This window comes from Pseudomonas sp. 7SR1 (genome assembly GCF_900156465.1).
Lineage (GTDB): Bacteria > Pseudomonadota > Gammaproteobacteria > Pseudomonadales > Pseudomonadaceae > Aquipseudomonas.
On record NZ_LT707064.1, the window covers coordinates 4,911,862 to 4,969,532 of the forward strand.

Below are 57,671 nucleotides of genomic sequence, written 5' to 3' on the forward strand. Positions count from 1 at the left end.
TGCGCTTCCAGATCTCGTGCTGTTCAGCGGCGCCCCACACCAAGGCTTCCCTGAAGAGCAACTCACCACGTGAAGGTGCATCACGGGTCACCAGCGCCAAATCGATTTCACCTCGATCAACCTTTGCCAGCAGCGCTGTGGACTCTTCACACACCAACGTGACCTCGACCTCACCGAAGCGCGCAGCAAAGTGCCTGAGCACCGGCACCAGGTACGGCACTGCATAGTCGTCAGGAACGCCAAAAGACACCCGCCCGGAAAGAGCCCCACCATGCATAGCAAGCACCAGGGTCGAGTGAGACGCTAGTAACTTGCGCGCATGGCCCAGCAGATCGAAGCCAGCGGGCGTCAGAGACAGTTGCCTAGGCTCGCGGTTGAGCAACGGGCGACCGATGCTATCTTCTAGCTTCTTTAATTGCATGCTCACCGCTGACTGCGAGCGCGATACCTGTCGCGCCGCCGCCGTCATGGAACCGGTATCAACCACCGCCAGGAAGGTTCGTAGCCAGTCAATCTGCAAATCCTTGGAGTGCATCACTAAACCTTAGCAATTCGAAACTCGAATGGCGATTATAAAACTTATTCGCTTTTCTTGGATCGCTCAGCGCCCCCAAAATGGCGCCTGAATAGAGGTACAACCTGATCCAGTGAGGTGGAATGGTGTTAAGTGTCGATGCAAGCTCCGTAGAGTTGGATAAATACGAAATATGGAGCGGCTTCAAACAGCTCTTGCCGATCTCCATGTTCGTTGTGGTCTTTGCGATTGCCTTCGGGCTTGCTGCCGCGCAGACAGGGCTGAGCGAAGCGTCAACTCTTCTAATGAGTATTCTGGTATTCGCTGGCGCAGCACAATTTGCAGTGCTTGACCTCTGGGGTCAGCACGTCCCGGTAATACCGTTGGTGATCACGGTATTCGCGATCAATGCCCGCCATCTGTTGATGGGAGCAACCCTGTACCCCTGGTTACGCGAACTACCACGCGCCAAGCGTTACGGCGTGATGATGGTGGTTTCCGACGCCAACTGGGCGATGTCGATGCAGGCGTTCAACAGCGGCAAGCGAGGCATGGGACTGCTGTTTGGGGGCGGTCTTGCGCTGTGGTCGGCTTGGTCGCTTGGCAGTTGGCTGGGGCTGAAGTTTGGAAGCGTCATTCAAAACCCAGTGAGTCTGGGCCTCGACATGGTGATGGGCTGTTTTCTTCTCGCGATGGTGCTCGGAGGCCAAAAAAACCTGCGCATGTTGATCATCTGGAGTGTGGCGGCCGCAGCGTCCTTATCGGCCTACTTGTATTTGCCTGAAAACAGTCACGTTGTTACTGGAGCATTGGCCGGCGGTTTACTGGGCGCCTTCTGGCCGGAGAAAAAGAATGAGCATTGAAACTTCAGGCTTCGGCACGCTGTACATCATTCTGATCATGGCAATTGTCACGCTCGCCACCCGGTGGGGCGGCGTATTCGTGATGTCATTTGTGCCCATCAACTACCGGGTGCAGCAATTCATCAGTGCCATGTCCGGATCGGTACTGGTGGCGGTGCTGACACCGATGGCAATTACGGGTGATAACGGCGCGCGACTCGCATTGCTAACGACCGCCATCGTGATGCTAACACTGCACAAATCTCTTCCGGCGAGTGCAGCCGGGATTTTGATGGCAGCATTGTTCAGGCAGCTTCAGGTCGTCTTGTAATATGCCCCCTCTCAACCACCTATGGACATGAAATATGGATCCGCACTCAGTTTTGGCTTTTACCCTAGTCGCAGCGATTGCCATCGCAAGCCCTGGCCCTGCGACCGTTATGGCGATCAATAACAGTTTGGCATTTGGGCCGCGTTATGCCGTATGGTCATCATTGGGCAACGCTTGCGGATTGTTCTGCTTATCGGCTGCTGCGGTGTCTGGCTTGGGCGCCCTGCTCGCAAGCTCCGAATGGATGTTCAATGCGGTGAAAGTCCTGGGTGCCGGTTACCTCTTATATCTGGGCGTGAAGCAGTTGTTCAACAAGCATCCAATCCTCATTCAGGAAGTGCAGCCGGATGGCAAAGCGATTACACCGTCACGTATGAAACTCTACAAGTCGGCTTTCCTGACCGCCGTCACCAATCCTAAGGCAACGATATTCTTTACCGCCCTGTTCCCGCAGTTTATTAACAAGGACGTCGCGCTGCTGCCACAATTCCTGCTACTCACCTTCATCTTCATGGGTTTGTCGCTGGCTTCATTGAGCGTTTATGCCGCCGCTGCGGCTCAGGTCAAAAGTGTACTGACCCGCCCAGCACTCTCCATATGGATCGGCAGGCTCGTAGGCTCAGCATTCATCTGCTTCGGCGCTGCCATTTTGACGGTACGCCGCCCAGTTTCTTGAGATAAACCTGCGCCTTTGGCCTAGCTTAGCTGGGCCGCTCGGAGGCCGGCTAAGACACTGCGCAACAGTCCGCTTTTGGCCGAGGCTGTGTAAAAACGCTTTTGAGCGCGGCAGGTACTCAAAATAGAACTGAAAATTACATTGCCACCCCAGTCCGTGTCAGGAATCGTCATTCGTGATCGCTCGTGTACGGCATAGGATTAGGGGCAAAATTGGGGGCACATCAAGACTTTTTCAAACTGAAACTACCGTCCTAGAGCCAAGTCAAAATGTTCTTTGGGGACCCGGACAGCTTGTGACGCTCCATGGCCTGCGCGTAAACGCCCGGGCCACAGGCTGCAAGAGAATCCTGTTCACAGGTGTTGAGTGGCCTCAACGTGTTCAACCATTAACAGTCAGGGCACACTCGACAACGGGTCACGGTCTCGACCTCGCAACATCCGAGGCCAGACCGCTGCTGTCTTCAGGCTAGAACCCTTGTGGCGTCACGCTCTCCACCGCCCGATGAGGCTCAAACCAATTCAGCCAAAGATGCCGGATTGAAGCCCTTCAGGCCTGCGTAATCGCCTTTTTCCACTTTGGCGACCCAATCCATGTCACTCAGCAGGACACGCCCTACGGCGATCAGATCGAACTCTTCGCGCTCCATGCGTTCAACGAGCCGATCCAGGCTGGCCGGGAGCGATCCCTCGCCGGCAAAAGCGTGAGTGACATCGTTATCCAGCCCGACCGAACCGACGCTGATGGTCGTGGCTCCCGTGACCTTCTTCGCCCACCCCGCGCAGTTCAGCCCGTTCTCACCGTCAATGTCGGGAAACTCAGGTTCCCAGAAACGTCGCTGCGAGCAGTGCAGGACGTCGACACCGGCCTCGACCAGTGGCAGCAGCCAGTCCTCCATCACTGCGGGTGTCTCAGCGATGCGCACGCCGTAGTCCTGCTGCTTCCACTGGCTGACACGCATGATGATCGGGAATTCAGGACCCACCGCCTGACGAACAGCAGACACGATCTCGCTGGCAAAGCGCGAGCGTTCCTTGATGGACGGGCCGCCGTAGCGGTCGGTGCGCAGATTGCTGCCAGACCAGAAAAACTGGTCGATCAGATAACCATGGGCTCCGTGGATCTCCACGGTATCGAAGCCCAGTCGCTTGGCATCTGCTGCGGCCTTGGCGAACGCTGCTACCGTGTCGGCAATGTCCTCTTCACTCATCGCCACGCCACGCGGATCACCTGGCGAAACGAGGCCCGAAGGGCTCTCCACTGGCGCATCCGGCTCCCAGTCGTTGATGTAACGCGTGGAACCGGTGTGCCAGATCTGTGGGGCCATGCGTCCGCCCGCGCCGTGGACCGCATCGATCACGTTTTTCCATCCCGCCAGCGCCGCGTCGCCATGAAAAAATGGGATGCCGCCATCATTACGCGATGCCGGACGATCGATCACGGTGCCTTCCGACAGAATCAGCCCGACACCTCCTTCTGCTCGTCGCCGGTAATAGGCAGCACTCGCTTCACTCGGAATGCCATCGGGTGAGAACAGACGCGTCATGGGTGCCATGACAATACGATTCTTCAGTTCGAGCGACCGGATGGAAAAAGGACGGAATAAGATGCTGGTATCGGGGATCGACATCGGATGGACTCCATTTGTTTTCGGAGGCCATAAAGTATATTTTGTAAACCTGATGTCAATTAGGCACTTAAAGTCGCCTTGGTATACATGAGGAAACTTCGATGCTGGAATTGAAGCCGCAATGCTTTTCGTCGGAGTGCCCAAGCCGGGCGCTGTTCGACCAGATCGCGGACAAGTGGTCAATGATGGTTTTGGCGGTGCTCGATGACGGACCGCATCGCTTCAACGCCATCAAGCGCCGCCTGGAGGGCGTCACCCAGAAGGCACTGACACAGTGCCTGCGGCGACTGGAACGAAATGGTCTCGTCTCGCGCCAGATCATTTCGTTCTCACCTGTGGCGGTGCAGTATCAGATCACCCCACTGGGTCAAACGCTGCAGCAGCCATTTCGCGAACTGCATAAATGGACGCTCGACAAACTACCCGAGGTCGAAGCGGCCCGGTCGAAGTTCGACGAGGCCGCGGAGCAAAAGCCGGCGGTGTGATTCTTTTTCGCCTCACCGCCCCATTCCAGTAACGACAGGTGACGCCGATCTCACCGCGTCAGGCCACTTCGCCAGCCACTGGATATGCGCGCGCGGGGTTGCCCTCTTTTGGTGACGACGCGCTTTGTGCCCTTGCTGACCACAGGCGCGGAGAGCTGCATAGGCCTCTCTATTTCTTCCCGGGACAGGCGTAAGCAAGAACAGAAACAAAAGCGCCGCTCATCGAGCGGCGCTTTTTATTTCAGCCAGCGAGTAGCCTCGTCACGCGACCAGGTCGTTGGCGCTGAAAGTATTGACCCCTACCAGCTGGATCTCGAAATCCGCGTCCAGGCTACCGTTGATATTGCCGTAGAGTACGTTATCGACGAAGCGCAACTGCCCTGCACCGGTAAAGACGTTCGAGTCGATGAAGCTGAACGGGTTGATCGCGGTGGTCAGGATGTTGGCATCCAGTTTCGACAGGTCAAGCTTATCGCCCTGGAGGCTGTTGAAGTCGAGAATGACATCGCGAATCCCCCCCTTGCCCAACTCGTTCAGTGCACTGAAGACGAATCGATCGGCTCCCTCGCCACCTGTCAGGGTATCCGTGCCCAGCCCGCCCACCAGCATGTCGGCGCCCGCACCGCCATCGAGTTGGTCGTTGCCTGCGCCGCCGTTCAGCACGTTGTTGCCGACGTTACCGGTCAGGACATTGCCCAGGGCATTGCCGGTGCCGTTGATGGCGGCCGTGCCGGTCAGGGTCAGGTTTTCCAGGTTGGCGCCCAGGGTCCAGGTCACCGAAGAGCGTACGGTGTCGATTTCGCTGGCCAGGGTGCTGGTTTCGCTGACCACGTCCTTGAGGTTGTCCACTACATAGGTGTCATTACCCGTGCCGCCGGCCAGGGTATCGATACCGATGCCACCGTCCAGGGTGTTGGCCCCGGCGTTACCCGTGATGCGGTTGTTCAACCCGTTGCCGGTGCCGCTGATGCCGGCTGTGCCGCTCAGGGTCAGGGCCTCGAGGTTGGCGCCGAGGGTGTAGCTGATGGAGGAAATGACGCTGTCGACTTCGAGAATCGAAGCGCCGCGCTCGATCACCGTGTCGCCGACGTTGTCCACGTAATAGGTGTCATTGCCGGCACCGCCGTCCAGGGTGTCCGCACCGCCCTGACCATTGAGCACGTTGGCGGCAGCGTTGCCGACGAGGCTGTTGTCCAGGGCGTTGCCGACAAGGTTGAGCGCAGCCGTGCCAAGCAACTGGCCGTCCTCGACGTTGGTCGACAAGGTATAGCTGACCGCTGCGCGGATCAGGTCGCGACCTTCGCCTGCCGCTTCGACCACCTTGTCGCCGACGTTGTCGACGGTATAGGTGTCGTCATCGGTGCCGCCGGTCAAGGTATCGGCCCCCGCGCCGCCATCAAGGTAATCGTTGCCGGCACCGCCCCGCAGGGTGTTCACCGCGGCGTTGCCGATCAGGCGATTGTCCTGGTCGTTGCCGACCACGGTGAATACGCCGGCACCGCTCAGGGTGACGTTTTCGATGTTGCGCAGATTGCTGAGGGTCAGGTCCACCACGGTGCCCGGCGAACTCGACGCGTACCCAATGGCCAGACTGTCGGTGCCCTGGTCTGCCGCTTCCTGCAGCAACGCCAGCTCACCGGCCTGATCGAGCACATAGGTGTCATTGCCGGCACCGCCGATCAGGGTGTCCCGCCCGGCGCCGCCGTTCAGCAGGTTGTTGCCGGCGTTACCGGTCAGGACATTGCCCAGGGCATTGCCGGTGCCGTTGATGGCGGCCGTGCCGGTCAGGGTCAGGTTTTCCAGGTTGGCGCCCAGGGTCCAGGTCACCGAGGAGCGTACGGTGTCGATTTCGCTGGCCAGGGTGCTGGTTTCGCTGACCACGTCCTTGAGGTTGTCGACTACATAGGTGTCATTACCCGTGCCGCCGGCCAGGGTATCGATACCGATGCCACCGTCCAGGGTGTTGGCCCCGGCGTTACCCGTGATGCGGTTGTTCAACCCGTTGCCGGTGCCGCTGATGCCGGCTGTGCCGCTCAGGGTCAGGGCCTCGAGGTTGGCGCCGAGGGTGTAGCTGATGGAGGAAATGACGCTGTCGACTTCGAGAATCGAAGCACCGCGCTCGATCACCGTGTCGCCGACGTTGTCCACGTAATAGGTGTCATTGCCGGCACCGCCGTCCAGGGTGTCCGCACCGCCCTGGCCATTGAGCACGTTGGCGGCAGCGTTGCCGATCAGGCTGTTGTCCAGGACGTTGCCGACAAGGTTGAGCGCAGCCGTGCCAAGCAACTGGCCGTCCTCGACGTTGGTCGACAAGGTATAGCTGACCGCTGCGCGGATCAGGTCGCGACCTTCGCCTGCCGCTTCGACCACCTTGTCGCCGAGGTTGTCGACGGTATAGGTGTCGTCGTCGGTGCCGCCGGTCAAGGTATCGGCCCCCGCGCCGCCATCAAGGTAATCGTTGCCGGCACCGCCCCGCAAGGTGTTCACCGCGGCGTTGCCGATCAGGCGATTGTCCTGGTCGTTGCCGACCACGGTGAATACGCCGGCACCGCTCAGGGTGACGTTTTCGATGTTGCGCAGATTGCTGAGGGTCAGGTCCACCAAGGTGCCCGGCGAACTCGACGCGTACCCAATGGCCAGACTGTCGGTGCCCTGGTCTGCCGCTTCCTGCAGCAACGCCAGCTCACCGGCCTGATCGAGCACATAGGTGTCATTGCCGGCACCGCCGATCAGGGTGTCCCGCCCGGCGCCGCCGTTCAGCAGGTTGTTGCCGGCGTTACCGGTCAGGACATTGCCCAGGGCATTGCCGGTACCGTTGATGGCGGCCGTGCCGGTCAGGGTCAGGTTTTCCAGGTTGGCGCCCAGGGTCCAGGTCACCGAGGAGCGTACGGTGTCGATTTCGCTGGCCAGGGTGCTGGTTTCGCTGACCACGTCCTTGAGGTTGTCCACTACATAGGTGTCATTACCCGTGCCGCCGGCCAGGGTATCGATACCGATGCCACCGTCCAGGGTGTTGGCCCCGGCGTTACCCGTGATGCGGTTGTTCAACCCGTTGCCGGTGCCGCTGATGCCGGCTGTGCCGCTCAGGGTCAGGACCTCGAGGTTGGCGCCGAGGGTGTAGCTGATGGAGGAAATGACGCTGTCGACTTCGAGAATCGAAGCACCGCGCTCGATCACCGTGTCGCCGACGTTGTCCACGTAATAGGTGTCATTGCCGGCACCGCCGTCCAGGGTGTCCGCACCGCCCTGGCCATTGAGCACGTTGGCGGCAGCGTTGCCGACGAGGCTGTTGTTCAGGCTGTTGCCGCTTACGGAGAAGGCCCCCGCACCACTCAGGGTGACATTTTCGATGCTGCCCAGATTGCTGAGGTTCAGGTCAACAACGCTGTTTGCCGAACTCGCAGCGTACGCGATGACCAGGCTGTCGGTACCCTGGCTGACGCTCTCGCGCAGCAGTGTCAGCTCAGCGGCCTGGTCGAGCACATAAGTGTCATTCCCGGCGCCACCGATGAGCGTGTCCCGCCCGGCTGAGCCGTTCAGGACGTTGTTGCCGTCATTACCGATCAGCGTGTTATTCAGAGCGTTGCCGGTGCCATTGATGGAGCTGTTGCCGGACAGCGTGAGATTTTCCAGGTTGGCGCCCAAGGCCCAGGTCACCGAAGAACGCACGGTGTCGATTTCAGTGGCCAGGGTGCTGGTTTCACTGACGATGTCCCCTGCATCGTCAACCACATAGGTGTCATTGCCTGCCCCACCGGCCATGCTGTCCTTGCCGGCAAGACCGTTCAGCACGTTGCCCAGCGCGTTACCGATCAGGCTGTCGTTGAAGGCCGAGCCGACTGCGTTTTCTATTTTCGCGCCATAGGCGATCGCGAGGCCTTCACTGAAAACCTTGTCGCTGGGGTCCAGGAACGTCTTGCCGATCTTGCTGAACTGGCCTTCATTGAGGTTGATGCGCACCGCTGCCACTTGATTGCTGGCATCGATCGTATCGGTGCCGCCAGCGTCCCAGATCGTTTCGAAAACCGATTGGTCGCTCGCCCAGCTATAGGTGTTATTGCCAGCCTGCCACTGGGTATTTGCGCCGTAAAGCCGCTGGATGGCAGCGATGTCCAGCAACATGGGCGTGGTCGGCTCATAGGAGTACGCGTTGTCGTAACTCATGATGGTGTAGCGGACATCGTCGTACTGGGAAGCCAGCACCGTAGCGTTCGACAAGCCTTGGTCGAACGGATGCTTCAGACCCAGGGCATGACCGATCTCATGCATAAAGGTCAGGTAATCGTAGGTGCCCTCGACCGGCGCGGGGTTGTTCGTGACCGGGCCGATCCAGACATCACCGCCGCTGGGGGTTCGACTTGGATAATAGGCCCAGGCCGCAGTGCCAGTGTCCATGTCCCCATAGCCACCGAATCGCAGGTCGCCGACGTTGGTGGAAGTCTCGGTGACCTGGGTGAACTTGATGTTGGCGACAGAACTCCACGCACCGAGCGCATCGACGATGCTGCTCTGCTGCGCTGACGACAGCACGTAGCCGGCCTCGTACTCATTGTCGTCGCTGTAGAAGCGGGCGAAAAGCGAGTCGGTGGTCATGAAGCTGTAGGTCAAGGGCGTCGTAAACGCGCCGTTGCTCCAGGTACCCATCCAGTAGGTGCCGTAGATCAAGCTATCGATTTGCGCATTGCCCGTCAGCTTTGCAGATGAAACAAATGAATAACCGAGTGGACTAGGCATGCGAAACTTCCTGTGTGCAAATCTACAGCCCTTCCTGAATTAAGGCCGCAGCAAGAGATCATGGTGAGGAATGGCGGCATTGATATCATCTAGCCACTAATTTTTCAAATTTTGACGCTAGTTATTTGGCGCAACAAGCCACTCGTTGGTCTTGCGAATATCCCCGTCCCCCAGCCTTCCGCTCCAGCGGTGCAGCACCAGCAGGCTGGTAACGAACCGGTACTGGGACTGGTAGAAATCACGCCGTGCACGAAACTCATCCTTGATGCTGTCCAGCACATCGACGGCGTTCTTGACGCCATAACCGAAGGCTTTTTCCGTGGCCGTCCGTGACTTCTCGGCGGACTCCAGCGCGCGGCGTGTCGCCTTGATCCGGCTGAGTTCGGCCATCATGCCGAGGTAAGCCGTGCGGGTTTCCTTGACCACCTGGCGCCTCAGCGCCTCCAGCTCTTGCTGGGCGACCTCCCTGTCGCTCTCGGAACTCGATACCCGGGCGCTGGTGGAGCCGCCACTGTAGAGAGGGACCTGCAAATCGAGGGAGGCAACGAGATTGTCCGAGCGTGGCGTCAACGCGCCCTCATAGCCGATATCACTGCGCTGCGCGGTGAGGTTCAGGCCCAGGCGCGGCAAATGGCCCGCCTTGGCTTCGCCGATGGCGGCCTCGGCGGCGCGGATATTGTGCTCCCGGGCATGCAAGGCCGGGTTGCTGTCCAGGGCCATCCGTATCCAATCGTCCGGAGTCTGCGGCGGCAGAGTGAAGGCTGGGTTGTCGCCGATACGCTTGAGAGGTTCCTGGACGTCCCGCCCCACCAATTCGGAAATGGCTTCGCGGCTGACCTGGACCTTGTTGCCGGCCTCGATCTCGTCGGCCTTGAGCGCATCCACTCGCGCCTCGAGGTCGAGGGTATCGGTCACCATCGCCATCTGGCGTGCATACAGCGCCTTGATCCGCTTGAGGTTGCGCTCGGTGGCGGCCAGTTCGCTGCGCACCAGGGACAGTTCATCCTCCGCCGCCAGTACGGCGAAGTAGCGTTCGGACAAGTCGATGCTGGACTGCACCTGGGTGTCGTCGGATTCGTACTGGCTTTTCTGGGCCAGCTCGACGTACTTCTGATAACTGCGCCAGACCTGCGGGTCGTAGAGCACCTGATTGAGTACCACGGCCATGCGTTTGCCGTTGTACTGGATTCGCCCCAGGTCATCGTCCCGCCGGCTGCGGTTGACACTGCTGCTGGCATTGAGCTGCGGCAGCAAGCGGCCCAAGGCCGCCCGCTCATTGCCGTCACCGCTACGAGTCAGGGCCTGTGCCCGCAGGATACGGGGATCGGCCCCTTGCGCCTCCTGGTGCAGTTGCCAAAGATCGACATAAGGCAGCGGCGCTTCAGTGTCAGCCAAGGCGCTCATCGACACAGCGAGCAGGCCGATCGCGATCAGAGACTTCATGTCAGTCCTCGATCAACGAACGGGCAAATGCATTGCTGGCGGGCTGCATCAAGTACTGCAACAGCGTCCGCTCCCCGGTATTGAGCAGCACTTCGACCGGCATGCCCGGCACCAGGGTTAGGCTGCCCAGCGTGCGACGCCCATTGTCTGTCAGCGCCACCCGCGCCAGGTAGTAGGCCGCACCGGTGTCCTTGTTGGTCAGGCGGTCAGCGGACAGCTGCACCAGTTGCCCTTCGATCACCGGCGTGGTGCCACTCTTGAACGCACTGAAACGCATGCTCGCCAGCTTGCCGAGGGCGATGCGATCGATGTCCATGGGCGAAACCTGCGCCTCGACGATCAGTTCTTCGTTGGCCGGGACGATATCCAGCAACGCAGTGCCCGGGCTGACCACCGCGCCCAGGGTGTGCACCGTCATGCCCATGACCATGCCCGACTCAGGCGCGACGATGTCGGTGCGCTGGTCGCGGTCCTGCAGGGTGGCGAGGCGCTCGCGCAACTCATACACCTTGCTCCGTGTGTCACCCAGCAGGCCTGCCACCTCACTGGCGAAGGTTTTCTTCAATTGCAGTATCTTCAGCTTCGCTTCGTCGGCATGGACGCGTGCCTGGGCAATCCCGGACTGGCTTTCGGCGATTTCGGCCCGCAGGCGCGACAGGCTGCGTTCCTGTTCCCGCAGGCGCTGCTTGTCCACGTAGCCTTCGGCGAGCAAGGCCCGCAAATCGACAATCTCTTCTTCATAGGACGCCGCCAGCGCCTGCTTGCTGGCGATGATGTTCTTGAGTCCGCGAATCTGTTCCTCGATCTGGCCGATCGTCGTCTCTTGCAGGCCGACTTCGCCCAGAAGCGAGGTCCGTCGCGTCTGGAAGATCCGTGCTTCGCTGTCCCGAGCTTCGCGCACGCGCGGGTCGGAGGGGTCAAGGGAGTGCACGGCGACGGGCTCGGGCAGCCCGTCCCGCTCAGCTTCGAGGCGGGCCTGCAGTTCAAGCGCCGCCACCAACTGGCTGCGCATGGCTTCCATTTCCGAACGTGCCTGGGTGTTGTCCAGCACCATCAGCACATCGCCGGCTTTTACCAGGTCGCCGTCATGCACCCGCAGTTCCCGCACGATGCCGCCTTCCAGGTGCTGTACGGTCTTGCGGTAGCTCTTGACCGTGACCACCCCTGGGGCCAGTGCCGCGCTGTCCAGGGGCGCCAGGGTGGCCCAGCCGCCGAACAGGCCAAAGGTGACCAGCAGCATCAGATACCCGATGCGCCGTGCCGGAGCGTCATCGATCGGCAGTGTGGACATGTCGACGGATGAGGACTTATTGCTTGGCATAAAGGTGCTCATCCGCTTCTTTCGATGGGGCCGTCGCCTGCTGGGCGGCGGGGGCAGCGCCCCGCAACCGTGCCAGGACCGGGTCGCGCGGCCCGAACAGGCTCAACTCGCCCTGGTTGAGGACCAGCAGCTTGTCTACCTGCGCCAGCACACCTGAGCGGTGCGTGATGACAAACACCGTGGCACGGCTCTGCCTGAGTTTGTGCAACGCCTCGGCAAGCATTTTTTCCCCGGCGTCGTCCAGGTTGGAGTTCGGCTCATCGAGCACCACCAGGCGTGGCTCACCGTACAAGGCGCGAGCCAGGCCGATGCGTTGCCGCTGGCCACCGGACAATCCGCCGCCATTGGCGCCGATCACGGTGTCGTAGCCGTCGGGCAATTGCAGCACCAGCTCATGGACACCCGCCATGCGCGCGGCGGCGACCACTGCTGGCGCATTGGCCGGGCCAAAGCGCGAGATATTCTGGCTGATGGAGCCCTCGAACAATTCGATGTCCTGGGGCAGATAGCCGATATATTGGCCCAACTCCTCCCGGCGCCATTGGCTGATGTCTGCACCGTCCAGGCGTACGGTGCCGGCCTGGCCTGGCCAGATACCCAGCAACGCCCGGGCCAGGCTGGACTTGCCGGCGCCGCTGGGACCGATGATGCCCACCGCTTCGCCGGCGGACACCTGGAAGCTCAAGCCCCGGACAACCGGCTTGCGGCTGCCCGGCGCACTCACCGAAAGCCCCTCGACGCGAATCGCCCCTTCGGGCGCGGGTAATGACATGCGTTCTGGCTCAGCGGCCACCTCGATCAGCAGCGTCTGCAACCGGGCATATTGCGAGCGTGCTCCCAGAAAGCCTTTCCACACGCCAATCAACTGGTCGATGGGCGCCAACGCCCGCCCCAGCAGAATGGAACCGGCGATCATCATCCCCGAGGAAATTTCATGGGTAATCGTCAAATAGGCCCCCAACCCCAGCACCAGGGACTGGAGGACCTGGCGGAACGTCCTGGACACCGCGGCAATGCTCGCCGCGCGATCACTGGCCAGACTCTGCAAGGCCAGGACCCGATGGATGCGCTCGTTCCACTGCTGGCGCAGGCTGGCGAGCATGCCCATGGACTCCACCACCTCGGCATTGCGCAGGCTCTTGGCGACAAAGGCGCTGGCGACCATCTGCTCACGATTGGCCGTCTGCAACGGCCCACGGGTCAGTTGCTCGTTGGCGAAGGCCAGTGCTCCCAGCAGCAACGCGCTCAATAGTCCCATCCAGCCGTACCAGGGGTGGAACATGAACATGACCGCCAGGTAGATCGGGATCCAGGGCGCATCGAAAAACGCAAACAGACCGTTTCCGGTCAGGAACTGGCGCAACGCGCTCAGGTCGCTCAGCGGCTGGCCCGAAGCGTTCATCCCGCTGCTATTGAGGGCCTGCTTGAAACTGGCGTCGAACAGACGCTGGCCCAGCAGCGTGTCCAGACGCGTACTGACGCGCACCATGATCCGCGAACGAACCCACTCCAGCCCGCCCATGGTGGCCATCAGCAGCAACATGATCAGCGTCAGCATCAACAAGGTCGACAGACTGGCGCTTCCTACAGCGCGGTCATACACCTGCAACATGTAGAACGACGGAACCAGCATCAGCAGGTTGACGAAAAAACTGAAAAAACCAACGGAGAGGAAACTGCCTCTGCATACGGCAAGGGCGCCTTCCAGATCGGTCTTCGGGTGGGCTGACATGGTTCGTTACCTGGGCCGGCTTGGGGCTGACTGCAAAAACGTGGGGGACCGGTACCCGGATGCTTGTGATTTTTCAGCAGGGCACTGCCGACGCATCCGGGCAAAAAGGGTCTACGGCGGCATATCGGCGGCGGCAGATATTTCTGAAGGGGCGGCTCCCGAGGAAATCGTCAACGAATGCAAGCCGGCAGTGCTCCCCTGGACTACCCTGTCTTCAGGATGTGCTGCATTGCACATATTCATCGTGCGCAAGGCGCTGTTTCACCCACCCGGGCGACGTAGAATGGCGCCGCCTTTCATGCCTGAAGTAATCGATCATGAGCCGGATCACCTGCGTGTCGAATGCTCGCGCCAAAGTGCTTTGCCGGCTTAGCCTGTTGCTGACATTGCTGGGCTTGTGCACTGCGCATGGCGCCCCTCTGCCCATCGAACTGCACATCCTCGATGCGCCTCCACTGACCTTCGTCGACGACCCCAAGGGGCATGGCATCGTTGGCGATATCGCCATTGAGGCGATGATCCGCGCCGGCTATGCGGTGAAAATCCATGTCTTGCCCTGGGCCCGGGCACAAAAACATGTCAGCGAGGAGGAGGATCACCTGATCGCCCCGCTGTCGCGCATCCCCGTGCGGGAGGATCGCTTTACCTGGATCGCCCCGATCATGTCGATGGAGCGGGCGTTCTTCACCCTCGACCGGCAAGTGGCCAGCTTTGCCCAGGCCAGGGAGACCTTCCGCAAGATCGGTGTCGGCCTGGGAAGCGCCCAGGAGGCGATCCTGCGTGCCGAGGGGTTCGACGACGATCAGATCTACACGCTGACCATCGGCGACAACCCCGCTCAGATGCTCCTGATGGGACGCATCGATGCCTGGTTCAACGGCGTCCCGGAAAGCCGCTACATCTGGCCCAAGGTGTCCGACCGCAAGCTTTTGATGAGCTCGGTGGGCAGCAGCGCCGACATCTACCTGGCCTGCTCCAGGAAGTGCTCGGCCAAGATGGTGAGAGACTTGCGCCAGGCCGTCGAAGCGATGCGCCAGGACGGCACCTTCAGCCGTGTACAGGCGATCTATCAGCCCCGGTAATGCCTGCGGGACCGAAGCCAGGCTTATATCATTCCGGATGATAGTTATCTTTGCTTCATTCGATTCGTTCCGTTGCATCCCGCCACGCATCATCCGCCCATTCTCAATACATTGGCGGAGCTATCCATGGAACATTCACTTTCAAAATTGCGTTTTCCCCTCGCACTGTTGGCAGTGCTGGTGATAAGCGCCTGTGGCAAGACTCCCGATACCGCGGCTTCCATGCCGGCCGCCAAGGTGAGTGTGGCCAAGGTGCTGGAACAACCGGTCAACGAATGGGACGAGTTCACCGGACGCCTCGAGGCACCGGAGACTGTCGAGATTCGTCCGCGGGTTTCCGGTCAGATCGACGAAGTGGCCTTCACCGAAGGCGCGCTGGTCAAGAAAGGCGACCTGTTATTCCAGATCGATCCTCGTCCCTTCCAGGCCGAAGTCCGGCGCCTCGAGGCCCAGCTGGCCCAGGCCCGCGCCACGGCCACCCGTAGCGAGAACGAAGCCCAGCGTGGCGAACGCCTGCGTCAGAGCAATGCCATTTCCGCCGAGCTTGCTGACTCGCGCACCAGTGCCGCCGCCGAGGCCCGTGCCGCCGCAGCGGCCATCCAGGCGCAACTGGACCTGGCCAAGCTGAACCTGAGCTTCACCCGCGTCACCGCGCCCATCAGCGGCCGCGTCAGCCGGGCGGAAATCACCGCCGGCAACCTGGTCACCGCCGACGTCACCCGGCTCACCAGCGTGGTTTCCACCGACAAGGTGTATGCCTACTTCGACGCCGACGAGCGAGTCTTCCTCAAATACACCCAACTTGCCCGCCAGGGCCAGCGCGGCCAGGCCACGCCGGTCTACATGGGCTTGTCCAACGAGGACGGCAACCCGCACCTGGGCCAGATGAACTTCATCGACAACCAGGTCAACCCGCAGACCGGCACCATCCGCGGTCGCGCCGTGTTCGACAACAAGGACGGCGCCTATACCCCAGGCCTCTATGCCCGGCTCAAGCTGGTGGGCAGCGGCACCTACTCCGCCGTGCTGATCAACGACGAAGCCGTGGGCACCGACCTGGGCAAGAAATTCGTCCTGGTGATGGATGCCGACAACAAGCCTGCGTATCGCGCCGTCGAGCTCGGACCGAAGATCGAAGGCCTGCGCATCGTGCGCAACGGCCTGAGCAAGGACGACACCATCATCGTCAAGGGCTTGCAGCGGGTTCGCCCGGGATCGCCGGTCACACCTGAAACCATACCGATGGCCAGCGAAGAAACCCTCGCCGCCCTGGCGCAACATCGCAAAGCGCTCGAAGCCAGCAATCTGCCCCAGGTCGCGCCGTCCAAGGCGACAAACGGAACGGCGGGCAAACTGGCCGCTGCGACTCCACGCGGTTAAGGAACTGAACCAAGATGAAATTTTCCCAGTTCTTCATTTCACGGCCGATCTTCGCAGCGGTACTGTCGCTGCTGATCCTGATCGCCGGCGCCATTTCGCTGTTCCAGTTGCCGATCAGCGAATACCCTGAAGTCGTGCCGCCGACCGTGGTGGTGCGGGCCAACTTCCCGGGCGCCAACCCCAAGGTCATCGGCGAAACCGTGGCCGCTCCCCTGGAGCAGGCCATCACTGGTGTCGAGAACATGCTCTACATGTCCTCGCAGTCCACCGCCGACGGCAAGATCACCCTGACCATCACCTTCGCCCTGGGCACCGACCTGGACAACGCCCAGGTGCAGGTGCAGAACCGCGTCACCCGGACCGAGCCCAAGCTGCCGGAAGAAGTGACCCGGATCGGCATCACGGTGGACAAGGCTTCGCCCGACCTGACGATGGTCGTGCACCTGACCTCGCCGGACAAACGCTACGACATGCTCTACCTGTCCAACTATGCCCTGCTCAACATCAAGGACGAGCTGGCACGCCTGGGCGGCGTGGGTGACGTGCAACTGTTCGGCATGGGTGACTACTCCCTGCGGGTCTGGCTGGATCCGAACAAGACCGCCTCGCGCAACCTGACCGCCACCGACGTGGTCACCGCGATCCGCGAACAGAACCGCCAGGTGGCCGCCGGTGCCCTGGGCGCTCCGCCAGCCCCCAACGCCACGGCCTTCCAGCTTTCGGTCAACACCCAGGGGCGCCTGGTGACCGAGGAAGAGTTCGAGAACATCATCATTCGCTCCGGCGAGAACGGAGAGATCACTCGCCTGAGAGACATCGCGCGGGTGGAACTGGGCTCCAGCCAATACGCCCTGCGCTCGCTGCTGGACAACCAGCCGGCGGTGGCCATCCCGATCTTCCAGCGGCCAGGCTCCAACGCCATCCAGATTTCCAACGATGTTCGCGCCAAGATGGACGAATTGAAGAAGGGCTTCCCCGCCGGGATGGACTACAGCATCGTCTATGACCCGACGATCTTCGTGCGCGGCTCCATCGAAGCGGTAGTCCATACCCTCTTCGAAGCGCTGATCCTCGTGGTGCTGGTGGTGATCCTGTTCCTGCAGACCTGGCGCGCCTCGATCATCCCTCTGGTGGCGGTACCGGTGTCGCTGATCGGTACGTTCGCCGTGATGCATCTATTCGGCTTCTCGCTGAACGCGCTCTCGCTATTCGGCCTGGTACTGGCCATCGGTATCGTGGTGGACGACGCCATCGTGGTGGTGGAGAACGTCGAACGGAACATCGGCCTGGGCCTCACGCCCGTGGAGGCCACCAAACGCGCCATGGGCGAAGTGACCGGTCCGATCATCGCCACGGCCTTGGTACTGTGTGCGGTCTTCGTTCCCGCGGCGTTCATCAGCGGCCTGACCGGGCAGTTCTATAAGCAGTTCGCCCTGACCATCGCCATCTCCACGGTGATCTCGGCGTTCAACTCCCTGACCTTGTCACCGGCCCTGGCAGCGGTACTGCTCAAGAGCCACGACGCGCCCAAGGACCGTTTCTCCAGGTTCCTGGACCGCATCCTCGGCAGCTGGCTGTTCCGCCCGTTCAACCGCTTTTTCGACCGTGCCAGCCACAGCTACGTGGGCGCCGTGGGCCGCGTGATCCGCAGCAGCGGCATCGCCCTGTTCGTCTACGCCGGCCTGATGGTGCTGACGTTCTTCGGTTTCTCCAGCACGCCCACCGGTTTCGTGCCAGGCCAGGACAAGCAGTACCTGGTGGCCTTCGCGCAACTACCGGATGCCGCGAGCCTGGACCGCACCGAAGATGTGATCAAGCGCATGTCCGACCTGGCCCTCAAGCAACCCGGCGTCGAAAGCGCGGTGGCCTTCCCTGGCCTGTCGATCAACGGGTTCACCAACAGCCCCAATGCCGGCATCGTGTTCGTGACCCTCAAGCCTTTCGACGAGCGCAAGGACCCGAGCCAGTCGGCCGGTGCCATTGCCGGCGCCTTGAACGGGCAGTACTCGGAAATCCAGGAAGCCTATATGGCGATCTTCCCGCCGCCGCCGGTACAGGGGCTGGGTACGATCGGTGGTTTCCGCCTGCAGATCGAGGACCGGGGCAACCTCGGTTACGACGAGCTGTACAAGGAAACCATGAACATCATCACCAAGAGCCGCAGCGTGCCGGAACTGGCCGGCCTGTTCACCAGCTACACCGTGAACGTGCCCCAGGTCGACGCCGCCATCGACCGTGAGAAAGCCAAGACCCACGGCGTGGCCGTCAGCGACATCTTCGACACCCTGCAGATCTACCTGGGTTCGCTGTATGCCAACGACTTCAACCGCTTCGGCCGTACCTACCAGGTCAACGTCCAGGCCGAGCAGCAGTTCCGTCTCGAATCGGACCAGATCGGCCAGCTCAAGGTGCGCAACAACCGTGGGGAGATGATTCCACTGGCCACCTTTATCAAGGTCAGCGATACCTCGGGGCCGGACCGCGTGATGCACTACAACGGTTTCATCACTGCGGAAATCAACGGCGCGGCCGCACCGGGCTACAGCTCCGGCCAGGCGGAAAAGGCCATCGAGAAACTGCTCAAGGAAGAACTGCCCAACGGCATGACCTACGAGTGGACCGACCTGACCTACCAGCAGATCCTCTCGGGCAACACCGCGCTGTTCGTGTTCCCGCTCTGCGTGCTGCTGGCGTTCCTGGTGCTCGCGGCGCAGTACGAAAGCTGGAGCCTGCCGCTGGCGGTGATCCTGATCGTACCGATGACCCTGCTGTCGGCCATTACCGGAGTGATCCTGTCCGGTGGCGACAACAACATCTTTACCCAGATCGGCTTGATCGTACTGGTGGGGCTTGCATGCAAGAACGCGATTCTGATCGTCGAGTTCGCCAAGGATAAACAGCTGGAAGGCATGAACCCGCTGGCGGCGGTCCTGGAAGCCTGCCGTCTGCGTCTGCGGCCGATCCTGATGACCTCCTTCGCCTTCATCATGGGCGTGGTGCCCCTGGTGTTCTCCAGCGGCGCCGGCGCGGAAATGCGTCATGCCATGGGTGTGGCGGTGTTCTCCGGGATGCTGGGCGTAACCTTCTTCGGCCTGCTGCTCACGCCGGTGTTCTATGTACTGATCCGCAACTTCGTCGAACGCAGCGAGGCCCGCAAGGCGGCCCGGGCTTTGAAACTGGAGGCGCAACAATGAGTTTGAAAGCGTTCGTTCCGAGCTTGCTGGCCCTGGCGCTCAGCGCCTGCGCGGTGGGCCCGGACTACAAGGCACCACAGACCGAGGCGGCGAATATCATCACCGCCACCGAAGGTGCCGCCGGCCAGAAGAACTTCGACCGGGCCCGTTTCGAAGGCATCTGGTGGCAGCAATTCGATGACCCGACACTCAATGCGCTGGTGAGCCGGTCCCTGGAAGGCAACCGCGAGCTGCGCGTAGCGTTCGCCCGCCTGCGGGCAGCCCGGGCGATTCGCGATGACGCCAGCAACGACGTCATGCCGACCATCACCAGCCGAGCCAGCAGCAACCTGGGTAAGGGCCAGATTCCCGGGCAAACCACCGACCGGGTCAATACCGAGCGCTATGACCTGGGCCTGGACATGGCCTGGGAGCTGGACCTGTTCGGACGCATCCAGCGCAACCTGGAAGCCACCGATGCCGACCAGCAGGCCGCCGAAGCCGACCTCTATCAGCTGCAGGTGACCATGATCGCCGAGTTGGTGGACGCCTATGGGCAACTGCGCGGCGCTCAACTGCGGGAAAAAATCGCCCTGGCGAACCTCGAGAACCAGCAAGCCTCACGCAAGATCACCGAAAGCCTGCGCGATGCCGGCGTCGGCGATCAGCTCGACGTGGTACGCGCCGATGCGCGCCTGGCCTCGGTGGAAGCCAGCGTGCCGCAGCTGCAGGCCGAGCAGGTCCGCCAACGCAACCGCATCGCCACCTTGCTGGGCGAACGCCCGGACAAGCTGAGCGTCGACCTGAGCCCCAAGGAGCTTCCCGCCATCGCCAAGGCCCTGCCCATCGGCGATCCGGGTGAGCTGCTGCAACGGCGTCCGGACATCCTGAGCGCCGAACGCCAGCTGGCGGCTGCCACGGCGCGCATCGGCGTCGCCAAGGCCGACCTGTTCCCTCGGGTCAGCCTGAGCGGTTTCCTCGGCTTTACCGCCGGGCGCGGCTCGCAGATCGGCTCCTCGGCGGCCAACGCCTGGGCATTGGGGCCGAGCATTACCTGGGCCGCCTTCGACCTGGGCAGCGTGCGGGCCCGCCTGCGCGGTGCCAATGCCGAAGCGGAAGGCGCCCTGGCGTCCTACGAACAGCAAGTGCTGCTGGCCCTGGAGGAATCGGAAAACGCATTCAGCGACTACGGCAAGCGCCAGCAACGCCTGATCTCGCTGATTCGCCAGAGCGAATCGAGCCGCGCCGCCGCCGACCTGGCCGAAATCCGCTATCGCGAAGGCACCGTGGACTTCCTCGTGCTCCTCGACGCCCAGCGTGAACGCCTGGCCGCCGAAGACACCCAGGCCCAGGCCGAAGTGGACCTGTATCGCGGCATCGTCGCGATCTACAAGGCCCTGGGCGGTGGCTGGCAACCGGAAACCGTCGCCAGCAACTGACCGATCCCGGCCGACAGAGCTCCTTTGGTTGGCCGCAACCAACCAAATATTGGCCTCGTATCCCATCTGGATGCGGGGCTTTTTTTTGGTTCTTCACCGATTGCCTGGCTGCCCTCCTTTGCCTCTACGCGCCGGCGCCGTCACACCGACGGCCCGAACACGATCGCACAGGCCGAAGCCCACGAATAATGGCGAAATGGCACAGGGTTTGACTCAGGCTCTTGCCTGGTCGAAGCTTGCGACATTTCACGCTACCTGGTCATGGATTTCCTGTATGCCCTCGCTTCGCCGCTATGCGCTTATCAGCCTGCTCGTGCTATTGGTCATCGTTGTGGGCACCCTGTGGCTGCGCAGCACCACCCCGCAGATCCCGGAAGCGGTCAAGCGTGGCTACAGCGAGGCACTGGAACAGGCGCGCAACGGCCAGCCTGGCGCGGCACGGATGCTATACCAGCAACTGGGTCGCCCTGACCTGTCGCCCAAGCGCCGGGTATGGCTGCACGCCGAGCTGCCCAACTACCCAAGCCCCCAGGCCCTGAAACTGGCGGATGCGGACCTGCACAGCGAATCGGCGGACGTGCGTCGGGCAGCCATCGGCAGCATCATCGGGCTGGTGCCGGCGAACCAGCGCACCCTGCTGCTGGGGCCATTGCTCGAGGACAACGAGCCTGAAGTACGGTTTGCCGCCGTGAATGCACTGCTGGGCCTGTCACCCGATGACCTGGGCTTGTATTTCGGTGCCATGCAGCTGGCCATCGACACTTGGAAGCAGGTACTCCAGGACGGCCCGCAAACCAGTGAGTCCCTGTATCAGCTTGCCCGCCTGTACCTGCACAACGCCCAGCTGGACAAGGCCCGACAAGCCCTGGAACAGGCCTTGAAGCTCAAGCCGGACAACCTGCCGGCACTGGTCATGCAGGTCGAAGTGCTGGACAAACTGGGCCAGGGCGATGCCGCGCGCAAATTGCTCGCCCGAGAGTTGCAAGCCCAGCCGGAATCGGCTTATCTGCAACATGCGCTGGGCATGTGGTTGCTGCAGCATGGCCAGACCGAATACGCCGTGCTCGGCTTGGCGAAAGCGGTGGAACTGGAGCCGGAAAACCGTCATTACCGTTATGACCTCGCCACCACTCTTCACGCCGAGAATGAGGTGGAAGCGGCGCAAAAGCAGTTGCAGGAGATCGTCCAGCGCTACCCCGCCGACCGCAAGGCGCGGGTCCTGCTGATCAATTACTGGAAGGAAACCGGTCAGTTGCAGCATGTCCAGGTTCTGTTGGCGAAACTGGAACAACTGAACCCCGACGACCCGGCGTTGCAGCAGGCCTGGTGAGGGTGCAAGCCATGATTCCCTGGCGGGCGATCGGGTGATGTCCGACAGCCGGAAACACCGAATCAAGGCTCGAAGTCGTCGACAGTGTCACACAAGCAAGCAGAGGAAGCGGAACCGCTATCGCCGCCAACGGTCAAGTAATGAGGCGGTTCATTTCAGGCTCTACCCGGCCTGCCGCCCACTTCCCTGGTCATGAGAGGGCTCTTTTTGTCTACATCCAACGAGTTGATCAGCGCAAAAGCCGCTACCGGCATTGAAGGGCTGGACGATGTCCTTTGCGGTGGCCTGTCCCGCGGTCATGTGTTCCTGCTTGAAGGGGAACCGGGGACCGGCAAAACCACGGTCGCCTTGCATTTCCTGCTGGCGGGCGCCCGGGCCGGCGAGCGATCCTTGTACATCACCCTATCGGAAACCGAACGGGAACTGCGTCAGGGTGCCGCCTCCCACGGCTGGGAGATGGATGACAACATTGTCATTTTCGAGCTGACCCCGCCAGAAAGCCTGCTCAACGCCGAGCACCAGCAAAGCCTGCTGTATTCTTCGGACCTCGAGCTGGGGGAAGCCACCCGGCAAATCTTCGAAGTGGTGGAACGGGTCAAGCCGACCCGGGTGGTGCTCGACAGCCTGTCGGAGATCCGCCTGCTGGCCCAGAGTTCGTTGCGCTATCGCCGCCAGATCCTGGCGATCAAGCATTACTTCGTGCGCTACGACGCCACGGTGCTTTTGCTCGACGACCTGACCACGGAGTCCCTGGACAAGACCGTCCACAGCGTTGCCCACGGGGTGATTCGCCTGGAAGAACTGACCCCCACCTATGGCGCCGAGCGACGCCGGATCCGGGTGGTCAAGTATCGCGGACAGAAGTACCGCGGCGGTTACCATGATTTCACCATCATGACCGACGGCGTGCACGTCTTCCCACGACTGGTGGCCGCCGAACACCGCGGGCAATACAACCGCCGGCAACTCTCCAGCGGCATCGCACAAATGGACGCCTTGCTGGGCGGCGGTATCGAAACCGGTTCCAGCACCTTGATCCTGGGCCCGGCAGGTACCGGCAAATCGCTGATTGCGCTGATCTTCGCTGCTGCCGCGGTGAATCGTGGCGAGCACGCCGCGCTATTCATCTTCGACGAGGAACTGGGCCTGTTGTACGAGCGGATGAAAAACATCGGCATCGACCTGCAGGCGCTCCAGGACACCGGCAGGTTATTGATCGACCAGGTGGACGCCGCCGAACTGTCTCCCGGCGAGTTCTCCCACCGGGTGCGTCGTTGCGTCGATGACGGCAACATCAAGACCGTGGTGATCGACAGCATCAACGGCTATCAGGCAGCCATGCCGGAGGAAAATGCCCTGGTGCTGCATATGCATGAGCTGCTGCTCTACCTCAACCGCAAGGGCGCGGCGACCTACATGACCGTCGCGCAACACGGCCTGGTGGGCGACATGCAGGCGCCAGTGGACATCACTTACCTGGCCGACACGGTGATCCTGCTGCGTTACTTCGAAGCGCTGGGCAAGGTTCGCCGAGCGATCTCCATCATCAAGAAACGCACCGGCAGCCATGAATCCACTATCCGCGAATACCGTATCGGCAACCAGGGCATGACCATCGGCGAGCCGCTGGAGGCCTTCCAGGGTGTATTGCGCGGTGTGCCAACCTACATGGGAGCGGACAATCCGTTGCTCAAGGACGACATCCAGTGACGTTAGCGGAACCCTTGTCCGAGCGGGCGTTGATCCTCGCCCCGCTGGGAAGGGACAGTCAGATTGCCTTGATGATCCTCAATGAAGCCGGTTTTGCCGGCCTCATCTGCCGTCATCTGGGGCAATTGTGCGAAGAATTGGAGAAAGGCGCCGGCTTGTTGGTGATTTCCTCGGAGGCCCTGGTGGGGCCGGACTTGGAGACGCTGTTCCTGGAGATCGAACAACAGCCCGCCTGGTCCGACCTGCCCATCGTCCTGCTGACCCATCACGGTGGCCCGGAACAGAACCCGGCGGCACGCATCGGCATGCAGCTGGGCAACGTGACCTTCCTGGAACGCCCTTTCCACCCCGTGACCCTGGTCAGCCTGGTGACCACCGCCCTGCGCGGCCGCCGAAGGCAATACGAAGCCCGGGACCGCCTGATCGACCTCAGCAACAGTGAATTGCGCCTGCAAAATACCCTCGAAACCCTCGAGCAGCAGGTAGAGGAACGTACCGCACAACTGCGCCACAACGAAGAAGCCCTGCGCCAGTCACAGAAAATGGAAGCGGTGGGCCAGCTCACCGGCGGCATCGCCCACGACTTCAACAACATGCTCACCGGCATCATCGGCAGCCTGGAGCTGCTGCGTCGCCGCCTCGCCCGCGGCCGCACCGAAGACCTGGACAGCCTGATCGACCTGGGCGTGACCTCCGCCAACCGCGCCGCCGGCCTGACCCATCGCCTGCTGGCTTTCTCGCGTCGCCAATCGCTGGACCCCAAGGCCGTACAGATGAACACCCTCGTACTGTCCATGGGAGAACTGTTGCAACGCAGCCTCAACGAAAGCATCCGGCTGGACATGCACCTGGACAATCAACTGTGGATCGCCGAAGCCGACCCCAATCAATTGGAAAGCGCCCTGCTCAACCTGGTGCTCAACGCCCGGGACGCCATGCCCGATGGCGGTAAACTCGTGGTGAAGACCTACAACCAGTACCTGGATACCGGGTTCACCGACGCCTACACCAACCTCGAACCCGGCGATTACGTGGTATTGAGCGTCCAGGACACCGGTTGCGGGATGCCCGAGGCGGTCGTCAGTCGTGCCTTCGACCCTTTCTTCACCACCAAGCCCATCGGCCAGGGTACCGGGCTGGGCCTGTCAATGATCTATGGCTTCAGCAAGCAATCCCACGGCCATGTGACCATCGACAGCGTTGTCGGCCAGGGCACCACGGTCAACCTGTACCTGCCGCGCTTCAAGGGTGAAGAGGTGCAAGAGCCCAAGGTCGATGCCCAGCACACCCCCCATGCCCAGGATGGCGAGACCGTGCTGATCGTCGAAGACGATCCGGCGGTTCGGGTGCTGGTCAGCGCGGTACTGAGTGAATTGGGCTACACGTTCCTCGAAGCTGCCGACGCCAATGGCGCGATACCGATTCTCCAATCAGACCAGCGCATCGATCTGCTGGTCAGCGACGTGGGCCTGCCGGGCATGAACGGGCGGCAACTGGCGGAAATCGGCCGGCAGATACGCCCGGACCTGCGGGTGCTGTTCATCACCGGTTACGCCGAACATGCCGCGGTAAGGGGTGGTTTCCTCGATCCGGGCATGCAGATGATCACCAAGCCGTTCACCTTCGACTTGCTGACCGCCAAGGTACGGGAAATGATCCGGGCCTGAGCGGCCCGGACTTACCGGCGATGCATGAAGATCAGGACAGCATGGTGCGCATGATGGCCTGCAGCTCATCCAGCTTGAAGGGTTTGCCCAGAATGGGGGCCGTGCGGGTGATGGGACTGTCGGTTTCCTGGATCTCCGCGGCATACCCGCTGATGAAGATCACCTTCAGGTCAGGGCGCAACCTGACGGCAGGCTCGGCGATCTGTACCCCGGAAATGCCGCCTGGCAGACGAAAATCAGTGATCATCATGTCCAGGTGGGGCTTGCTTGCCAGGATCTCGAAGGCCTTTTCACCGTTCTCGGCCTCCAGCACCCGATACCCTTCGCCCGACAGGTAGGCGGACAACACCGTCATGATCGACGGGTCGTCCTCGACGATCAGTACAACATCTTGCGCATCTTCACTCATGAGAAGCCTTTGTTCGATCAATAGCTGCTGATACGACCGTAGGGTCACTCAGAGGTTGCGTCGGCCCGACAGTTTTCTGCAGGGGCAGACAAACGCGAAACAAGGCCCCTTCGTTGAGGCGGCTGTCGACCGTGATGGTGCCACCGTGGGCGGTCACGATCTGCTCGGAAATGAACAGCCCCAGCCCCAGGCCGGCGGAGACAGCCTTGGACGTCACCCGCTCGAACTGCTGGAAGATGCGCTTCTGGTTCTCTTCGCTGATGCCGATGCCGCGGTCCTGGACTTCGACGCAGGCATGCTCAGGCGTCTGGTAGACACGCACGTCGATGGGACCTTTGCCGCCATAGCGCAACGCGTTGGTCAAAAGGTTCGACACCACCTGTTCGATCCTGAACTCATCCCAATGGCCTTCCACCGAGGGTTCGGCGGTGTAGGTCAACGAGCATTCAGCCGCCATGAGCTGCGGCTGGAAGTTGCGCAGCAGGTTTTCCACCAGCGTGCCCAGGTTGAAACGAGTCGGACGGATGGACAGTTTTCCGGTACGAATCCGCGACACATCCAGCATGTCTTCGATCAGGCGGATCAAGCTCTTGATCTGACGCTCGTCGCGCTCGACCATCGCCCTCACCTTGTCCAGGCTGAATGCCGCGGCATTGTCCCGGGCCAAGTGCATCTTGCGCAGTTGAGTCTCCAGGATCAGGCCATTGAGGGGCGTACGCACCTCATGGGCCACGATGGACATGAAATCGTCACGCATGCGCACCGCCTGTTCGAGTTCGCCGCGGGTGGCCTGCAACTGCTGCAGCAGGACTTCCTGTTCCCGGCGACTCTCTTGCAGGGCAACGACCTGCTCCTTAACAGCCTTTTTCTGGCGATAAAGCTCCACGAACACGTTGACCTTGCTTCTGACGGCATGGGTGTCCAATGGTTTGTGCAGGAAATCCACCGCGCCGTTCTCATAGCCGGTGAACGCATAGTTACGCTCACGACCGGCGGCGCTGACGAAAATGATGGGAATGCTGCGGGTCTTCTCCGTGCCGCGCATCAGTTCGGCCAGTTCGAAGCCGTTCATCTCCGGCATCTGCACATCGATAATCGCCAATGCGAAGTCGTGTTGCAGCAGCAGGGACAGCGCCTGGTCAGCCGACAGCGCCTTGAAGACCTCGCGGTTGTCCCCCTTGATCAGCGCCTCCAGAGCCAACAGATTTTCCGGCAGATCGTCGACGATCAGCAGTTTGGCTTGAATCTCTCTTGGCATCTCGTTCATTCCAACCCGGCCAGCAATTCGCTGATGCCTTGTAAAGTAAGGATGTGGTCCGGCTCGTGCAGCGCCAACGCCGCCTCGGGCATGGTCGGGACCTGGGCTTGTGCGGGGTCCTGGACAACCGTGACGCCGCCCAGGGCCTTGACCCGGGCCAGGCCCTGGGCACCGTCGTCATTGGCCCCCGTCAGCACGACCGCCAGCAGGTTCGGGCCGTATACATCGGCGGCGGATTCGAACAGCACGTCAATGGACGGCCGGGAATGATGCACCGGTGCCTCCAGGCTCAACGACAGGCTGCGATCGGCCTCCACCGACAAGTGATAACCCGGCGTGGCGAAGTACAGGGTGCCAGGCTGGATGTCCTGCTTGTCCCGCGCCTCCTCCACCGGTATCGCCAGGCGATGGCCGAAGACCTGGGCCAATTGGCTGTCACGCTCGTCGGGCAGGTGCAATACCGCCAGCACAGGTATGCCAAAGCCCGGGCGCAATTGCCCGAACACCTTGAGCAGCGCCTCGACCCCGCCGGCTGAAGCACCGACCACAATGGCCTCGACCGCAGGCCAGGACCCATCCCTCGTCTGGTTCATAACTTGCGATAGATCCGTTCCTGTTTGACCAACGGCTCGAATTGCTTGCCGAACGTTGAAAAATCCAGGGTTTCCTTGCTGCCCAACACAAGAAAGCCTCGGTGGCAGAGCGACTCGTGGAATAACCCAAAGGCGCGATCTTGCAACTTCTTGTTGAAATATATCAATACGTTACGACAGGAAATTAACTGTGTTTCTGAAAAAACACTGTCCGTCGCCAGGCTATGATCAGCGAAAGTCACGTTCTCGCACAGTGTCTTGTCGAACATGGCGTAATCGTAGGCAGCAGTGTAGTAGTCGGCAAACGATCGACGCCCGCCGGCACGCTGGTAATTCTGGGTGTAGCTCCTGACGCTTTCCAGGGAAAAAATGCCCTGCTTGGCTTTTTCCAGCGACCTGGGATTGATATCGGTGGCATAGATCAAGGTACGGTCCAGCAAGCCCTCCTCCCGCAGCAGGATCGCCATGGAGTAGACCTCTTCCCCCGTGCTGCAACCGGCAATCCAGATCTTGATGGAAGGATAGGTCTTGAGCAGCGGCACGACTTCCTCGCGGATAGCCAGGAAGTGCGACGGGTCGCGGAACATCTCGCTGACCGGAATCGTCAGCAACTGCAAAAGCTGCATGAAAATGCCCGGGTCGTGCAGCACCCGTTCCTGGAGCGCCGAAATGGTCCGGCATTCGAACTGGCTCAGGGCATGCAGTACCCGGCGCTTGATGGAAGCACCGGAGTAATCCCGGAAATCATAGCTGTACTTGAGGTAGATCGCTTCGATCAACAACCGAAGCTCAATGTCAGTGTCACGTTCCACTAAATTCTTTCCATATTCGGCAACCACACGCGAATCAGTGAAAACAGACGGTCCAGGTCGATCGGCTTGGCCAGGTAGTCGTTGGAACCCGCCGCCAGGCAACGCTCCTGATCATCCTTCATGGCCTTGGCCGTCACGGCGATGATGGGCAGCTTGCGCCAACGCGGGTCCTTGCGGATCAGCGCGGTGGCTTCGAAACCGTCCATTTCCGGCATCATCACGTCCATCAGCACCAGGTCGATGTCCTCGTTCTCATTCAACCGCTCGATCGCCTCGAAGCCGTTGCGACCGATGACCACGATCGCCCCTTTTGCCTCCAGGGCACTGGTCAACGCGAAGATATTGCGCACATCGTCGTCCACCAGCAGCACCTTGCGCCCCTCGAATACCTTGTCGCGGCTGCGGGCAGCCTTGAGCATGCGCTGTCGTTCATGGGACAACCGGGATTCGACTTTGTGCAGAAAGAGTGTCACCTCGTCCAGCAACCGCTCTGGCGAGCGGGCACCCTTGATGATGATCGAGCGCGAATATTTGCGCAGCTCGGCTTCTTCATCGCGGGTCAGGTTGCGTCCGGTGTAGACGATCACCGGTGGGAAGGAACAGATTTCCTCGGTGGACATGCGCTTGAGCAGATCGTTGCCCAGCATGTCCGGCAGCTTGAGGTCGATGATCATGCAGTCGTAGACGTTGTCCCGCAGCAGGTCCAGGGCTTGCTGGGCCAGGCCTACGGCCGTGATCTCGATGTCGTCGTCGCCGATCAGGCGGGTGATGCTGTCGCGCTGCAGGTCATCGTCCTCCACCAGCAGCACTCGCTTGACCTTCTGGGTCAGCTTGGCTTCCAGGCGCGCGAACACGTCCTTGAGCTCTTCGCGGGTGGTCGGCTTGACGGCATAGCCGATAGCCCCCATGTGCATCGCGGCCTCGACGCGATCTTCGACGGAAATCACATGCACCGGGATATGCCGGGTCTCGGGTTGTTCCTTGAGCCGCTGCAGCACGGTCAGGCCGGAGTGATCGGGCAGGCGCATATCCAGCAGGATCGCATCGGGCTTGAGCTGCAAGGCCAGGTCGAAGCCTTCGTCGGCAGCGTGGGCCACCAGGCACTGGTAGCCCAGTTCGTGAGCCAGGTCGAAAAGGATCCGGGCGAACCGGGCCTCGTCTTCGATCACCAGGATGCAGCGGGTGGCGAACGGGGCCTTGTCCCGGTCGTCGGCGAACCGGGCGATGGGGCTTTCCACTTCGGCCACCGGGGGAGCCGTCACAGAAGCAGGCGCGGCGGTCACGGGGGCAGGCAGGCTGGACGAGGGGATGAACGTCGGTGGCTCCACTGGGGCGTTCCCAGGCTCGACATAGCGCTCGGGCAGGACCAGGGTGAACACGCTGCCCTGTCCCGGCTCGCTGGACACCGAGATCGAGCCGCCCAGCAGGGTCGCCAGGTCCCGGGAAATCGACAGCCCCAGGCCGGTGCCGCCATACCGGCGGTTGGTGGTGCCATCGGCCTGGCGGAACGCTTCGAAGATACTCTGCTGCTGGTCCGCGCTGATGCCGATCCCGGAGTCACGCACCATGAATGCGATGCCCGAGTCCGGCTGGCCGCTGACGGTCAGGCAGACCGAACCCTGCTCGGTGAATTTCACCGCGTTGGACAGCAGGTTCTTGATGATCTGCTCCAGGCGCTGGCGGTCGGTGTACAGCATCGACGGCGCGTCCGGCAGCAGTTGCACCTCGAAGTCCAGGCCCTTGTCGGCCGCCAGCGGCGTGAACAGGTCCCGCAGGCTGTCCACCAGGCGCGGCACGCTGGTGTTCTCCGGGCGGACTTCCAGCTTGCCGGCTTCCACCTTGGAAATGTCGAGGATGTCATTGATCAGGTTCAGCAGGTCGTTGCCGGCGGAGTAGATGGACTCGGCAAACTTGACCTGCTCTTCACTGAGGTTCTGCTGCGGATTCTCTGCCAGCAATTTGGAGAGAATCAGCGAGCTGTTGAGCGGCGTGCGCAGCTCATGGGACATGTTGGCAAGGAACTCGGACTTGTATTTGCTGGAGCGCTGCAACTCTTCGGCGCGTTCCTGCAACTGCAGCTGGGCCAGGTTCAGCTCGCTGTTCTTCTGGTCCATGGCGTCGCGTTGCTCGGCCAGTTGCTCGTTGGTCTGTTCCAGTTCCTGCTGCTGGGCTTCCAGGTGCGCCTGGGACTCCTTGAGGATGCGCGACTGCTCCTCCAGCTCCTCGTTGGCCGTCTTGAGCTCTTCCTGCTGGACCTGCAACTCTTCATTCAACTGCTGGGTTTCAGCCAGTACTTCCTGCAACCGCTGGCGATAGCGGGCGGCTTCTATGGAGGTACCGATGCTGCCGGAGATCCGCTCCAGCAGTTCAACGTCGCGTTCGGTCAACGGACGCAGGAATCCCAGCTCGATGGCGCCGTTGACCCGGTCATCGTCGCTGGTCGGCACCACCAGCACGCTGTTGGGCAAGCCTTTGCCGAGCCCCGAGCTGACTTTCAGGTAATCCTTGGGCACGTTATCCAGGCGGATAAGGCGCCCCTGTTGGGCGGCCTGGCCGACGATGCCTTCTCCAGGAGCGATCAACTGCTCCTTTTCCGCGTCCTCTCGGGACAATCCATAGCTGGCGACCCGCTTGAGCACGCCATTCTCTTCACGGGCATACAACGCCGCGACGGCGCAATCCAGATAACGGGCACAGAACTGCAGGATGTTGCGACCCAGCAGATTCAGGGTCAATTGCCCCAGCACCTGCTCGGCCAGTTGGGTCTGGCCGGTACGCAACCAGGCCTGCTTCTCCAGGTGCAACGCGCTCTGCTGCTGAATCTTGAGGCTGGCGGCGTACTGACTGGACAGATTCAACAGGTCGCGGCGCCCGACATAGGCCAGCAGACCACTGACAGCGGCGACGAACATCAGGTACAGGGTGATGCTCCAGAGCGTGGTGGAACGGACCCTGTCGTTGCGCTCCGTGCGCAATCGCTGCTCGGTATCGATGATTTCTTCGAAGGACTTGCGGATTTCATCCGTCAGGCGCTTGCCACGCCCGGCCTTCACCGCACCGCGATAATCGCCACTGCTGCGCTGCAGGTCGATCATGCTCTGGGCGTAGTTGGCCCACTCCGTCTGCAACGCTTGCACCTTGTGCAGGCGATCGGTCTGGGTAGGGTTGTCGGCTGTCAATTCCAACAACGTTTCCAACGCCACGGCGATGCGCGGCTTGGCGACTTCATAAGGGTCGAGAAAATGCTCGTCACCGCTCAGCAGGTAACCGCGCATGCCGGTTTCCAGGTCCACGCTGAGCTTCAGCGCTTCGTTGGCATTATTGATCACCCGGTCGGTATGACCGACCCACTGGATCACCGACAGCAGGTAGGTCACCAGCACGATGAAGAACACCGCACTGAGGGCACCGATGCCCAGCGGCAGGCTGATATTGCGGCTCAGGAGCTTGCGAAAACTTTGCTCGTCGACCGAAGACGAAGGAGTCATGGAAAAAGGCCTTGGCAAACAGTTGAAAACCGTGGAGTGTGCCCGAAAGTGATGGCTTGGATCCACATTTCTGACGAGGCAAGGACGCAGTTCCCAGGGCGAGCCGCCCAATGGCAAGGAAGCGACTATCCTTGTCGGCTCTTGTACTATAGATCCTTTCTTGTACACCCCAGGGAACTTGTCACACCTCGCCATTTACTCATGCATAAGGCCTTTTTGCCGCTTCCGATTTATTTTCCGAGAATAATGACCATGTCCACCCCCGCTCCTGGCACCGCCATCACCGTTCTTGTCGTCGAAGATGACGACATTGTCCGCATGTTGATCGTCGATGTGCTGGAAGAACTCGAATACCAGGTGCTCGAGGCGGACGGCTGTGAACAGGCGCTGGAGCAGCTTCGCAACCCCGACCAGGCCATCGACTTGATGATGACGGACGTCGGCCTGCCCGTAATGGATGGCCGCGAGCTGGCCAAACAGGCCCGCGCGGTACGCCCCGGCCTGCCGATCCTGTTCGCCAGCGGCTATGCCGAAAGCATCGACGTGCCTGACAACATGGCGGTCATCGGCAAGCCATTTTCCATCGATCAGCTACGCGACAAGGTCAAAAGCATTCTGCCTTGAGCCGCAAGGGATTTCTGGTCACTATCGGCGCCCCCTGCGCCGTTGTGCCTGATTGCCAAAGGAAATGCCCTGCTCATGCCTCTCCCTCCCTCCTTGAAGGTCCTGGTCATCGGCTACGTCTGGCCCGAGCCGCGCTCATCGGCCGCCGGCGGACACGTCATGCAGATCCTCGAAGCGTTTCTCGGGCAAGGTTGGGAGATTACCTTCAGCAGCCCCGCCAGGCCTGGCGAGAACCGCGCCGACCTGTTGGCATTGGGCATCCGTGAGGTGGCGATCGAACTCAACCACAGCAGCTTCGATGCATTCATCAGCGAACTGGCACCGGATATCGTGCTGTTCGACCAGTTCATGATGGAAGAGCAGTTCGGCTGGCGGGTCGAGAAACATTGCCCCGATGCCCTGCGGGTACTCGAGACGTCCGACCTGCAGAGCCTGCGCCACGCCCGGCATCACCGCTTGAAGGAGCGTTTGAAGACGGACAGTGCTTCCCAGGATTTCAGCGACCTGTTCGCACCGGCCCTGCATGAAGAATTCCGACTGATGGCCGACACGGACATGGCGAAGCGGGAAATCGCCGCGCTGTACCGCTGCGACCTGAACCTGATGGTGTCCGAGTTCGAAATCGAGCTGCTGGTTGAACATTTCGGACTGCCCCGCGACCTGCTGCTCTGGTGCCCGCTGATGCTGGACATGCCAGCCGCGCCGGCCGTGCCCTACGAAGACCGGGCGCATTTCCTCAGCATCGGCAACTTCCGCCATGCACCGAACTGGGACGCCGTGCTCTGGATGAAAAATGCCGTCTGGCCGCTGATCCGCCAGCAATTGCCCGGCGCGCAACTGCACCTGTATGGCGCCTACACCCCGCCAAAGGCAGCCGCGCTGCACAATCCGGCCCAGGGCTTTCATATCATGAACTGGGCCGAAGATGCCCTGCAGGTGATGTCGGCGGCACGCATCTGCCTGGCGCCGCTGCGTTTTGGCGCCGGCATCAAGGGTAAGCTGATCGATGCCATGCTGTGCGGCACGCCGAATGTCACCACCCCCGTCGGCGCCGAAGCCATGCACGGCGGCCTGCCGTGGCCCGGGGTGGTGGCCAGCAGCGCAGAAGCGCTCGCCGGGGCTGCCGTGCAGCTGTATAGCGATCCGGCGCGCTGGGCTCAGGCCCGGGACGATGGCTTCGCGCTACTGGCGAGCCGTTATTGCCGGCAGGTCCACGCCCCGGCGTTGATCGAGCGCATCCAGGCCTGCCGCTCCAACCTTGCACAACGGCGTCGGGACAACTTCACCGGCAGCATGCTGCGGCACCACCAGCATAAAAGCACCCAATACATGTCCCAGTGGATCGAGGAGAAGAATCGCAACCAGTGAAGGCCGCTGCAGATCGAGAGTGTCCTGCATGAACCTTTTCGACCGCGTTTCGATCATAGGCAACTGTGCAACCCTCTTTCGCCACGTACATGACCCAGCGACCACCGGTACCCTCGGCGGGCTGGCACCGCTACGGCGATAGGGGCATTATCCAGCAGCGATAAAAACAAAAGCGCAGGCCTATGACCCGAACAGCGAGAGTCACCGACCCTTCCTATGAGTTGATGGATGACCATAACGGACTGTCCATCATCTATCGCCAGCATGGTTTTCCGTGCCCCTTGGTGCGTTGGCATTTCCATAAGGAATATGAGCTGCACCTGATCGTTGCCAGCTCCGGCAAGGTGTTCATTGGCGACTACATCGGCAACTTCTACCCGCAGACCTTGTTTCTCACCGGCCCCAACGTGCCCCACAACTGGATCAGCCAGGTGGCCGAGAATGAAGTGGTGCCCAAGCGTGACATGCTGGTGAATTTCACCGATGAGCTGTTCGACAGCGGCCACCAGGTATTCGCCGAGCTCAAGACCATCGCCCCGCTGCTGGAACGGGCCCGGTACGGTATCGAGTTCCGCTGCAAGCGCACCATCCGCCAGGCGACGATCCTGATGCAGCGGATCGCCGATTCCCAGGGCATGAGCCGCCTGGGCTATTTCTTCATCCTGATGGAGTTGCTGGCCACCTCGGATGACTATCAGTTGCTCTCCGGCGCCACCTCTTCGCAGATGGCCGACGAGCACAGCGTCGACCGCACCAACCGCGCCGTGGATTACATCTTCGCCCACTACGCCCGGGAGTTGACGCTGGAAGAAGTCGCCGAACACCTGGGCATGAAACCCACCTATTTCAGCCGGGTGTTCAAGCAGGCCACCGGTCGTTGTTTCATCGAGTTCGTCAATCGGCTGCGCATCAGCAAATCCTGCGAGTTGCTGGCCGATGGCGACAAGCCGGTGACGGAGGTGTGCTTCGAATCGGGCTTCAACAACATTTCCAACTTCAACCGCAGGTTCCAGCAGCTCAAGGGCATGACCCCTTCCCACTACCGACGGTTGGCGGTACAGCGGCTGACCGAGCAGAACCAGGGCTGACACTTTCCTGCCCCGGTGAGGCAGGATCAGGGGCCGGAGTGACCTGTGGCGAGGGGATTTATCCCCGCCGGGGGCGCGACAGCGCTCCCCATATCAATCCAACACTGAGGTGGGTCAGAAAGAACCGGGGGCCGCTTCGCAGCCCAGCGGGGATAAATCCCCTCGCCACGCCACAGATTTATCTCCTACACAGATTTAATCTCCTACATACAGATTCAATCTTCCGCACATGGACGAATCCTTCCCGACAGACAAACTTCGCTGAAACCGCATGCACTGCAAAAAAGTATCAGCATAAGTGCGACGGATGATTTGTCACGCCGCCCATTGAAGGCTGTAATCAGCGCACATCCTTCCTTTCATCGGAAGACTAAAAACAATAACTGTCCTTCTGCAGCCTGCCGGGCGCAGAAAAGGAGTGCGCGATGAAACCTTTGGCAAAAACCCTGCTTGTCTCCACTTGCTTGACCTTCAGCAGCGTCAGTTTCGGCGCACAGACCCTCACCATTGCCACCGTCAACAACAGCGACATGATCCGCATGCAGAAACTCTCGAAGACCTTCGAGACAGAGCATCCGGACATCAAGTTGAATTGGGTGGTGCTTGAAGAAAATGTCCTGCGCCAGCGCCTGACCACCGACATCGCCACCCAGGGCGGGCAGTTCGACGTCTTGACCATTGGCATGTACGAAGCCGCACTGTGGGGCGCCAAGGGTTGGCTGGAACCCATGAAGGACCTGCCGGCTTCCTACGACCTGGACGACGTCTTCCCTTCCGTGCGCGATGGCCTGTCGGTCAAGGGTACGCTGTACGCCTTGCCGTTCTACGCCGAAAGCTCGATCACCTATTACCGCACCGACCTGTTCAAGAACGCTGGGCTGACCATGCCCGAACGCCCGACCTGGACCCAGATCGGCGAGTTCGCGGAAAAACTCACCGACAAATCCAAGGAACAGTATGGCCTGTGCCTGCGGGGCAAGGCCGGTTGGGGCGAGAACATGGCCCTGATCACGACCCTGGCAAACGGCTTTGGCGCGCGCTGGTTCGATGAGAAATGGCAGCCACAATTCAATGGCCCCGAGTGGAAGGATGCGCTGAACTTCTACGTCGACAACATGAAGAAATCCGGCCCTCCGGGTGCTTCCAGCAACGGTTTCAACGAGAACCTGGCGCTGTTCAACAGCGGCAAGTGCGCGATGTGGGTCGATGCCAGCGTGGCCGGTTCGTTCGTGACCGACAAGACCCAGAGCAAGGTGGCCGATCACGTCGGGTTCACTTTCGCCCCCCGGGAAAAAACCGACAAGGGCACCTCATGGATGTACTCCTGGTCCCTGGCCATCCCCACCAGCTCCAAAGCCAAGGACGCGGCCAAGGTCTTTACCACCTGGGCGACGTCCAAGGAATACGGCCAATTGGTCGCCAAGACCGACGGCATCGCCAACGTACCGCCAGGCACCCGCACCTCGACGTACAGCGATGAGTACATGAAGGCCGCACCGTTTGCCAAGGTGACGCTGGAGTCGCTGAAAGTCGCCGACCCGAAAGCCCCTACCCTCAAGCCCGTGCCTTATGTCGGCATTCAGTTGGTGACCATCCCCGAATTCCAGGCCATTGGCACCCAGGTAGGCAAGTTCTTTTCCGGCGCGCTGACCGGACAACAGACCGTGGACCAGGCCTTGACGGCCGCGCAGTCCACCACCGAACGCGAGATGAAACGCGCTGGGTATCCCAAGTAGTCAGCTCATTGAGGCCCGCTCCCGATTCCTGTGGGAGCGAGCTTGCTCGCGATGAGGGCCACCCGGCCAATATCACGAGTGACTGATACGACGCTATCGCGAGCAAACTCGCTCCCACAGTGGATCTACACAGGCCCGCAAAAATCGGTTCAATGCCATGAATAGCTCAACGACAACTGTCAAAGCCCCACTCGAGATAGCCCCACCGGTACGCAAGGTCCGTGTGGCCAACCCCGGCTGGTTCCTGGTCAGCCCTTCGGTGGCCCTGTTGCTGCTGTGGATGATCGTGCCACTGGGCATGACTGTCTACTTCTCGATGATCCGCTATAACCTGCTCTACCCCGGCGAAAACGAATTCGTGGGGCTGGAGAACTTCACGTACTTCCTGACCGACTCGGGGTTCATGCCCGGCGCCACCAATACATTGCTGCTGGTCGGCAGCGTGCTGCTGATCAGCGTCGTGTTCGGGGTATTGATCAGCGCATTGCTGGAGGCCAGCGAATTCTTCGGGCGCGGGATCGTGCGGGTGCTGCTGATCTCGCCGTTCTTCATCATGCCCACCGTGGGGGCGCTGATCTGGAAGAACCTGATCTTCCATCCGGTCTCGGGAATCCTCGCCTCGGTGTGGAAGCTGTTCGGTGCCCAACCGGTGGACTGGCTGGCCCATTACCCGTTGCTATCGATCATCATCATCGTGAGCTGGCAATGGCTACCCTTTGCGATCCTGATCCTGATGACCGCCATGCAGTCCCTCGATCAGGAGCAGAAAGAAGCTGCCCGCCTCGACGGCGCCGGGCCGATCGCGATCTTCTGGCACCTGACCCTGCCGCACCTGGCCCGTCCGATCGCCGTGGTGCTGATGATCGAAACCATTTTCCTGCTGTCGGTGTTCGCCGAAATCTTCACCACCACCAACGGCGGTCCCGGCTATGCCTCCACCAACCTGGCCTACCTGATCTACAACCAGGCGCTGGTGCAGTTCGACGTCGGCATGGCGTCGGCCGGTGGCTTGATTGCCGTGGTCATCGCCAACATCGCCGCCATCATCCTGGTTCGGATGATCGGCAAAAACCTCACCGACAAGCACTGAGGCCGCCGCCATGACTCTTCAACAATCCCGTCGGCTGCAAAGCCTGCTGCTGGGTACGCTGGCCTGGGCCATCGCGATCGTGATCTTCTTCCCGATCTTCTGGATGGTGCTGACCAGCTTCAAGACCGAAATCGACGCGTTCGCCACGCCGCCGCAATTCATTTTTGCGCCGACGCTGGAGAACTATCTGCACATCAACGAGCGCAGCAACTACTTCAGTTTCGCCTGGAACTCGGTGGTGGTGTCCTTCAGCGCCACGGCCCTCTGCCTGCTGATCGCAGTACCGGCGGCCTACTCCATGGCGTTCTACGAAACCCAGCGCACCAAAGGCACCCTGCTGTGGATGCTCTCCACCAAGATGCTGCCGCCGGTGGGCGTGCTGATGCCGATCTACCTGCTGGCCAAGCAGTTCGGCCTGCTGGATACCCGGGTCGCACTGATCATCATCTACACACTGATCAACCTGCCCATCGTGGTCTGGATGATTTACACCTACTTCAAGGACATTCCCCGCGACATCCTCGAGGCCGCGCGCCTGGACGGCGCCACCCTATGGCAGGAGATGGTCCGCGTGCTGCTGCCGATCGCCAAGGGCGGGCTGGCATCCACTGTGCTGCTGTCGCTGATCCTGTGCTGGAACGAGGCGTTCTGGTCGCTGAACCTCACCTCGTCCAAGGCTGCGCCGCTGACGGCGCTGATCGCTTCCTACTCCAGCCCTGAAGGTCTGTTCTGGGCCAAATTGTCGGCCGTCTCGACCCTGGCCTGCGCGCCGATCCTGATTTTCGGCTGGATCAGCCAGAAACAGCTGGTGCGCGGTTTGTCCTTCGGCGCCGTCAAGTAACGCGCCTTACATCTTTATCAAGCGGAGGCTCATCATCATGGCCAACCTGAAAATCAAGAATCTGCAAAAAGGCTTCGAAGGCTTCTCCATCATCAAGGGTATCGACCTTGAAGTGAACGACCGCGAGTTCGTGGTCTTCGTCGGCCCGTCGGGCTGTGGCAAATCCACACTGCTGCGGCTGATCGCCGGCCTGGAAGAGGTCAGCGACGGCACCATCGAACTCGATGGCCGGGACATTACCGAAGTCAGCCCGGCCAAGCGCGACCTGGCCATGGTGTTCCAGACCTACGCCTTGTACCCCCACATGAGCGTGCGCAAGAACATGTCCTTCGCCCTCGACCTGGCCGGCGTGCCCAAGGCCGAGGTGGAAAAGAAGGTCAACGAAGCGGCGCGCATCCTTGAACTGGGACCGATGCTCGAGCGCAAGCCCAAGCAACTGTCCGGTGGCCAGCGCCAGCGCGTGGCGATTGGCCGGGCCATCGTGCGCAACCCGAAGATCTTCCTGTTCGACGAACCCCTGTCCAACCTCGACGCCGCACTTCGGGTGCAGATGCGCCTGGAGCTGGCGCGCCTGCACAAGGAGCTGCAGGCGACCATGATCTACGTGACCCATGACCAGGTCGAGGCCATGACCCTGGCGGACAAGGTGGTTGTACTCAACGGCGGTCGCATCGAGCAGGTCGGCTCGCCGCTGGAGCTCTATCACCAGCCGGCCAACCTGTTTGTCGCCGGCTTTCTCGGCACCCCGAAGATGGGTTTCCTCAAGGGCAAGGTCACGGCGCTCAGCGGCCTGGGCTGCGAAGTGTTGCTGGATGCGGGCACGCGTATCCAGTTGCCCGTCAGCGGGGCCAGCCTGGACGTCGGCAGCGCGGTGACCCTGGGCATCCGCCCGGAACACCTGAACCTGGCACAACCGGGCGAATGCACCTTGCAGGTGACGGCCGACGTCAGCGAGCGGCTGGGCAGCGACACCTTCTGCCACGTCACCACGGCGTCCGGCGAAGCCCTGACCATGCGCGTTCGTGGCGACCTGGCGAGCCGTTTCGGCGAGCAGTTGAGCCTTCATCTGGACGCCGACCACTGCCACCTGTTCGATGCCGATGGCGTGGCGCTGACCCGCACGCTGCGCGCCGCCGCCTGATTACCGAGACCCGTGATGAAACTCAACCGTCAAAACCTGCACAACCTCGCTGCGCACGTCGCCCTGCCCGCCTATCCCTTGAGCGATATCCGCCAAGGCATCGCCCACATCGGCGTCGGCGGTTTCCACCGGGCTCATCAGGCGTACTATACCGATGCGCTGATGAACACCGGCGAAGGCCTGGACTGGGCCATCTGTGGCGTAGGCCTGCGGCCCGAAGACCGCCGCGCGCGGGACGACCTGGCCGGCCAGGACTACCTGTACACGCTGTATGAACTGGGTGACACCGACGACACCGAAGTGCGGGTCATCGGCGCCATAGCCGACATGCTGCTGGCCGAAGACAGCGCCCAGGCGCTGATCGACAAGCTCGCCGACCCGCAGATCCGCATCGTCTCGCTGACCATCACCGAGGGTGGCTACTGCATCGACGACAGCAACGGCGAGTTCATGGCCCACCTGCCGCAGATCCAGCACGACCTGAGCCACCCGGACCATCCGAAAACCGTGTTCGGTTTTCTCTGTGCAGCCCTCGCCAAGCGGCGTGCCGCGGGCATCCCGGCATTCACCCTGATGTCCTGCGATAACCTGCCCCACAATGGCGCCGTGACGCGCAAGGCGCTGCTCGCCTTCGCCGCGCTGCGCGATGCCGACCTCGGGCAATGGATCGACCGCAACGTGAGCTTCCCCAACGCCATGGTGGATCGCATCACCCCCATGACCAGCGTGGCCCACCGCCTGCAACTGCACGACGAACACGGGATCGACGACGCCTGGCCGGTGGTCTGCGAACCGTTCGTGCAATGGGTCCTGGAGGACAAGTTCGTCAATGGTCGGCCGGCCTGGGAAAAGGTTGGCGTGCAATTCACCGACGATGTTTCGCCTTACGAGGAGATGAAGATCAAGCTGCTCAATGGCAGCCACCTGGCCCTGACGTACCTGGGCTTTCTCAAGGGCTATCGCTTTGTCCACGAAACCATGAACGATCCGCTGTTCGTGCGTTACATCCGCGCCTACATGGACCTGGACGTGACACCGCAACTGGCACCGGTGCCCGGCATCGACCTGGGCGAGTACAAGGACACCCTGGTGGAGCGTTTCTCCAACCAGGCCATTGCCGACCAGTTGGAACGGGTCTGCTCGGACGGCTCGTCGAAGTTTCCGAAGTTCACCGTTCCCACCATCAACCGCCTGATCGCCGATGGCGCTGAAACCCGCCGCGCGGCGCTGGTGGTTGCGGCCTGGGCCGTGTACCTCAAGGGCGTGGACGAGAACGGCGCGACGTATTCGATCCCGGACCCTCGGGCGGCGTTCTGCCAGGCCCTGGTGGCCGACGATGCGCTGGTGACACAGCGGATGCTGGAGGTGGAAGAAATATTTGGCACCGCGATCCCCCGCTCGCCGGAGTTCGTGGCAGCATTCGAATGGTGCTGCAACAGCTTGCGCGAGCACGGGGTAACACGAACACTTGAACGGGTATTGGCTGACGCAGACTGAACCTGCGGACGCGGTCGCTTTTTTGTGGCGAGGGGATTTATCACCTTGCCACAGGTTCCAGGTTCCAGCCTGTCCCGGTCCGAACAGTTCTGTGCTGACGGTTCATTGATATCAAGGATTTCCATGGCAAACCAACAACTGTTCCTGGGCATCGACTGTGGCACCCAAGGCACCAAGGCGCTGATCCTGGATGCGATCAGCGGCCAGGTACTTGGCCAGGGCGCCGCTGCCCACAGCATGATCAGCGGGGCCAACGGTCGCCGTGAACAAGACACCGGGCAATGGCTCGATGCCTTTACCCAGGCGACTCATCAGGCGCTGGCTGCGGCCGGGGTCGATGGCCAGGCCATCCTCGGCATCGGCGTGTCCGGCCAGCAACACGGCCTGGTCCTGCTTGACGACCAGGGCCAGGTCTTGCGCCCGGCGAAGTTATGGTGCGACACCGAGACGACGCCGGAAAACGATCGGCTCCTGGCGCACCTGGGCGGCGAGGACGGCAGCCTGGAACGCCTCGGCGTGGTCATCGCGCCCGGCTACACGGTGTCCAAGCTGCTCTGGACCCGCGAACGACACCCGGATGTCTTCGCCCGCATCGCCCGCATCCTGCTGCCCCATGACTTCCTCAACCATTGGCTCACCGGCCGCCATTGCAGCGAATACGGCGACGCCTCGGGCACCGGTTATTTCAACGTGCGCACCCGCCAATGGGATGTGCGACTGCTGCAGCACATCGACCCCAGCGGCCGATTGCAGGCGGCCCTGCCGGAACTGATCGAGGCCCACCAGCCCGTCGGCCGCATCCTGCCGGCCATTGCCGCGCGCCTGGGCATCAACCCCGAGGCCGTGGTGGCAAGCGGTGGCGGAGACAATATGATGGGCGCCATCGGCACCGGCAACATCCAGCCAGGCGTGATCACCATGAGCCTCGGCTCTTCCGGCACCGTCTACGCCTACGCCCGGGAACCGGCGGTCAGCCCGCAGGCATCGGTGGCGACGTTCTGTTCATCCAGCGGTGGCTGGCTGCCATTGATCTGCACCATGAACCTGACCAACGCCACCGGTGCGATCCGCGAGCTGCTGGGGCTGGACATCGAGGCTTTCAACACCCTGGTGGCCCAGGCACCCATCGGGGCCGAGGGTGTCTGCATGCTGCCGTTTCTCAACGGCGAACGCGTGCCTCCCCTGCCCCATGCCAGCGCCAGCCTGCTGGGCCTGACGACTACCAACCTGAGCCGGGCCAACCTGTGCCGCGCGGTGGTCGAAGGCACGACGTTCGGCTTGCGCTACGGCCTGGACCTGCTGCGGGCCAACGGCCTCGAGGCCCGCAGCATTCGCCTGATCGGCGGCGGCTCGAAAAGCGCGGTCTGGCGGCAGATCGTCGCCGACATCATGGACACCACCGTCATCTGCACCGAGCAGAGCGAAGCGGCCGCCCTGGGCGCGGCGATCCAGGCCGCCTGGTGCCATTCAGGATCGCCGCAAGGCCTGGACGAGCTGTGCGAGCGTTGCGTCAAGCTCGATCCGGCCAGTGAAACCCGGCCGATCGCCGAGCACGTCGCGGCATCGCAACAGGCCTATGAACGTTACCGACAACACGTCGCAACCCTTTGAGAGCAGGCAATTATGTTTCTGGTGTGTGGTGAAGCATTGTTTGATGTCTTCAGCGAAGACGAGGCTGGCGGTCCGGTCGCGCAGGTCAATTTCAAGGCCATCGCCGGCGGCTCGCCGTTCAACGTGGCGGTGGGGCTGCGCCGCCTGGGGAGGGAGTCGGCGCTGTTCGGTGGTTTGTCCACCGACTATCTCGGCCGGCGCCTGCGCCAGGTCCTGCTCAGCGAGGGCGTCAGCGCAAACTACCTGGTGGACTTCGATGCACCGACCACCCTTGCGATGGTTGCCGTCGGTGCCAATGGCTCACCCCATTACAGCTTCCGTGGCGAGGGTTGCGCGGATCGTCAACTGACTCTGGAGCATCTACCCGCGCTGGGGCCGGAGGTCCGCGGCCTGCATTTCGGTTCGTTCTCCCTGGTGGTACAACCCGTCGCCGACGCGTTGCTGGCACTGGCGCAACGCGAAAGCGGCCAGCGCCTGATCAGCCTCGATCCGAACGTGCGACTCAACCCGCAGCCGGACATCGAACTCTGGCGTGCCCGGATCGGGACGCTGGTGCAATTTGCCGACCTGATCAAGGTCAGCGACGAAGACCTCGGCCTGCTCTACCCTGAGCGCGATCCAGGCACGGTGATCCAAGGCTGGCTTGAACACCGCTGCCAATTGGTCTTCCTGACCCGGGGTGGCCAGGGCGCAACGGTGTTCAGTCGCCGCCATGGCAGCTGGTCGATGCCCGCCCAACCGGTCAAGGTGGCCGATACCGTGGGCGCAGGGGACACCTTCCAGGCCGCCCTGCTGACCTGGCTGTCGGAGAACGAACTGGATTCGGCCGAAGGCCTGCGGACACTGGAACGGGATCAGGTCAGCGCCATGCTGCAATTCGCCATGGGCGCGGCCGCCCTGACGTGCGGCAAGACAGGTCCGGACCTGCCGTACAGGCACCAGCTGAGCTGAGGGAAACGAGGGGAAACCGGACGCCGGGCCTGGGCTTGAGCCCCAGCCCAACGTCTGCGTGACTGACTATGGGCTATTAACGCCCGGTCATTCGATGCTGCTGGTGGAATTGATTACCGGTGACATGACTGTGGTCAAGCTCGGTACGCAGGTCGGCGATCAGATCGTTGATGGCCCGGCAGCTGGTGAGCTTGTTGGCATCGATATCGGTTCTGAGCAAGGCGACACGATCGGTTACATGGTCATCGAAGACCTTGATGGTCATCGACAGATCGGGTGACAAGGTGCATTGGGAGCGCTTGGGTAACAAGCTGCTTTCAATGATGCTGCGCATTTCGAGGGCAGATAAAAACATGGCGACTCTCTCCTGTTGAGGCGTCCAACTTATGTTCACGACGACGGTGATTCTTGTCCGTGTTCTTCCGTGCGGACTGGGACGATAAAAAAACCGTGCCGTTCGTTTTTGGCGTTTTAATCAATAGGCTCGTACAAACGAACTCTTGGATCATCCCGCAAAAAATATGCCTGCAATTGCCACGTTTCTGTTTGATGTAAATCAATGACTTAGCGTGCCAGCGTCGAGACTTCCTCGGGCAAAATGCAAGGAAGCGGCGTATTGCTCTTGCAAACTGCAATTGCTCATTGCGTCGGAAGCTAGATTAGCCCTAATTGCCATCATGCAAAGGGGCGTCCGTCGGCTGGCATGAAAAAAGCGATGACAGGTCATGTCACGCCGTTTCCAGGGCGGCTCGCTGCGCGACCTGCCCCAGGCTATCGAAGTTGATATTGGCACCGGAGTCGATGGCCACCAGCGTCTGGCCCCGGATGCCGGTACGGGCCACATACTGCTTGATGCCGGCCACCGCCAACGCGCCGGAAGGCTCGGTGATCGAGCGGGTATCGTCGTAGATATCCTTTATAGCGGCGCACAATTGGCCGTTGCCGACCGTGATCACCTCGTCCACGCAGAAGCGGCAGATCTCGAAACCATGGACGCCGATCTGCGCCACCGCCACGCCATCGGCGAAGGTCCCCACGCTTGGCAGGATGATTCGCTCCCCTGCGGCCAACGCCGCCTGCAGACAAGCGGAGTGTCGGGACTCGACACCGATGATGCGCACCTGTGGGCGCAGGTACTTGATGTAGGCGGCAATCCCGGCGATCAGCCCGCCTCCGCCCACCGGAACGAAGATCGCATCGAGCGCGCCGGCATGCTGGCTGAGGATTTCCATGGCGACCGTACCCTGGCCGGCGATCACATCGGGGTCATCGAAAGGAGAAACGAATTCTCGTCCGGTCTCACGGGCCAGGTTCAACGCATGCTCCAGGGCATACGGAAAACTCTCCCCGTGCAGCAGGGCTTCGGCGCCCCGGTCGCGTACGCCCGACACCTTCAACCCGGGTGTGCTCCTGGGCATCACGATGCAGGCCGAGATGCCCAGCTCCCGCGCCGCCAGCGCGACGCCCTGGGCATGATTGCCGGCCGATGCGGTGATGACACCACGGGCCCGCTGCGCCGGGGTCAACCGGACCAGCTTGTTGTAGGCGCCGCGGATCTTGAATGAGAACGTCGGTTGCAGGTCTTCGCGCTTGAGCAGGATCCGGTTGCCCAGGGCCTGGGACAGCGCCGGCGCCGCTTGCAGCGGGGTGCGTACGGCCAGTTCGTATACCGGCGCGGCGAGGATCTTCTTGACGTAGTGTTCCAGTAACGTTTGCTCGTGGCGGGTCGCGGTCATGGCGTGCTCCTGGTGAGGTGGAAGCCCAGGAGACAGAAAGAAGAAACCCGCCTCGAGGGCGGGTTGGGTACAGTCGTCAGCTAGCCCGCCAGATAAGGAATGGCGGTAATAATGCTTGGTTGGTTGCGCAGTACGGTGTTAGTCATGCCTGGAAACTAGCCGGGTGTCGAGGGCAAGTCAATCACCAGTGTGCGGTAGACCGAATCAAGGCCACCGCCCTGCGGATCACCCGGCGCTGTTTACTTGAGCCCGACCCTGTACAACGCACCGTCATCTTCGTCCGTCAGCACATACAGGTAACCGTCCGGCCCCTGGCGCACGTCCCGGATGCGCTCCTTGAGTTCCCCCAGCAAACGCTCTTCGTGGGCCACCTTGTCCCCCTCCAGTTGCAGGCGGATCAGGTCCTTGGACACCAAGGCGCCGATGAACACGTTGTGCTGCCAGGGTTTGAAGCGGTCACTGTCGTAGAACGCCATGCCACTGAGCCCCGGCGAAACCTGCCATACATGATGAGGGCCAAGCGCACCGTCGACGATCTTGCCCTGGGCTTCGGGAATCGGCGAACCGGAGTAGTTGATGCCATGGGTCGCCAGCGGCCAGCCGTAGTTCTTGCCACGCTCTATGATGTTCAGTTCATCGCCACCCCTGGGCCCGTGCTCGTTCTCCCACAGCGTACCGGTCCAGGGATTGAGCGCGGCGCCCTGGGGATTGCGTACACCGTAGGACCAGATCTCGGGCCGGACTTCTTTCTGCAGGACAAAGGGGTTATCGTCCGGCACCTGGCCGTCCGGGTAGATACGCACGACCTTGCCTTGCAGCTTGTCCAGGTCCTGGGCCGTAGGACGCTGGTTGTTCTCCCCCAGGGTGATGAACAGATAGCCATCCCGGTCGAACACCAGGCGCGAACCGAAGTGATGTCCCGTCGATAGCTTTGGCTGCTGGCGGAAAATCACATCGAAGTTCTCCAGGCGCGTCAGGTCCTGGGACAACTGCCCGCGCCCCACCGCAGTGCCGGCCTTGCCGTCCTCACCGGCCTCGGCATAGGACAGGTAGACGGTACGATCCTGCTTGAAGTCCGGCGACAGCACCACATCCAGCAATCCGCCCTGGCTCCTGGCCCAGACCTCGGGTACGCCGCCCAGGGGCGCCGATAATCGGCCTTCGGCATCCACCAGGCGCAGGTTGCCGGACCGCTCCGTCACCAGCATGCCCCGCTGGTCCGGGAGGAACGCCACGGACCAGGGATGCTCCAGCCCCCTGACCACGGTGGTCACCTCCAGGGTGCCCTCCTCGCTCTTCAACGACTGGGTCTGGGCGGCCGTGGCCACGGTGGCGAATGTCAGGACAGTGCTGGCGCAGAGCGCAGCGATGAATGTCTTATGCAACATGCACAGCTCCTTCTGTTATCACTGGCGATTACCGTTGTTCATGTTCCGGTTGGGCGTGCCGTGGTCACCTCCAGGGTGCCCTCCTCGCTCTTCAACGACTGGGTCTGGGCGGCCGTGGCCACGGTGGCGAATGTCAGGACAGTGCTGGCGCAGAGCGCAGCGATGAATGTCTTATGCAACATGCACAGCTCCTTCTGTTATCACTGGCGATTACCGTTGTTCATGTTCCGGTTGGGCGTGCCGGACTCGATGGTGGGCCTGGGTGAACCAGGCGGCGGCCCGGAACGCGGATAACCGTTGCCGATACCACCATTTTCCAGGGTCGGGGGTCGAGGTGCGGGGATCGTCGGATTGTGGCGGATCGTCGGCACGTTGGGCTGGGTGCCCTGCATGCTGTTGGGATTGGCCCGCCGTATCGGATTGCTGTAGGGGTCATTGTTGCCCGGCAGGTTCTGGGCCAGGACCAGCGCCCCGGGGTCCGGCGTCGCCTGGGCGGCACCGGCCAGCAACAGCGCGGAAACGGCGAGCATCAGCCTGTTCATGGGTTTCTCCTGCGTCGCGAAATCGCTCAGGGATATCGAAAGCACGCTACTGCTCTGGTTCGCCGTTGTTAAGTGAAAGTCCCGGTAAAGATGTAACGAGGCATCTCCGGGCAAATCGACAGGCGTTCCCGTCACGGCTTGAACTCGCTTCCAGGGAAACTTTTGCCGGGGCCGGAAGGTCACCAAGAGAGACTTCATCACTGGCAAGGAACCCCCACCATGGCACGGGCAATCTGGAAAGGCGCTATCAGTTTCGGGTTGGTGCATATCCCGGTTGCGCTGGTGTCGGCGACGTCATCCCAAGGGGTGGATTTCGACTGGCTGGACAAGCGCAGCATGGACCCGGTGGGCTACAAGCGGGTCAACAAGGTCACCGGCAAGGAAGTGACCAAGGAAGACATCGTCAAGGGCGTCGAATACCAGAAAGGCCAGTATGTGCTGCTCAGCGAAGAGGAGATCCGCTCCGCACACCCCAAGTCCACGCAGACCATCGACATCTTTTCCTTCGTCGACAGCGAGAAAATTCCACTGCAGAACATCGACACCCCCTACTTCCTTGCCCCCGACAAGCGCGGCGGCAAGGTCTATGCGCTCTTGCGCGAGACCCTGGTCAAGACCAACAAGGTGGCCCTGGCCCATGTCGTGTTGCATACCCGCCAGCACCTGGCGGCCCTCATGCCCCTGGAATCGGCTTTGGTGCTGGTGATGCTGCGCTGGCCCGCCGAAGTGCGCGACCTGGATATCCTGGAACTGGGCGACGAGGTGATTCACCCGACGCTGGCCAAGGGTGAGCTGGAAATGGCCAAGCGCCTCGTGGAGGACATGAGTGGGGATTGGGAACCCCAGGCATACCGCGACAGTTTCGAGGACAAGATCATGGAACTGGTGGAGAAAAAAGCCAACGAGGGCCGGCTCGAAGCAGTGGAAACCGACCCGGGCGAAGAACAACGCAAGAGCGCCGATGTCATCGACCTCACCGAACTGCTCAAACGCAGCCTGGGCAGCAAGGGCAAGGCGGCCGACAAGCCCGGCGGCAAGACCGCCGAGAAAGCCGCCAAGCCTCGTAAATCCACCCCTGCCAAAAAAGCCACCAAGGCCTCCCGGGGCTAATCCCCGAAGCCAGTACTGCAAGGGAATCTGTCATGGCCAAGGCCGATAGTGAATATGCCCGTTCGTCCGGCACCGAACCGGACACCGTCACGACTCGCGACGACAACCGGCGAGACGACAGCCTTACCGATAACCGGTTACCCGAACGCCTGTCCCCACAACTCGCTACGCCCGTGGAGCAACCACCGGCCGGCGAGTGGCGTTATGAAGTCAAATTCGATGGCTATCGACTGCTGGCCCGCATCGAGCATGGCGCGGTCCGCTTGTTCAACCGCAATCACCAGGACTGGACCGAGCGCCTCAAGCTGCACGCCGATGCCCTCGCCGCCCTGGGCCTGGGGGACAGTTGGCTGGACGGTGAACTGGTGCTGCTCGACGATACCGGGCGATCCGACCTGGCGGCCCTGCGGCAGGCTTTTGAGATCGGTCGCACCGTGGACCTGCTGTATTTTCTGTTCGATGCGCCATTTCTCAATGGTCGGGACCTGCGCCAGGTGCCGGTGGAAGAACGGCGAGCTGCGCTGAAAAAGGCCCTGGCCAACAATGCCAGCAAACACCTGCGGTTCTCCGAAGCATTCTCCGCCAGCCAGGACGAGATCTTCGAGAGTGCCAGCGCCCTGTCGCTGGACCGTGTGGTCGGCAAGCGCCTGGGCAGCCCCTACGCGGGCCAGCGCAGCGTCGATTGGGTCAAACTCAAGTGCCGGCTGCGCCAGGCCTTCGTGATTGTCGGCTTCACCCGTGCGCAAGGCACCCGCAGTGGTTTCGGTGCGTTGCTGCTGGCGGTCAACGGCCCTGCGGGGCTGACATACGCCGGTCGGGTTGGCACAGGGTTCAATCAAGCCCAGCTCAAGGGCTTGCACGAGCAGCTCTTGAGGCAGGTGCGTGACACTTCGCCCCTGAACGTTCCCCTCAATACGGCACAAGGGCGCGGCGTGCAGTGGGTCGAGCCAACCCGCGTCTGTGAAATCGAATTCGCCGAGTGGACCCGCGACGGCCTCGTGCGCCAGGCAGCCTTTCTCGGCCTGCTGGCCGACACGCCAGTCGACCAGGTGGTGCGAGTGCAACCCTTGCCGATCAAGGCCATGGCACCTGAACCCAAGCGCGGCGCAAAACATCGCGCGGTGCATGTCGGCGGCGTGAAGATCTCTCATCCCGAGCGGGTCATCGACAGCGTCAGCGGCGTGCATAAGGTGGAACTGGCGCAATACTACGCGGACATCGCGCCATGGATCCTGCCCCATCTGAAACAGCGCCCGGTGGCCCTGCTGCGGGCACCGGATGGAGTCGGTGAAGAGCAGTTCTTCCAGAAGCATGCCGACCGCCTGGAAATTCCCCATATCCGCCAGCTGGATCCGGCCCTGGACCCTGGCCATGCCGCGCTGATGGAAATCGACAGTCCACGGGCACTGATCAGTGCGGCTCAGATGGGGACGGTGGAGCTGCATACCTGGACCGCGACCCACGACCGGATCGAAACCCCCGACCTGTTCGTCCTGGACCTGGATCCGGACCCGACACTGCCCTGGAGCGCCATGCTGGAAGTCACCCGCCTGACATTATCGGTGCTCGACGAATTGGGGCTGCAGGCATTCCTCAAGACCAGCGGCGGCAAAGGCATGCACGTTATCGTGCCGCTGGCGCGCAGTGAGGGATGGGACACGACCAAGGCGTTCGCCAAGGCCATCTCTCAATTCATGACCCGGCAGATGCCCCAGCGGGTGACGGCCACCATGGGGCCCAAGAACCGGGTCAGGAAGATCTTCATCGACTACCTGCGCAATGCCCGGGGCGCCAGTACGGTAGCCGCCTATTCGGTACGCGCCCGGCCCGGCCTGCCGGTGTCGGTACCGATTGCCCGGGCGGAACTCGATGGCCTGCGTAACGCCCAGCAATGGGATATCCATACCGCACTGGAGCGAGCCAGGGGGCTGGGCGCCGATCCGTGGGACGGCTACAACCACCGCCAGCGGATCACGGCCCGGATGTGGCAACAACTGGAGGCCGAGAAGCCCGGAGAGTGAGCTGCTCGCGTCCCGACACCGTGCAGGAACGGGACTGCGGCAGCCCCCTCAGATCCAGACGAAAATCGCCAACAGCCCACCGAAGAACGCCCATTTCTGCAGGTAATACAGGGTACGGTTGCGCTTCTTCAGGGCCTTGCCTTGCAGGCGGATCCTGTAGAGCCTGGAAAACGCCCGGTTCAGCCCGCCGGTCCTGTCGCCAGCATCGTTCGGTGCACCGGCGGCCGCCATTACGGTGCGACTGAACCAACGGTTGAAGGCACTGGCCCAGCGGAATTTCATCGGCCGCTCCACGTCGCAGAACAGGATGATGCGGTTGTGAGGCGTGGTGTTCTCGGCGTAATGGATGAACGTCTCGTCGAACATCACCGCCTCGCCATTACGCCAGTGGTATTGCTGGCCATCGACATTGATGTAGCAGCCAGGATCGTTGGGCGTATCCAGGCCCAAGTGGTACCGATACGAACCGGCATACGGGTCGCGGTGCCGGACCAGCTTCGAGCCTGGCGGCAACTCGGCGAACATCGCCGCCTTGATCGACCCGATGCCCTGTACCAGCTCGGTAGTGCGCGGACACAGCTTCATGGCCGAAGGATGGCTGTCGCCGTACCACTTGAGATAGAAGCGCTTCCAGCCCGTCTTGAAGAACGAGTTGAAACCGACATCGTCATATTGATTGGAGCGCTTGATTTCTCCTGCCTTCAGCAGGTTCTGGCCTTCGGCGCGAATTTCTTCCCAATGGGCCTGCAAGGGGCTCAGGTCGGGAAAATCGGCCGTTTCCAGGTAAGGCCTGTTGGGCAGTTTCGAACACAGGTACAGCAGGCAATTGATAGGCGCGAGGAAGGAGGAATGGTCGCTCAACTGGCGACCGAGCTTGTGCCGTACACGCCCACGCAAGTGCACATAGCCGATGGAGAGGATATAGATCGCAACAATGATGAGTTTCACGCGATTCGTCACACAGCTTAAGTGAACGGACTGCTCTCCCCACCAATCGGCAGCGTGAGGGCATCTGAAAGATGGCATTTTAGCCACACTTTGTAACTGAAAGTTACCCTCAATTGTGAAAAACTGTCATGCCCGGCCCCCCTCCCCAAGCGCCCCTCGGCCCAGCCACGCCCCCAGACAATGTCATAAGGACTGAATCAGAAGCGACGATGCACTCCAGGCATCAGCTCCCTAGAAAAAATGAATTAGTCACTTGCCCGCTCGGTCAAGAATTATGAACGCAGTAATCTGACGAGGTAACAGAGATGACTATCGAAGCAGAGACACTCGTGCAACTGACCGAAGCGCTTCAAGAGCAAGGCATGGTTCTGGTCTCGGACGTGGCATTCACCCGTGCACCCTACCGGCAGAATCATCGCTGGATCTGCATCGTGGAGTAGCGAGCGCCATGACGGGTGGACCCGTCCTGCGCGCTGGCGATCGCTAGCTGTTTTCGCCTTGCCTGACCTTCATCTCAAGACTTTTGTACAGAGCCTAGGGTGATGGAGTACCACCTTCGACCGGTCGTCCATCAAGGGCAGGCATCGGGTCCGTCTGGACCCCGGTGGATAGACAAGCCCAGGCTTCATATGCACGCCTATGGCGAGAGACCGCCTCATCCCAGCGAACCCCTGAAACTTCGCGAGAAACGACGAGCATCATGAGATGATTCGTGGCTGCATCGAGATCGAGCAGCAGGTGATGGGCGTTGAAGCGAAAATCGTCAATCGAAGGCATGAGGTCACACATGAAATCGGCGGATTACCAGGGATCAGGTGCCCTGCCACGTAGAATCATTGTGACACCACTTCGATTGACGATGTGAAAGCCCAGACGATCGGTGGCCTGGGCTACTTGTAGTACACGTCAAAGATAGCGCCGGCTTTGAAGCTGCCCAGCTTGGGTTTATCCGTGCGCCACTTCAAACGAGCCTCGAATTGCTTGCTGTTACTGGTCGAGCTGACTTGAGGAATCACCACGAACGCGTTGTTGAAGCGCAGCGGGGTGTGGTTGTCGGCATCCAGGATTTCGATACCGACCGAATCATTGTCCTTGGGCACCAGGGTTCCCATACTGTCGTATAGACTCGCGTTCTCCGCGGGTCGCAGAATCCCGTTCAAACCATACACGGCGGTACCTTGACAGGTACGTTGTTCAAAGAGCGAGAAGGTGGCACGCTTGATTTCAAGCCCGGGAGTTGCGCCAGCACTGATGATATTTCCGAAACTCATGGTAGTAGGATTCACGGTAACCGTGGACGAACAGGGGATGAGGTTGGCGGTGAGGCCTTTGACAACTACAGAGAGCAACCCCGAAATAGGCTGCCCCTCCTTCCCAATCGTATAGGGAACATAGTTGTTCAGGTCTACTGTCCTGGTCTGTGAAGTCGTGCTTGCAGCGGTCTTTTTTAAAATAAACAAAGAGGCCTTGTAATATCCGAACTCATTGACATTTATCTGCCCTACCGACGTACTGTTCGTAGGCATGGTCCTTGCGCGCACAGACTTGGTAACAGACGGGCGATAGTCAGTGCCATTCAACGTCACCCCGACTTCTATATCCGGACCAAAATCCCGGCCGAGGGGATTAAGAAAAAAATAGGTCGCAAACGTCGAAGGTCCTAACCAGCAGTTGTAGTTCAGGTCCTGGGCGGGCATCCGCCATACTACCGTTCCTGCAGGTGCCGAGTCGGGTATCGTTACAGAGGCATTGATTTGCAAGGCTTGCGTAGTTGCATGAGTGTAGGTGTTGTCACAGGTGTATTGCACCTCGCTCTGGGCCTTGGACTCAGACACATTGAAACTCAACGAAAGCGCTGCCAGGATACTTATTGCTTTATTCATATCGGCGATCCTGAATTAGGTGTGGAACGCGTCACAGCCATCACATGCGGAGTTCTATCGCCCTCATCCGTGATGAACGTGCTGGTAATCCTGGCTATTGGCTTTGCACAATCGGCCAGCTGTACATCCCGTGTAGAAAAGGGGGGCAACATCAGGTGCGCCACGGGTTTCCCACACACCCGCCCCTGCCGATCAAGGAATTGGACATCCGTGAGAGTCTGGAAATAAGGCGAATCATTGTGAGCATCGAGGATGGCATCTTTTGATTGGGTCGCCTGCCGCCAATACAACCTGGTAAAAGCTTCTGTCGGAGACATAGGCAACGCGGGGCGGAAAAATACCTTCAGGCGGTGACGCAGGACAATCTGCAACCTGTTCTGCTCCGCAGGAACCTTTGGAATATCCATCACACTCAATAGAAAACAGGATTCCCGATCCCGAGGAAGCCCAACCCCTTGATACAGAATATCAACCGTCTGCTTGTCTCCGGGCTGAATCTCAATTAATGGTCTTGAAAGCGCAAGCGGCAAGTCGTCCAGAGCTTGCTGATCATCGCCATCACCAAATGTGACCTGAGCCAGCACGGCTTGCTTGCCAACATTTTCGATCGTAATTGTTTTTGCCTTGTCCCTGGCATTGAAGACGAACCGGGTCGTCCCACCGAAATCAACATCTGCCGCCGCCAGCCCAGTAAACGTTATCGTTTGAGACAGTAGCCAGACCAAGGCACCGAACTTGATAAACCGCATAAAACAAACCATCCCTGCCACAAACAAAATCATTCATTGAAATTGCAAGCTTCCCGCCCACGACCAGACAGAACCATCAATACTCCCAATATTCGGCTGCAGCCCGGCACTGGTTTTTTATAACATCGAGCATCGGTTCATTCCAGGAAATGGCCGCTCTTTAAGAATCGTCTTAATTCCGGCAATCGATCTATAAAACAATAACCAGGTATTGGGCTCAGCTATATAACATCGGCAAGCGAAGGGCCGCAGTTACGCAACATCGTAAACTGGAAAGACGAATCACCACTTGCAGTTGGTGAAACCTGATCTGGCACTGATCGGCGGATAGCGCTTTATCGGTTACATGCGGATCGATCGATGTGCCTGTCGACAACCTCCCGCGAGCGACCTTACGTACCCGAGGAGATCGGCAGGCCATTTACAGCGCAGCTCCATGAAAGCCAGGCCGGCAGCTCTCGCCCTCCAACCCTCCTGCGAAGCGATCACGCGCTCCCGCAAGGAAGCCCGCTGATGAAGGGTCAGGTGCGGATGCGCTTTCGGCTGCCATACAACTGCCGTCATACTTATGCGACAATGCGCGCAACGTCCAACATGCCCCCCGCATTCATCGCTCAGCAGCTTGGCCACAGCGTCCAATGTTGCTGGCGACGTATGCGCGTTGGCTCAACCTCAAGCTCGGACTGGGCGGAGCTGGAGAAGCTCCGAATGGATACCACATCGGTATCAGGGAAAATGACCAGCTCTAACCCATTGATAGGTAAGGTAATTGATCTCCACAGCTAACATCACCATGCAGTTCGGCGCCAAGCCGCTGTTCGAAAACGTTTCGGTCAAGTTCGGTGCGGGCAACCGCTATGGCCTGATCGGCGCCAACGGTTGCGGCAAGTCGACCTTCATGAAAATCCTCGGTGGCGATCTCGAGCCGTCCGGTGGCCAGGTGATGCTCGAACCGAACGTACGCCTGGGCAAGCTGCGCCAGGACCAGTTCGCCTACGAAGCCTTTACCGTGATCGACACGGTCATCATGGGTCACGAGGAACTGTGGAAGGTCAAGGCCGAGCGTGATCGCATCTACTCGCTGCCGGAAATGACCGAAGAAGACGGCATGGCCGTGGCCGAGCTGGAAACCGAGTTCGCCGAGATGGACGGCTACACCGCCGAGTCCCGTGCCGGTGAGCTGCTGCTGGGCCTGGGCATTCCGCTGGCACAGCATTTCGGTCCGATGACCGAGGTGGCGCCGGGCTGGAAACTGCGGGTCCTGCTCGCCCAGGCGTTGTTCTCCGATCCTGAAGTACTGTTGCTCGACGAACCGACCAACCACCTGGACATCAATACCATCCGCTGGCTGGAAAACATCCTCACGGCGCGTAACAGCACCATGATCATCATTTCCCACGACCGGCACTTCCTGAACAGCGTCTGCACCCACATGGCCGACCTGGACTACGGTGAGCTGCGCCTGTTCCCGGGCAACTATGACGAGTACATGATCGCCGCGACCCAGTCCCGCGAGCAGCTGCTGTCGGACAATGCCAAGAAGAAAGCCCAGATCGCCGAGCTGCAGACCTTCGTCAGCCGCTTCTCGGCCAACGCCTCGAAAGCCAAGCAGGCCACTTCCCGCGCCAAGCAGATCGACAAGATCCAGCTCGCCGAGGTCAAGCCGTCGAGTCGCGTGAGCCCATTCATCCGGTTCGAGCAGACCAAGAAACTGCATCGCCAGGCAGTCACCGTCGAGCGTATGTCCAAGGGCTTCGACGGCAAGACCCTGTTCAAGAACTTCAGCTTCACCGTCGAAGCCGGCGAACGTGTGGCGATCATCGGCCCCAACGGTATCGGCAAGACCACCCTGCTGCGCACCCTGATGGGCGAACTGACACCCGATAGCGGCTCGGTGAAATGGACCGAAAGCGCCGAGCTGGGCTACTACGCCCAGGACCACGCCCATGACTTCGAAGACGACGTCAGCCTGTTCGAATGGATGGGCCAATGGACCCAGGGCGAACAGATGATCCGGGGCACCCTGGGTCGCATGCTGTTCTCCAACGATGAGATCCTCAAGTCGGTCAAGGTGATCTCCGGTGGCGAACAGGGCCGCATGCTGTTCGGCAAGCTGATCCTGCAGAAGCCCAACGTACTGGTGATGGACGAACCGACCAACCACCTGGACATGGAATCCATCGAAGCGCTGAACCTGGCGCTGGAAAACTATCCGGGCACGCTGATCTTCGTCAGCCACGACCGCGAGTTCGTGTCGTCCCTGGCCACCCGCATCATCGAACTGAGCGCCGACGGCGTCGTCGACTTCAGCGGCACTTATGACGACTACCTGCGCAGCCAGGGTGTGATGTTCTAGGACCGTCCCCAACGGCCAATGAAAAGCCCTGTCCAATGCGACAGGGCTTTTTTGCATTCGGCATCCCCATAGGCGCGAGCCGGGTTCAAAGGCCTTGGCCTGGCCATTTAGTTAGCCTGCTTTCTTTTCTCCCCATCTCGCGCCATCATGGACCTCTCCCGCCGCCGCCCGCGAACGAGCTCCATGTCAACGCCTCAATCCGCCCCCAGCTCCCTGTCGGTCACCCTGCAGATCGTCTCCATCGTTTTCTACACGTTCATTGCCTTTCTCTGCATCGGCCTGCCGATTGCCGTATTGCCGGGCTACGTCCACGAGCAACTGGGCTTCAGTGCGGTGGTGGCTGGATTGACCATCGGCTCGCAGTACCTGGCGACCCTGCTCAGCCGGCCCATGGCCGGGCGGCTGTCGGACAGCGTCGGCACCAAGCGGGCGATTGTCTACGGTTTGTCGGGTATCGTGCTCAGCGGGGGGCTGACCCTGCTCTCCACCTTGCTGCAAAGCCTGCCACTGCTGAGCCTGCTGATCCTGATCGGCGGCCGGCTGTTGCTGGGGGTGGCCCAGGGCCTGATCGGCGTAGGCACCATCAGTTGGTGCATGGGCCAGGTCGGAGTGGAACACACGGCCCGTTCGATTTCCTGGAACGGCATCGCCTCTTATGGCGCGATCGCCATCGGTGCCCCCCTGGGAGTGGTGATGGTGGGCGACCTGGGTTTCGCCAGCCTGGGGATCGCCTTGTCGCTGCTGGCCGGTGGGGCGCTGTTGCTGATTCGCAATAAACCGTCGGTGCCGGTGGTTCGTGGCGAGCGCCTGCCTTTCCGGGCGGTATTCGGCCGTATCGCGCCGTTTGGAACGAGCCTGTGCCTGGCCTCGATCGGCTATGGCACGCTCACGACATTCATAACCCTGTTCTACCTCAGTCGCGGCTGGACCGGCGCGGCCTGG

45 protein-coding genes (2 of these 45 only partly in view) are annotated in these 57,671 nt (G+C 61.1%); 26 read left to right on the forward strand and 19 right to left on the reverse strand.

The annotated features are described in order from the left end of the window. Positions 1-535, reverse strand: the 5' portion of a protein-coding gene (locus BW992_RS21675; protein WP_072458833.1) for a LysR family transcriptional regulator. Its footprint begins 347 nt before the window's first position; only the first 535 of its 882 coding nucleotides appear in the window; it begins with the start codon at positions 533-535; the stop codon falls past the left edge of the window. Between the two features lie 122 nt (positions 536-657). Here BW992_RS21675 and BW992_RS21680 point away from each other — a divergent pair, with 122 nt between their 5' ends. The 3 genes from BW992_RS21680 to BW992_RS21690 are packed head-to-tail and all read left to right on the forward strand — an operon-like array spanning position 658 to position 2,363. Further along, positions 658-1,377 (forward strand): AzlC family ABC transporter permease, encoded by a 720-nt coding sequence (locus tag BW992_RS21680; RefSeq protein WP_072431091.1) that lies wholly within the window; start codon positions 658-660, stop codon positions 1,375-1,377. After that, positions 1,367-1,687, forward strand: coding sequence for an AzlD family protein (locus BW992_RS21685; RefSeq protein ID WP_076407087.1), 321 nt, complete (start codon positions 1,367-1,369; stop codon positions 1,685-1,687). The genes BW992_RS21680 and BW992_RS21685 overlap by 11 nt, the downstream gene beginning before the upstream one ends. A gap of 34 nt (positions 1,688-1,721) precedes the next feature. After that, the gene (locus BW992_RS21690) at positions 1,722-2,363 is read left to right on the forward strand and encodes a LysE family translocator (RefSeq protein WP_072431093.1); all 642 of its coding nucleotides are present in this window, start codon (positions 1,722-1,724) and stop codon (positions 2,361-2,363) included. Positions 2,364-2,874: 511 nt separating this feature from the next. On the opposite strand, the gene BW992_RS21695 is transcribed toward BW992_RS21690, so the two are convergent. Next, positions 2,875-3,993, reverse strand: coding sequence for an NADH:flavin oxidoreductase (locus BW992_RS21695; RefSeq protein ID WP_072391220.1), 1,119 nt, complete (start codon positions 3,991-3,993; stop codon positions 2,875-2,877). A gap of 101 nt (positions 3,994-4,094) precedes the next feature. On the opposite strand from BW992_RS21695, the gene BW992_RS21700 reads away from it, so the two are divergent. Then, positions 4,095-4,478, forward strand: a complete 384-nt coding sequence (locus BW992_RS21700; RefSeq protein ID WP_076407088.1) for a winged helix-turn-helix transcriptional regulator — start codon at positions 4,095-4,097, stop codon at positions 4,476-4,478. Positions 4,479-4,739: 261 nt separating this feature from the next. Here BW992_RS21700 and BW992_RS21705 read toward each other — a convergent pair whose 3' ends face one another. The 4 genes from BW992_RS21705 to BW992_RS21720 all read right to left on the reverse strand — a co-directional run bounded on the left by BW992_RS21705 (position 4,740) and on the right by BW992_RS21720 (position 13,708). Beyond that, positions 4,740-9,212 (reverse strand): M10 family metallopeptidase, encoded by a 4,473-nt coding sequence (locus BW992_RS21705; protein WP_076407089.1) that lies wholly within the window; start codon positions 9,210-9,212, stop codon positions 4,740-4,742. A 117-nt stretch (positions 9,213-9,329) separates the two neighbouring features. Next, positions 9,330-10,655: a TolC family outer membrane protein gene (locus BW992_RS21710; protein ID WP_072391212.1), complete on the reverse strand. Its 1,326-nt coding sequence runs from the start codon at positions 10,653-10,655 to the stop codon at positions 9,330-9,332. 1 nt (position 10,656) lies between these two features. Then, positions 10,657-11,976, reverse strand: coding sequence for an HlyD family type I secretion periplasmic adaptor subunit (locus BW992_RS21715; protein WP_072391208.1), 1,320 nt, complete (start codon positions 11,974-11,976; stop codon positions 10,657-10,659). Next, entirely contained in the window at positions 11,963-13,708 is a 1,746-nt protein-coding gene (locus BW992_RS21720) for a type I secretion system permease/ATPase (protein ID WP_076407090.1), read from the reverse strand. Before BW992_RS21720 ends, BW992_RS21715 begins: the two co-directional genes overlap by 14 nt. A 317-nt stretch (positions 13,709-14,025) precedes the next feature. Here BW992_RS21720 and BW992_RS21725 point away from each other — a divergent pair, with 317 nt between their 5' ends. From BW992_RS21725 to BW992_RS21755, 7 genes are all read left to right on the forward strand, one after another. Next, positions 14,026-14,790 (forward strand): substrate-binding periplasmic protein, encoded by a 765-nt coding sequence (locus BW992_RS21725; RefSeq protein ID WP_072459210.1) that lies wholly within the window; start codon positions 14,026-14,028, stop codon positions 14,788-14,790. Positions 14,791-14,916: 126 nt separating this feature from the next. Next, positions 14,917-16,170, forward strand: a complete 1,254-nt coding sequence (mexE, locus tag BW992_RS21730) for a multidrug efflux RND transporter periplasmic adaptor subunit MexE (protein ID WP_072391198.1) — start codon at positions 14,917-14,919, stop codon at positions 16,168-16,170. Between the two features lie 14 nt (positions 16,171-16,184). Then, on the forward strand, positions 16,185-19,364 hold the full coding sequence (locus BW992_RS21735; protein WP_072391195.1) for an efflux RND transporter permease subunit: 3,180 nt from the start codon (positions 16,185-16,187) through the stop codon (positions 19,362-19,364). Continuing rightward, complete coding sequence (locus tag BW992_RS21740; RefSeq protein WP_072431100.1) at positions 19,361-20,782, forward strand: efflux transporter outer membrane subunit; 1,422 nt, start codon at positions 19,361-19,363, stop codon at positions 20,780-20,782. The genes BW992_RS21735 and BW992_RS21740 overlap by 4 nt, the downstream gene beginning before the upstream one ends. A gap of 274 nt (positions 20,783-21,056) precedes the next feature. After that, positions 21,057-22,112, forward strand: a complete 1,056-nt coding sequence (locus BW992_RS21745; RefSeq protein ID WP_076407091.1) for a tetratricopeptide repeat protein — start codon at positions 21,057-21,059, stop codon at positions 22,110-22,112. A gap of 207 nt (positions 22,113-22,319) precedes the next feature. Beyond that, positions 22,320-23,822 (forward strand): ATPase domain-containing protein, encoded by a 1,503-nt coding sequence (locus BW992_RS21750; protein WP_072391187.1) that lies wholly within the window; start codon positions 22,320-22,322, stop codon positions 23,820-23,822. Further along, positions 23,819-25,489 (forward strand): response regulator, encoded by a 1,671-nt coding sequence (locus tag BW992_RS21755; RefSeq protein WP_076407092.1) that lies wholly within the window; start codon positions 23,819-23,821, stop codon positions 25,487-25,489. The genes BW992_RS21750 and BW992_RS21755 overlap by 4 nt, the downstream gene beginning before the upstream one ends. A gap of 31 nt (positions 25,490-25,520) precedes the next feature. Here BW992_RS21755 and BW992_RS21760 read toward each other — a convergent pair whose 3' ends face one another. The 5 genes from BW992_RS21760 to BW992_RS21780 are packed head-to-tail and all read right to left on the reverse strand — an operon-like array spanning position 25,521 to position 32,049. Further along, positions 25,521-25,898: a response regulator gene (locus tag BW992_RS21760; protein WP_072391181.1), complete on the reverse strand. Its 378-nt coding sequence runs from the start codon at positions 25,896-25,898 to the stop codon at positions 25,521-25,523. After that, a complete protein-coding gene (locus BW992_RS21765) occupies positions 25,891-27,156 on the reverse strand; it encodes a hybrid sensor histidine kinase/response regulator (RefSeq protein ID WP_076407374.1) in 1,266 nt (421 codons plus the stop codon). The genes BW992_RS21760 and BW992_RS21765 overlap by 8 nt, the downstream gene beginning before the upstream one ends. Before the next feature lie 5 nt (positions 27,157-27,161). Continuing rightward, complete coding sequence (locus BW992_RS21770; RefSeq protein WP_072391178.1) at positions 27,162-27,749, reverse strand: chemotaxis protein CheB; 588 nt, start codon at positions 27,747-27,749, stop codon at positions 27,162-27,164. After that, complete coding sequence (locus tag BW992_RS21775) at positions 27,746-28,561, reverse strand: CheR family methyltransferase (protein WP_072391175.1); 816 nt, start codon at positions 28,559-28,561, stop codon at positions 27,746-27,748. The genes BW992_RS21770 and BW992_RS21775 overlap by 4 nt, the downstream gene beginning before the upstream one ends. Further along, complete coding sequence (locus BW992_RS21780) at positions 28,561-32,049, reverse strand: response regulator (protein ID WP_072431103.1); 3,489 nt, start codon at positions 32,047-32,049, stop codon at positions 28,561-28,563. The genes BW992_RS21775 and BW992_RS21780 overlap by 1 nt, the downstream gene beginning before the upstream one ends. A 252-nt stretch (positions 32,050-32,301) precedes the next feature. Here BW992_RS21780 and BW992_RS21785 point away from each other — a divergent pair, with 252 nt between their 5' ends. The 10 genes from BW992_RS21785 to BW992_RS21830 all read left to right on the forward strand — a co-directional run bounded on the left by BW992_RS21785 (position 32,302) and on the right by BW992_RS21830 (position 43,996). Continuing rightward, positions 32,302-32,673, forward strand: coding sequence for a response regulator (locus BW992_RS21785; RefSeq protein WP_072391167.1), 372 nt, complete (start codon positions 32,302-32,304; stop codon positions 32,671-32,673). A gap of 75 nt (positions 32,674-32,748) precedes the next feature. Beyond that, positions 32,749-34,041, forward strand: a complete 1,293-nt coding sequence (locus BW992_RS21790) for a glycosyltransferase (RefSeq protein WP_076407093.1) — start codon at positions 32,749-32,751, stop codon at positions 34,039-34,041. Between the two features lie 182 nt (positions 34,042-34,223). Next, positions 34,224-35,129, forward strand: a complete 906-nt coding sequence (locus tag BW992_RS21795) for an AraC family transcriptional regulator (protein WP_072391160.1) — start codon at positions 34,224-34,226, stop codon at positions 35,127-35,129. A gap of 425 nt (positions 35,130-35,554) precedes the next feature. Further along, positions 35,555-36,865: an ABC transporter substrate-binding protein gene (locus tag BW992_RS21800; RefSeq protein ID WP_076407094.1), complete on the forward strand. Its 1,311-nt coding sequence runs from the start codon at positions 35,555-35,557 to the stop codon at positions 36,863-36,865. A gap of 157 nt (positions 36,866-37,022) precedes the next feature. Next, positions 37,023-37,955 carry a carbohydrate ABC transporter permease gene (locus BW992_RS21805; RefSeq protein ID WP_072391153.1) on the forward strand — a complete coding sequence of 311 codons (933 nt, stop codon included), beginning with the start codon at positions 37,023-37,025 and terminating at the stop codon, positions 37,953-37,955. Between the two features lie 10 nt (positions 37,956-37,965). Continuing rightward, positions 37,966-38,796 carry a carbohydrate ABC transporter permease gene (locus BW992_RS21810; RefSeq protein ID WP_072391149.1) on the forward strand — a complete coding sequence of 277 codons (831 nt, stop codon included), beginning with the start codon at positions 37,966-37,968 and terminating at the stop codon, positions 38,794-38,796. Positions 38,797-38,833: 37 nt separating this feature from the next. After that, positions 38,834-39,937 carry an ABC transporter ATP-binding protein gene (locus tag BW992_RS21815; RefSeq protein ID WP_072391145.1) on the forward strand — a complete coding sequence of 368 codons (1,104 nt, stop codon included), beginning with the start codon at positions 38,834-38,836 and terminating at the stop codon, positions 39,935-39,937. 15 nt (positions 39,938-39,952) lie between these two features. Further along, entirely contained in the window at positions 39,953-41,434 is a 1,482-nt protein-coding gene (locus BW992_RS21820; RefSeq protein WP_072391142.1) for a mannitol dehydrogenase family protein, read from the forward strand. A gap of 123 nt (positions 41,435-41,557) precedes the next feature. Next, positions 41,558-43,045, forward strand: coding sequence for a xylulokinase (gene xylB, locus BW992_RS21825; RefSeq protein WP_072431106.1), 1,488 nt, complete (start codon positions 41,558-41,560; stop codon positions 43,043-43,045). A gap of 12 nt (positions 43,046-43,057) precedes the next feature. Then, complete coding sequence (locus BW992_RS21830) at positions 43,058-43,996, forward strand: carbohydrate kinase family protein (RefSeq protein ID WP_076407095.1); 939 nt, start codon at positions 43,058-43,060, stop codon at positions 43,994-43,996. 76 nt (positions 43,997-44,072) lie between these two features. Here the strand turns inward: BW992_RS21830 and BW992_RS21835 are convergent, their stop codons facing one another. The 5 genes from BW992_RS21835 to BW992_RS21850 all read right to left on the reverse strand — a co-directional run bounded on the left by BW992_RS21835 (position 44,073) and on the right by BW992_RS21850 (position 47,662). Further along, the gene (locus BW992_RS21835; RefSeq protein ID WP_072391133.1) at positions 44,073-44,351 is read right to left on the reverse strand and encodes a DUF1652 domain-containing protein; all 279 of its coding nucleotides are present in this window, start codon (positions 44,349-44,351) and stop codon (positions 44,073-44,075) included. A 373-nt stretch (positions 44,352-44,724) separates the two neighbouring features. Further along, positions 44,725-45,732, reverse strand: a complete 1,008-nt coding sequence (gene ilvA / locus BW992_RS21840) for a threonine ammonia-lyase, biosynthetic (protein ID WP_072391130.1) — start codon at positions 45,730-45,732, stop codon at positions 44,725-44,727. Between the two features lie 239 nt (positions 45,733-45,971). Beyond that, positions 45,972-47,120, reverse strand: coding sequence for a PQQ-dependent sugar dehydrogenase (locus tag BW992_RS21845; RefSeq protein ID WP_076407096.1), 1,149 nt, complete (start codon positions 47,118-47,120; stop codon positions 45,972-45,974). A gap of 38 nt (positions 47,121-47,158) precedes the next feature. After that, positions 47,159-47,302, reverse strand: coding sequence for a hypothetical protein (locus BW992_RS26985; RefSeq protein ID WP_231991080.1), 144 nt, complete (start codon positions 47,300-47,302; stop codon positions 47,159-47,161). An 18-nt stretch (positions 47,303-47,320) separates the two neighbouring features. Further along, a complete protein-coding gene (locus BW992_RS21850) occupies positions 47,321-47,662 on the reverse strand; it encodes a hypothetical protein (protein WP_072459216.1) in 342 nt (113 codons plus the stop codon). Positions 47,663-47,881: 219 nt separating this feature from the next. Here BW992_RS21850 and ku point away from each other — a divergent pair, with 219 nt between their 5' ends. Together ku and ligD are read left to right on the forward strand one after the other, a co-directional pair. Further along, positions 47,882-48,772: a non-homologous end joining protein Ku gene (gene ku, locus BW992_RS21855; protein ID WP_072391121.1), complete on the forward strand. Its 891-nt coding sequence runs from the start codon at positions 47,882-47,884 to the stop codon at positions 48,770-48,772. 32 nt (positions 48,773-48,804) lie between these two features. Beyond that, entirely contained in the window at positions 48,805-50,793 is a 1,989-nt protein-coding gene (gene ligD / locus BW992_RS21860) for a DNA ligase D (protein WP_076407097.1), read from the forward strand. 48 nt (positions 50,794-50,841) lie between these two features. On the opposite strand, the gene lpxO is transcribed toward ligD, so the two are convergent. Next, positions 50,842-51,741 (reverse strand): lipid A hydroxylase LpxO, encoded by a 900-nt coding sequence (lpxO, locus tag BW992_RS21865; protein ID WP_072391114.1) that lies wholly within the window; start codon positions 51,739-51,741, stop codon positions 50,842-50,844. Between the two features lie 305 nt (positions 51,742-52,046). Between lpxO and BW992_RS27365 the strand changes: the two genes are divergently transcribed. Then, positions 52,047-52,181, forward strand: coding sequence for a hypothetical protein (locus BW992_RS27365; RefSeq protein ID WP_256327893.1), 135 nt, complete (start codon positions 52,047-52,049; stop codon positions 52,179-52,181). Positions 52,182-52,631: 450 nt separating this feature from the next. Here the strand turns inward: BW992_RS27365 and BW992_RS21870 are convergent, their stop codons facing one another. Together BW992_RS21870 and BW992_RS21875 are read right to left on the reverse strand one after the other, a co-directional pair. Then, positions 52,632-53,624: a fimbrial protein gene (locus tag BW992_RS21870; RefSeq protein ID WP_076407098.1), complete on the reverse strand. Its 993-nt coding sequence runs from the start codon at positions 53,622-53,624 to the stop codon at positions 52,632-52,634. After that, complete coding sequence (locus BW992_RS21875) at positions 53,621-54,373, reverse strand: fimbrial biogenesis chaperone (protein ID WP_168199565.1); 753 nt, start codon at positions 54,371-54,373, stop codon at positions 53,621-53,623. The genes BW992_RS21870 and BW992_RS21875 overlap by 4 nt, the downstream gene beginning before the upstream one ends. A 769-nt stretch (positions 54,374-55,142) precedes the next feature. On the opposite strand from BW992_RS21875, the gene BW992_RS21880 reads away from it, so the two are divergent. Both BW992_RS21880 and BW992_RS21885 read left to right on the forward strand, forming a co-directional pair. Next, positions 55,143-56,729 (forward strand): ABC-F family ATPase, encoded by a 1,587-nt coding sequence (locus BW992_RS21880; protein WP_072391104.1) that lies wholly within the window; start codon positions 55,143-55,145, stop codon positions 56,727-56,729. 183 nt (positions 56,730-56,912) lie between these two features. Further along, a protein-coding gene (locus BW992_RS21885; protein WP_076407099.1) for an MFS transporter crosses the window boundary here: on the forward strand, positions 56,913-57,671 show its 5' portion. The gene runs 435 nt beyond the window's last position; 759 of the gene's 1,194 nt are visible here — the first part of the coding sequence; it begins with the start codon at positions 56,913-56,915; the stop codon falls past the right edge of the window.

Bases quoted from the DNA above. Each gene is read 5' to 3' on its own strand.
- BW992_RS21680 (WP_072431091.1), top strand. From the start codon at position 658: ATGGTGTTAAGTGTCGATGCAAGCTCCGTAGAGTTGGATAAATACGAA.
- BW992_RS21685 (WP_076407087.1), top strand. From the start codon at position 1,367: ATGAGCATTGAAACTTCAGGCTTCGGCACGCTGTACATCATTCTGATC.
- BW992_RS21690 (WP_072431093.1), top strand. From the start codon at position 1,722: ATGGATCCGCACTCAGTTTTGGCTTTTACCCTAGTCGCAGCGATTGCC.
- BW992_RS21695 (WP_072391220.1), bottom strand. From the start codon at position 3,993: ATGTCGATCCCCGATACCAGCATCTTATTCCGTCCTTTTTCCATCCGG.
- BW992_RS21700 (WP_076407088.1), top strand. From the start codon at position 4,095: ATGCTGGAATTGAAGCCGCAATGCTTTTCGTCGGAGTGCCCAAGCCGG.
- BW992_RS21705 (WP_076407089.1), bottom strand. From the start codon at position 9,212: ATGCCTAGTCCACTCGGTTATTCATTTGTTTCATCTGCAAAGCTGACG.
- BW992_RS21710 (WP_072391212.1), bottom strand. From the start codon at position 10,655: ATGAAGTCTCTGATCGCGATCGGCCTGCTCGCTGTGTCGATGAGCGCC.
- BW992_RS21715 (WP_072391208.1), bottom strand. From the start codon at position 11,976: ATGCCAAGCAATAAGTCCTCATCCGTCGACATGTCCACACTGCCGATC.
- BW992_RS21720 (WP_076407090.1), bottom strand. From the start codon at position 13,708: ATGTCAGCCCACCCGAAGACCGATCTGGAAGGCGCCCTTGCCGTATGC.
- BW992_RS21725 (WP_072459210.1), top strand. From the start codon at position 14,026: ATGAGCCGGATCACCTGCGTGTCGAATGCTCGCGCCAAAGTGCTTTGC.
- mexE (WP_072391198.1), top strand. From the start codon at position 14,917: ATGGAACATTCACTTTCAAAATTGCGTTTTCCCCTCGCACTGTTGGCA.
- BW992_RS21735 (WP_072391195.1), top strand. From the start codon at position 16,185: ATGAAATTTTCCCAGTTCTTCATTTCACGGCCGATCTTCGCAGCGGTA.
- BW992_RS21740 (WP_072431100.1), top strand. From the start codon at position 19,361: ATGAGTTTGAAAGCGTTCGTTCCGAGCTTGCTGGCCCTGGCGCTCAGC.
- BW992_RS21745 (WP_076407091.1), top strand. From the start codon at position 21,057: ATGCCCTCGCTTCGCCGCTATGCGCTTATCAGCCTGCTCGTGCTATTG.
- BW992_RS21760 (WP_072391181.1), bottom strand. From the start codon at position 25,898: ATGAGTGAAGATGCGCAAGATGTTGTACTGATCGTCGAGGACGACCCG.
- BW992_RS21765 (WP_076407374.1), bottom strand. From the start codon at position 27,156: ATGCCAAGAGAGATTCAAGCCAAACTGCTGATCGTCGACGATCTGCCG.
- BW992_RS21770 (WP_072391178.1), bottom strand. From the start codon at position 27,749: ATGAACCAGACGAGGGATGGGTCCTGGCCTGCGGTCGAGGCCATTGTG.
- BW992_RS21780 (WP_072431103.1), bottom strand. From the start codon at position 32,049: ATGACTCCTTCGTCTTCGGTCGACGAGCAAAGTTTTCGCAAGCTCCTG.
- BW992_RS21785 (WP_072391167.1), top strand. From the start codon at position 32,302: ATGTCCACCCCCGCTCCTGGCACCGCCATCACCGTTCTTGTCGTCGAA.
- BW992_RS21790 (WP_076407093.1), top strand. From the start codon at position 32,749: ATGCCTCTCCCTCCCTCCTTGAAGGTCCTGGTCATCGGCTACGTCTGG.
- BW992_RS21795 (WP_072391160.1), top strand. From the start codon at position 34,224: ATGACCCGAACAGCGAGAGTCACCGACCCTTCCTATGAGTTGATGGAT.
- BW992_RS21800 (WP_076407094.1), top strand. From the start codon at position 35,555: ATGAAACCTTTGGCAAAAACCCTGCTTGTCTCCACTTGCTTGACCTTC.
- BW992_RS21805 (WP_072391153.1), top strand. From the start codon at position 37,023: ATGAATAGCTCAACGACAACTGTCAAAGCCCCACTCGAGATAGCCCCA.
- BW992_RS21810 (WP_072391149.1), top strand. From the start codon at position 37,966: ATGACTCTTCAACAATCCCGTCGGCTGCAAAGCCTGCTGCTGGGTACG.
- BW992_RS21815 (WP_072391145.1), top strand. From the start codon at position 38,834: ATGGCCAACCTGAAAATCAAGAATCTGCAAAAAGGCTTCGAAGGCTTC.
- BW992_RS21820 (WP_072391142.1), top strand. From the start codon at position 39,953: ATGAAACTCAACCGTCAAAACCTGCACAACCTCGCTGCGCACGTCGCC.
- xylB (WP_072431106.1), top strand. From the start codon at position 41,558: ATGGCAAACCAACAACTGTTCCTGGGCATCGACTGTGGCACCCAAGGC.
- BW992_RS21830 (WP_076407095.1), top strand. From the start codon at position 43,058: ATGTTTCTGGTGTGTGGTGAAGCATTGTTTGATGTCTTCAGCGAAGAC.
- BW992_RS21835 (WP_072391133.1), bottom strand. From the start codon at position 44,351: ATGTTTTTATCTGCCCTCGAAATGCGCAGCATCATTGAAAGCAGCTTG.
- ilvA (WP_072391130.1), bottom strand. From the start codon at position 45,732: ATGACCGCGACCCGCCACGAGCAAACGTTACTGGAACACTACGTCAAG.
- BW992_RS21845 (WP_076407096.1), bottom strand. From the start codon at position 47,120: ATGTTGCATAAGACATTCATCGCTGCGCTCTGCGCCAGCACTGTCCTG.
- BW992_RS26985 (WP_231991080.1), bottom strand. From the start codon at position 47,302: ATGTTGCATAAGACATTCATCGCTGCGCTCTGCGCCAGCACTGTCCTG.
- BW992_RS21850 (WP_072459216.1), bottom strand. From the start codon at position 47,662: ATGAACAGGCTGATGCTCGCCGTTTCCGCGCTGTTGCTGGCCGGTGCC.
- ku (WP_072391121.1), top strand. From the start codon at position 47,882: ATGGCACGGGCAATCTGGAAAGGCGCTATCAGTTTCGGGTTGGTGCAT.
- ligD (WP_076407097.1), top strand. From the start codon at position 48,805: ATGGCCAAGGCCGATAGTGAATATGCCCGTTCGTCCGGCACCGAACCG.
- BW992_RS27365 (WP_256327893.1), top strand. From the start codon at position 52,047: ATGACTATCGAAGCAGAGACACTCGTGCAACTGACCGAAGCGCTTCAA.
- BW992_RS21870 (WP_076407098.1), bottom strand. From the start codon at position 53,624: ATGAATAAAGCAATAAGTATCCTGGCAGCGCTTTCGTTGAGTTTCAAT.
- BW992_RS21875 (WP_168199565.1), bottom strand. From the start codon at position 54,373: ATGCGGTTTATCAAGTTCGGTGCCTTGGTCTGGCTACTGTCTCAAACG.